The following is a 44,797-nucleotide window of genomic DNA, read 5'->3' as shown; positions in this document are numbered from 1 at the left end:
GGCGCCGCGCGGCTGGACGCCGTCGGCCCCCGCCCCGGCCGCCGTGCCCCCGGCCGCAGGACCCGCCGGGCCGGCCACGCCGTCACCGACGGCGTCACCCGACCGTCCTCCCGCCGGGGCGCCCGCGGCGCAGCCGGCCGCGGGCGCGGCGCCCGGCGCCGCCGACGCGCCGGCGGGCTGGTCCCAGCGGTTCGCCGAGGCGCGCGAGCGCCGCGCGCACCGGCCGGGCGCCGACGACGGCCGCCGCGGCTGGTTCCCGGGCCGCCGCGCGACGGGCGAGCAGCCCACCGTCGAGCCGGGCGCCGCGGCGCGGCCGACGACGCCGCCGCCCGCGGTCGCCGACGTGACCGTCGCGACGCCGCCGTCGTCCGCGGGGCCCTCGGGCGACGCGTGGCGCCGTGCCTGGGGCTTCCCCAGCACGACCCCGGAGCCCGGTGCGCCGTCGGCCGGGCCGGACGCGACCGGCCCCCAGGACGCCCGCGCTCCCCGCGACCCGGCGGCCCCCGACGCCCGACCCGGCACGCCCCCCGCCACGCCGCGACCCGAGGAGCCCCGTCGATGACCCGCCGACCGAACCGGGTGCGCGCCGCGGTCCTCGCGGCGACGGCCCTCGTGCTCGCCGCGTGCTCGACACCCCTCCCCGAGCCGCAGCCCGACGCCGTCCCCGCCGCCCTGCCGCCCGCCGTCACGACCGAGCAGGTCGAGGACGTCATGGCGGACCTGTCGACCGTGCTCGCCGAGGCCGACGCCGCGACCGAGGCGACCCTGCTCGACCCGCGGGTCACGGGCCCCGCCCGCGAGATCCGCGCCGTCGAGTACCTGCTCGCGCGCGCGGGGGACCCGGCCGCCCTGACGCCCGTCCCGGCGGCGGCGCAGACCGTCGTCGCGCCGACCACCGACACGTGGCCGCGGACCGTCATGGTCGTGACCGAGCCGCCCGCGGACCTCCAGCCGCCGCTGCTGCTCACGCTGGTCCAGGACGCCCCCCGCGAGCAGTACCGCCTGTGGTCGTGGGCCCGGCTGTTCCCCGGCGTCGAGATGCCCGCCACGGCGCAGCCCGAGGTGGGCAGCGCCCCGCTCGCGGTCGACGCCGACACGCTCGCCGTGCCGCCGGCGGAGGTCGTCACGCGCTACGTCGACCTGCTGACCAACGGGACGGCCTCGCCGTACCTCGGGACGTTCAGCGACGACCCGCTGCGGGCCGGGATCGCCGGCACTCGGACCGCGTTCGCGGGCGTGGTGGGCGCGAACGGCACCCTCACGGAGACGTACGCGCCGCTGGACAGCGGGCCCTACGCGATCGCGACCGCCGACGGCGGCGCCATCGTGGTCGGCGGCTTCCGGACGGTGACGACCATCAGCCTCAGCGACAGCACCCTGACGCTCGGCGACCAGACCGCCGCCCTGCTGGGCACCTCCACCGTGGCGAGCAACCTCGTCATCGGGTGGCTCAGCGTGGTCGCCTTCGCGGTCCCGCCGGAGGGCTCCACCGAGCCCGTCCGGGTGCTCGGCGGCGAGCACTCCCGCATCCAGGTGCAGGGGCAGTAGCCTGCCGCCGCACCGGCTCCCGGCCCGCCGCCGCGCGCGACCCGGCGGGCCGACCCCACGGACGATCCGGACCCGCACGACGACGATCCCCAGGAGCACCCGACCATGACGCAGCCCACCGGACCCCGCCCGCGCCTCGACGTGCGTGGCGCCGTCGACCTGTCCGGCCTCGGCCGGACGCCGGCGCCCGCGCCCGGCGGACCGCCCGCGGCGTCGGGCGGCTCGGCGTTCGTCGTCGACGTGGCGGACGAGACGACGTTCGGCCAGGTGGTCCAGAGCTCGGCCCAGGTCCCCGTCGTCTTCGTCCTGTGGGCCTCGTGGAGCGAGGCGAGCGCGGCCGTCGTCACCGACCTCGTCGCCCTCGCGGGCGAGTACGCGGGGCGCTTCCTGCTCGCCCGGGTCGACGCCGAGGCCACGCCGCAGATCGTCCAGGCGTTCGGCGCCCAGGGCGTGCCGGCCGTCGTGGCGGTGCTGCGCGGCCAGCCCGTCCCGCTGTTCCAGGGGGCGGCGGGCAAGGAGGACGTGCGGGCGGTGCTCGACCAGCTGCTCCAGGCGGCTGCGGCGAACGGCGTGACCGGGACGGTGCCCGGCGCCGACGAGCAGCCGGCCGCCGAGCCGGAGCCCGAGGAGCCGCCGCTCCCGCCGCTCCACCAGGCCGCGTACGACGCGATCGAGCGCGACGACCTCGACGGCGCCGTCGCCGCCTACACGCAGGCGCTCCAGGAGAACCCCCGCGACGACGAGGCGCGCGCAGGGCTGGCGCAGGTCGAGCTGCTGCGCCGCACGGTCGGCGTCGACCCGCGCGCTGCCCGGGAGGCCGCCGCGGCCGACGCGCGCGACGTCGACGCGCACCTCGTGGTCGCGGACCTCGACGTGCTCGGCGGCCAGGTCGAGGACGCGTTCGCGCGCCTCGTCGACCTCGTGCGGGTGACCGCCGGCCCCGAGCGCGAGCGGGTCCGGGTGCGGCTCGTCGAGCTCTTCGGCGTCGTCGGCGACACGGACCCGCGCGTCATGGCGGCGCGACGGGCCCTGGCGAGCGCGCTCTACTGACCGGCCTCGTCGGTGCGGTGCGGTGCTGGGCCGGGCGGGACCGTGCGCGCTACGCGGGTACCGTCGTCGGAGTGTCGGTGGAGGCGGCGAGCCAGGCGCGCGGTGAGCACCCGAGCCGCTGCGTGAAGACGCGCGAGAACGCGGCGGGCGTCGCGTAGCCGACGTCGTGCGCCGTGCGGGCGATCGAGACGCCGGCCCGCAGGCGGTCCTGCGCGACCGTGAGACGCCACGTCGTGAGGTAGTCCGCGGGCGCCTGCCCGACGAGCTCCTTGAAGCGGGCCGCGAAGGAGCTCCGGGACAGGTGCGCCTCGCCTGCCATCGAGGCGAGGGTCCACGGGTCGCCGGGCCGCTCGTGCACGGCGACGAGGGCGCGCGCGATGCGCTCGTCCGCGAGGCCGGGGAGCAGCCCGGGCGGCAGCGCGAGGTCGGCCGTGTGCTCGAGCATCCACCGGAACAGCTGGACGAGGACCACCTCGAACAGGCGGTCGACGAGCACGCGCCCGCCGCACGCGACGGCGTCCACCTCCGCGAAGAGGAGGTCGAGCGAGGGCCCCAGCGACCCCACCTCGTCGAGCGGGACGACGACGACCGCGGGCAGGGTGCGCACGAGCGGATGGGTCGGACCGCCCTCGACGTCGAGCGCCGCGCAGGCGAAGTCCGACTCCGCGGTCGGCGCGTGGCGGAACGAGTGCTCGAGCGGCCGGGGGTAGAGCAGGAGGCTCGGCCGGTCGATCCGCCGGTGCACGAGCCGGCCGGCGGCGTCCCGGTGCGTGATCTCCATCGACCCGCGGCGCAGGACGTGCAGGAAGCCCCGCCCGGGCTGCGCGGCGAACGTCGTGACGCCGCACAGCGGCCCGGTGTGGAACGTCGTGGTGCGCACCCGGAAGCGCTCGAGCAGGGACGAGAGCCGGTCGATCGACATGACCGCATGATGTCAGACGATCGGACAAGAACGATGGACGATCCGTGCCCGATCGTCCGCGGCCGGGCGACAGGGTGGGGGAGTGACGCGGGAGGTCCCGTGATCACGTCCCCGACGTCCGACCGAAGGAGCACCCATGTCCCGCGTCCCTCTCCTCGACCCCGCCGCGACCACCGGCGCCGTGCGCGAGCAGCTCGACCAGATCCACGCGACGTTCGGCGCGACGCCCGCGATGTTCCGCGCGGTCGCGAGCTCGCCGGCCGCGCTCGCGAGCATGTGGGGCGCGTTCGGCGCGCTCGGCGGCGGGGCGCTCGGCGCCGCGCTCGGCGAGCAGATCGCCGTCGCCGTCGCCGACCGCAACGGCTGCGAGTACTGCCTCGCGGCCCACACGGCGCTCGGGCGCCGGGCCGGGGTCGGCCGCGAGGCGATGGCCGACGCCCAGGAGGGCCGGTCGGACGACCCGCGCACGCAGGCGCTGCTGACCTTCGTCCTGCGGCTCGTCGACGCGCGGGGCCACGTCTCGGCCCAGGACGTCGAGGCCGTGCGCGAGCACGGCTGGTCCGACGAGGAGGTCGTCGAGGCGATCGCGCACGTCGCGCTCAACCTCTTCACGAACTACGTCAACGTCGCCCTGGACGTGCCGGTGGACTTCCCGACCGTCCGGCTGCGCCGGGCCGCCTGAGCGGCGGGGGGGGGGGGGGGGGGGGGCCCCCCCCCCCGCCCGCCCCCCCGGCGCGCCCCCGGGCGCGCGGCCCCCCCCGTCCGGCTGCGCCGGGCCGCCGGAGCGGCGCGCGGGCGCGGCGCCGGCCACCCCGGCGCCGCGCCCGCGCGGGTCAGGCGACGGGCTCCTGGCCCTCGGGCACGAGGAAGACCGCGCCCAGCGGCGGGACGCGCAGGGTGACCGAGTGCCGCTGCGCGTGCAGCGGGTGGTCGATCGCCTGCACGCGCCCGAGGTTGCCCACCCCCGAGCCGCCGTAGACCTCGGCGTCGGTGTTGAGCGCCTCGACCCACGTGCCGCCCGAGGGCAGGCCGACCCGGTAGCCCTCGTGCGGCGTGCCCGCGAAGTTGACGACGACGACGACCGTGCGGCCCTGCCCGTCGCGGCGGATGTAGCTGAGCACGTTGTGGTCGGAGTCCTGCGCGTCGACCCACTCGAAGCCCGCCGGGTCCTTGTCGAGCACCCACAGCGCGGGCTCGCCCCGGTAGAACCGGTTGAGGTCCGTGACGAGGCGCGAGATGCCCGCGTGCTCGGGGTACTGGAGCAGGTGCCAGTCGAGGCTCCGGCCCTCGGCCCACTCGGCCGCCTGGCCGAACTCGGAGCCCATGAAGAGCAGCTGCTTGCCCGGGTGGGACCACTGGTAGGCGAGCAGCGAGCGCACGCCCGCGGCCTGCTGCCAGTGGTCGCCCGGCATCTTGCGCAGCAGCGACCCCTTGCCGTGCACGACCTCGTCGTGGCTGATCGGGAGCACGAAGTGCTCGGAGAACGCGTAGACCAGCGAGAACGTCGCCTCGTGGTGGTGGTAGCGCCGGTTGATCGGCTCCTCCGCGAGGTAGCGCAGGGTGTCGTTCATCCAGCCCATGTTCCACTTGAGGCCGAAGCCCAGGCCCCCGCCGTCGGTCGGCGCCGTGACGCCGGGCCACGCGGTCGACTCCTCGGCGATCATCATGATCCCGGGCGTGCGGCGGTAGGCCGTCGCGTTGGCCTCCTGGATGAAGCGGATCGCCTCGAGGTTCTCGCGCCCGCCGTGGACGTTCGGCCGCCACTGCCCGTGGCCGCGGGAGTAGTCGAGGTAGAGCATCGACGCGACGGCGTCGACGCGCAGCCCGTCGACGTGGAACTCCTCGAGCCAGTACGTCGCGTTGGCCACGAGGAAGTTGCGCACCTCGTTGCGGCCGAAGTTGAACACGTACGTCCCCCAGTCCGGCTGCTCGCCCAGCAGCGGGTCCGGGTGCTCGTAGAGCGGGCTGCCGTCGAAGCGGCCGAGCGCCCACTCGTCCTTGGGGAAGTGGGCCGGCACCCAGTCGAGCAGCACGCCCACGCCGGCCTGGTGCAGCCGGTCCACGAGGTGGCGGAAGTCGTCGGGGTGGCCGAACCGCGACGTCGGCGCGTAGTACGAGCTGACCTGGTAGCCCCAGGACCCGCCGAAGGGGTGCTCCGCGACGGGGAGCAGCTCGACGTGCGTGAAGCCCATCTCGACGACGTACGCGGTGAGCTGGTCCGCGAGCTCGCGGTAGCCCAGGCCGGGCCGCCAGGACCCGAGGTGCACCTCGTAGATGCTCATCGGCCCGTGGTGCGGGTCGCTGGCCGCGCGCCGCTCGAGCCACGCCGCGTCGTCCCAGCGGTGCTCCGACTCGACGACGACCGACGCCGTCGCCGGCGGGACCTCCGTGCCCTGGGCGAGCGGGTCGGCCTTCTGGCGCCATGAGCCGTCGCGCGTGAGGATCTCGAACTTGTAGCGCGCTCCGCCGCGCACGTCGGGCACGAACAGCTCCCACACACCCGTGCTGCCGAGCGAGCGCAGGGCGTGCGCCGCGCCCTGCCAGTGGTTGAAGTCACCGATGACGCGCACGGCCTGCGCGTTCGGGGCCCACACCGCGAAGGAGGTCCCGACGACGTCGCCGAGCACCGACGGGTAGGTCCGGACGTTCGCGCCGAGGACGGTCCACAGCTCCTCGTGGCGCCCCTCGCTGATGAGGTGGAGGTCGACCTCGCCGAGGGTCGGCAGGAACCGGTACGGGTCGTCCGCGACGGTGGTGAGCTCGCCGTAGGTGACCCGCAGGCGGTAGTCGGGGACGGTCGCCGCGCGGAACGCCGCGACCCAGACGCCGCCGTGCTCGTGGCGCGCGGCGTGCTCGCCCTCGGGCGTCACCACGACGACGGCGTCGGCGAGGGGGCGCAGCGCGCGCACCGTCACCGTGTCGCCGTCGAGGTGCGCGCCGAGCACCCGGTGGGGGTCCTGGTGCACGCCTGCGGCGATCGCGTCGAGCTCCGCGGTCACGACGTCGCGGGGGTGGGCCGGGGGCATCGAGGTGGGCGGCAGGCTCATGTCCTCACCCTGCCACGGTGGGACCTCCCCTGCACCAAGACCACGAGGCCGCCCGCGGACCGCGGGTCGGCCGGCGCCGGGGCCCGGGCGTCAGGCGGCGTCGAGCAGGCGGTCGACGCCGCCCAGCGGGATCGCGACCCAGTCGGGCCGGTTCCGCGACTCGTAGACGACCTCGTAGAGCGCCTTGTCGAGCTCGAGGGCGTGCAGCAGCGTCCCCGTGAGCCGGTCGGTCGTCACCCCGCCGGCCTCGGCGAGGTAGCCCTCGACCAGGGCGTCGCGCGCGCGCTCGGCCCACGCGGCGGTGCCGTGGCCGACGGCGGCCGCGTAGTCCACCGAGCGGAGCATGCCGGCGAGGTCGCGCAGCGCGAGGTCCGGCCGGGTCCGCTCGTCCGCGGACGCCTGGGGCTCGCCCTCGAAGTCGAGTACCACCCAGCCGCGTCCGGGCGCGCGCAGCACCTGGCCGAGGTGGTAGTCGCCGTGGACCCGCTGGAGCGGCGGCAGGTCCAGGCCCTCGACCTGCGCGAGCACGCGGTCGACGGCGCCGCTGCGGTCGGCGAGGAGGGGTGCGGCCGTCACCGCGGCGGCCGCGCGGTCGCGCAGGGTCGCGAGCACGGTCGCGTCGGTCCGGGCGGGCGTGCGGGGTGCGACGGGCGCGCCGGACCCGCCCACCGGCAGGGCGCGGCGCAGCGCGTCGTGCATCTGCGCCGTGGTCCGGCCCAGCTCGCGCGCGAGGTCCGCGAAGTCCTCGTCGTCGCGCGCGTGGCGGCAGGCGACCTCGAAGCCGTCCTGGGCGTCCGTGACGAGCTCGCTGAGCACGCCCAGGTGGCCGCCCTCCTCGCCGTCGGCGCCGGGCCAGGACGCGGCGAGCCACGCCAGCGGGCGCGGGACGCCGCGCCAGCCCGCGCGGCTGAGCGCGAGCGGCACCTCGACGTCGGGGTTGGGCCCGACACCGACGGTGCGGAACACCTTGAGGATCGCGGGCGGCGACGCGGCGGGCAGCAGCACCGACGTGTTGGACTGCTCGCCCGTCATGACCTTGGCCCCCCCGAGGTCGGGCGCACCCGCCCCGTCACCCTCGGCGGCCGCGAGCCACGCGCGCAGGAAGGCCGCGTCGGACGTCCCGTCGACCACCGCGGTCCCGTCCGCGAGCCGCCCCACGACGGCGCCTGGGGCGGCGTCGGTCGCCGCGGGGGAGCCGGGGGCGCGCAGCACGAGCGGCACCTGGAGCAGGCCGCCGCCGGGCAGCCGGAGCAGCTCGACCCGGACGGTCGCCTCGCCGGCCGGGTCCTCGAGCGTCAGGACGGCGACGACGGGCAGCGTGCCCGTGCTGCCCTTGGCCGGGTACCACCGCCGCCCGGGCAGCCACGCGTCCACCAGGGCGCGCAGCCCGGCCGGGGCCGCGCCGTCGTCGGGCGTCGCGCGCAGCGTCCGCTGCCGGTCACCGCTGCCGTCCATCCGCACCTCCCGGTGTGTCGTCGCCGACGATCCTCACCCGGCCCGCGCCCGTGCGCGCGGTCAGGCCGCGCCCGGGGTCCCGCTCACCCCGGGGGCGGCGTCACCGTGAGCCAGAAGAAGTCACGCGAGCCGAGCGTCAGCGAGAGCGTCCCGTCCTGGCCGATCGTCGGGAACGCGGCGCCGCCGAACACGTCGTGCAGCGCGTGGCCCGCGTGGTCCGGGAGGCGGACGACGCCCGACCGCGGCGTCGACGCCAGGTTCGCGACGCACAGCACGGTCTCGTCGCTGCTCTGCCGCAGGTAGGCGAGCACCGACTCGTTGTCGCACTGGAGCGTGACGAAGTCGCCGGTCCCGAACACGGGGTGGCGGCGCCGGATGGTGAGCATGCCGTGGACCCAGTGCAGCAGGGAGGTCGGCGTCGCGAGCTGGGCCTCGACGTTGATCGTCGAGTAGTTGTGCACGAGCGACTGGTTGACCGGTAGGTAGAGCTTGCCGGGGTCCGCCGTCGAGAAGCCCGCGTTGCGGTCGGGCGTCCACTGCATGGGCGTGCGCACCGCGTCGCGGTCGGGCAGCCAGATGTTGTCGCCCATGCCGATCTCGTCGCCGTAGTACAGGCACGGGCTGCCCGGCAGCGAGAGCAGGAGCGCGTGCGCCAGCTCGATCTCGGCGCGCGAGTTGTCGAGCAGGGGCGCGAGCCGACGCCGGATGCCGACGTTGGCGCGCATGCGCGGGTCCGGCGCGTACCAGCCGTACATGGACGCGCGCTCCTCGGTCGACACCATCTCGAGCGTGAGCTCGTCGTGGTTGCGCAGGAACGTGCTCCACTGCCCGCCGCCCGCGGGGATGCGCGGCGTGTCGGCGAGGATGTCGACGATCTGGTTCGCCCGCTGGTCCTTGATCGAGTAGAAGATCCGGGGCATGACGGGGAAGTGGAAGCACATGTGGCACTCGGGCGCCTCGTCCGTGCCGTAGTACGGGATGACGTCCTCGGGCCACTGGTTCGCCTCGGCGAGCATGATCCGGCCGGGGAACTCGGCGTCGACCATCGCGCGCATCTCGGCGAGGTACTCGTGCGTCCGCGGGAGGTTCTCGCAGTTGGTGCCCTCCTCCTCGAAGAGGTAGGGCACCGCGTCCAGGCGGAAGCCGTCCACGCCGATGCGCAACCAGAACCGCGCGACGTCCTTCATGGCCTCGCGGACCTGGGGGTTCTCGAAGTTGAGGTCCGGCTGGTGGCTGAAGAACCGGTGCCAGAAGTACTGCCGGCGCACCGGGTCGAAGGTCCAGTTGGACGTCTCGGTGTCGACGAAGATGATGCGCGCGTCCTCGTAGCGCGTGTTGTCGTCGCTCCACACGTAGAAGTCGCCGTAGGGGCCCTCGGGGTCCGAGCGCGAGGCCTGGAACCACGGGTGCTGGTCGCTCGTGTGGTTCATCACCAGGTCGATGATCACGCGCATGCCGCGCTCGTGGGACTTCTCGATGAGCTCGGTGAAGTCGCCGATCGTCCCGTACTGCGGCGCGATCGCCGTGAAGTCGGCGACGTCGTAGCCGCCGTCGCGCAGGGGCGAGGGGTAGAACGGCGGCAGCCAGAGGCAGTCGACGCCGAGCCACTGGAGGTAGTCGAGCCGGTCGATGAGGCCGCGCAGGTCGCCCGAGCCGGCGCCCGTCGAGTCCGAGAAGCAGCGCAGCATGACCTCGTAGAACACGGCCGTGCGGTACCACTCGGGGTCCGCGACGAGGCCCGACGGCGCCGCGGTCGGCAGGGCGTACGTGGGCACGGGGCGCGGCGGCAGCGCGCCCTGCGGGTCGGCGGCGCGTCGACCGGCCGCCACCTCGATCGGCGGGTTCACCGGCGGCTCCCGGTCCGGGGCCGGGATCATCTGGTTCTCGGGCCGGTCAGCGGTCACAGGGTCCTCACACCGATGATGTGGGCGCACTGGGTCCACGGGTCGAGGCGCACGTACGGGTGCGCGCCCCAGGCGTAGACGGCGCCGGAGAGCAGGTCGTGGGCGGCGAACGCGGGCGCGTCCTGGTCGTGCGGCGCGTGCACGCCGAGCGCGGCGAGGTCCAGGTCGAGTACCGCCTCGCGCGTCGTGTGCGGGTCGGTGTTGACCACGACGACGACGGCGTCGGCGCGCCCGGTGGGGGACTGCGCGGCCGTCACGTGGCGCGAGAAGCACAGGATCGCGTCGTCGCTCGTGGGGTGGACCGTCAGGCCGCGCAGGCGCCGGAGGGCCGGGTGCTCGCGCCGGATGGCGTTGAGCCGGCCGAGCAGGTGGCCGATGCCCGTCGCCTCGGCGGCGGCCCAGTCGCGCGGCTTGAACTCGTACTTCTCGTTGTCGATCTGCTCCTCGACACCGGGCCGGGGCACGTTCTCGACGAGCTCGTAGCCCGAGTAGATGCCCCACGTGGGCGCGCCCGTGGCCGCGAGGACGGCGCGGATCGCGAACGCCGGCGGACCGCCGTGCTGCATGTACGGCGTGAGGATGTCGTGCGTCGTCGGCCAGAAGCTCGGTCGCATGTACGCCGCGGCCGGTCCGGAGACCTCCTCGAGGTACTCGGCGAGCTCCTCCTTGGTGTTGCGCCAGGTGAAGTACGTGTACGACTGGTGGAAGCCGATCCGCGCGAGCGTGTGCATCATCGCGGGCCTGGTGAAGGCCTCCGCGAGGAAGATTACGTCCGGGTGCGCGGCGTTGACGTCCGCGATGAGCCACTCCCAGAACGGGAGCGGCTTCGTGTGCGGGTTGTCGACGCGGAACGCGGTCACGCCGTGGTCGATCCAGACCTGGAGCACGCGCCGCACCTCGGCGTAGATGCCCTCGGGGTCGTTGTCGAAGTTGAGCGGGTAGATGTCCTGGTACTTCTTGGGCGGGTTCTCCGCGTAGGCGATCGAGCCGTCGATGCGGGTCGTGAACCACTCGGGGTGCTCGCGCACCCACGGGTGGTCCGGCGAGCACTGGAGCGCGAGGTCGAGCGCGACCTCGAGCCCGTTCTCGCGCGCGACGGCGACGAAGTGGTCGAAGTCCTCGAAGGTGCCCAGCTCGGGGTGGATCGCGTCGTGGCCGCCGTCGGGCGAGCCGATGGCGTACGGCGAGCCCGGGTCGCCCGGCTCGGTGTCGAGCGAGTTGTTGCGCCCCTTGCGGTACGTGGTCCCGATGGGGTGGATCGGCGTCAGGTACGCGACGTCGAAGCCCATGGCGGCGATCGCCGGCAGGCGCTCGGCGGCGGTGCGCAGGGTGCCCGAGCGCCACTCGTGCGTCACCGGGTCCTGCACCGCGCCCTCGGACCGCGGGAAGAGCTCGTACCAGGAGCCGACGAGCGCGAGCTCGCGCTGCACGAGCAGCGGGTAGGTGTCGCTCGGGCTCACGTGCTCGCGCAGCGGGTGCGCGGCGAGCGCCTCCTCGACCTCGGGCGCCAGGCCCGCGGCCAGGCGCGCACCCGGCGGGCGCGTCGTGTCCCGCAGGCCGGCGACGGCGTCCGCGAGCACGCGCGCGACGTCGGACGGCAGCCCGGGACGGCTCGCGGCGCGCTCGAGCAGCGCGGCGCCCTCGGCCAGCATGAGCTCCACGTCGACCCCGGCGGCGACCTTGACGCTCGCGTCGTGGCTCCAGGTGCCGTACGGGTCGGACCAGCCCTCGACGCGGAAGCCCCAGGAGCCGGGGGCGTCGGGGACGAGGTCGGCGCGGTAGCTGTCGAGGCCCTTGTTGACGACGTCCATGCGGACCGCGGTGCGGTCGGTGCCGTCCGGCGCGATGAGCACCGCCGTGGCCGCGACGGCGTCGTGCCCCTCGCGGAACACGGTCGCCGTGACCTCGACGGCCTCGCCCACGACCGCCTTGGCGGGCCAGCGGCCGCCCTCGACGACCGGTCCCACGCCGACGACGGGGATGCGCCCGACGCGGGGCGCGGGCGTGGGGGTCCAGGGCTGCGCCGAGGGTCGCGGCGGTGCCGGCGGCACGGGCGGGGCGGGCGGCACGCGCGGCGCCGGCGGCGCGGCGGCGGCTGGCGGCGCGGGCGGGGCGCCGGGCTCGGGCGGGACCGGCACCGAGGTCCGACCCGGCTCCGGCTGGGCCGCGGCCGCGGCGGACCGCGAGGCCCGGCGGGCCTTCGTGCGGGGAGGGGTGGACGGCGTTCGGGGCGGAGGGGGCGGCGTGGACGGCGTCACCCCTCGAACCTACCCAGGCGCCCGGCCGGACGGCATCCGGACACGGCAGGGGCGCCCGACCGGCGTCCATCTGGTGGACGGGCCCGACGGGCGCGCCGAGCGGTGCGGGTGAGGTCGCGCGCGGGGCACCGGAGCCTCGGTCGGACGCGCCCGGGCCCGCGACCTGCGCGGGTGTCCCCGGCCGCCGGAGCCCGCGAGGTCCGCGGAGGCCGCAACGCTTGCAGATACTTGCAGCAATGGTGGCTGCGGCGCCGTCGGACCGTCTACGCTCACGCCCGTGAGAGCCATCCGCCGATTCACCGTCCGTACCGTCCTGCCCGCCGAGCTGGCGGACCTCGACGAGCTCGCCCACAACCTGCGCTGGTCGTGGCACGCGCCGACGCGGGACCTGTTCGCCGGGCTCGACGCCCGCCTGTGGGAGAGCGTCAACGGCGACCCCGTCGCCCTGCTCGGCGCCCTCGGCCCGGACCGCCTCGCGGCGCTCGCGGCCGACGCGGGCTTCGTCGCCCGCGTGCGCGAGGCGTCCGCCGACCTGGCGCGCTACCTCGCCGAGGACCGGTGGTACCAGCGCGAGGCGGCGGCCGACCCGTCGCTGCCCGCCGCGATCGCCTACTTCTCGCCCGAGTTCGGCATCACCTCGGTGCTGCCGCAGTACTCCGGCGGCCTCGGCATCCTCGCGGGCGACCACCTCAAGAGCGCGTCCGACCTGGGTGTCCCGATCGTCGGCGTCGGCCTCCTCTACGGGGCGGGCTACTTCAAGCAGGCGCTCTCGCGCGACGGCTGGCAGGTCGAGTCCTACCCCGTCATCGACCCGGACGGCCTGCCCCTGACGCTCCTGCGCGAGGCCGACGGCGCGCCGGCGCGCGTCTCGCTGCCCCTGCCCGGGGGCCGCACGCTGCACGCGCACGTGTGGCGCGCCGCCGTCGGGCGCGTGCCGCTCCTCCTGCTCGACTCCAACGTCCCCGAGAACGACGACCTGGCCCGGAAGGTGACCGACCGCCTCTACGGCGGCGGGGGCGAGCACCGCCTCCAGCAGGAGCTGCTGCTCGGCGTCGGCGGCGTCAAGGCGCTGCGGCTGTGGTCGCGCCTCACGGGCGCCCCGGCGCCGGAGGTCTACCACACCAACGAGGGCCACGCGGGGTTCCTCGGCATCGAGCGGATCCGCGAGCTCGTGGGCGAGGTCGGCCTGGCGTTCGACGACGCGCTCGAGGCCGTGCGCGCCGCCACCGTCTTCACGACGCACACGCCCGTCCCGGCCGGCATCGACCGCTTCGAGGCCTCGCTCGTCGCGCAGTACTTCGGCGGCGACCTCGCGATCGACGGCGTCCCCGTCGAGCGGGTCCTCGCGCTCGGCGCCGAGGACTACGAGGGCGGCGACCCGACGCTGTTCAACATGGCCGTCATGGGCCTGCGCCTGGGCGGCCGCGCCAACGGCGTGTCGCTGCTGCACGGCGAGGTCTCGCGCGGGATGTTCAACGGGCTGTGGGCGGGCTTCGACGAGGCGGAGGTCCCGATCTCGTCCGTCACCAACGGCGTGCACTCGCCCACGTGGGTCGACCGCAAGCTCGTGGACCTCGCGACGCGGCACCTGTCGGAGGCCGAGCTCGAGGACGGCACGGGCTGGCTGCGCCCCGACGGCGTGGCCGACGAGGACCTGTGGGCCATGCGTCGCACGCTGCGCGCGCAGCTCGTTGCGAACGCGCGCGAGCGGGTGCGCGGCTCGTGGCGTCACCGCGGCGCGAGCCCGGCCGAGCTGGGCTGGGTCGACGACGTCCTCGACCCCGACGTCCTGACCATCGGGTTCGCGCGCCGCGTGCCCACGTACAAGCGGCTGACGCTCATGCTCAGCGACCCCGAGCGCCTGCGCTCGCTCCTGCTGCACCCCGAGCGTCCCGTCCAGCTCGTCATCGCGGGCAAGTCGCACCCGGCCGACGACCAGGGCAAGCGCCTCATCCAGCAGCTCGTCCGGTTCGCCGACGACGCGGGCGTGCGCCACCGCATCGTGTTCCTGCCGAACTACGACATCGCGATGGCCCAGACGCTCTACCCGGGCTGCGACGTGTGGCTCAACAACCCGCTGCGCCCGCTCGAGGCGTGCGGCACGTCGGGCATGAAGGCCGCGCTCAACGGCGGCCTCAACCTCTCGATCCTCGACGGCTGGTGGGACGAGTGGTACGACGGCGAGAACGGCTGGGCCATCCCGACCGCCGACGGCGTCGACGACCCGGACCGCCGCGACGACCTCGAGGCGGCCGCGCTGTACGACCTCATCGAGAACCAGGTCGCCGCGCGGTTCTACGACCGCGACGAGCGGGGCCTGCCGGTCCGCTGGCTCGAGATGGTGCGGCACACGCTCGCGACGCTCGGCCCGAAGGTCCAGGCGACGCGCATGGTGGCGGACTACGTCCGCCGGCTCTACACGCCGGCCGCGGTCGCGGGTCGCTCGCTCAACGGCGCCGGCTTCCCGGGCGCCAAGGAGCTCGCCGCGTGGAAGCAGGCCGTGCGCGAGGGCTGGCCCCACGTGCGCGTCGACCACGTCGAGTCCGTCGGCGTGGGCGAGGTGGCGCAGGTGGGCGACGTGCTCCAGGTGCGCGCGTACGTGTCGCTCGGCTCGCTGCGCCCGCAGGACGTCGCGGTCGAGGTCGTGCACGGCCGCGTGTCGGAGGCCGACGAGCTCAGCGACGTCCGGCGCGAGGAGCTGGCGCACGTCGAGGGCTACGAGGCCGGACGCCACGCCTTCGCGGGCGACGTCCGCCTGGGCGCGTCGGGGCCGTTCGGCTACACGGTCCGCATCGTGCCGAAGAACGAGCACCTCGCCTCGGTCGCGGAGACCGGGCTGGTCGCCAACGCCTGAGCCGTGCGCCCGACGGCCCCGTCCCCTCCCGGGGGGCGGGGCCGTCGGCGTCAGTCCCGCAGGTGGGCGGCGACCGAGCGGCCCGCGACGTGCCCCGAGAACAGGCACCCGCCGAGGAACGTGCCCTCGAGCGCGCGGTGCCCGTGCATGCCGCCGCCGCCGAAGCCCGCGGCCTCGCCCGCGGCCCAGACGCCGTCGAGCGGGCTCCCGTCCGCGCGCAGCACGCGGCCCTGGGTGTCCGTGTGCAGCCCGCCGAGCGTCTTGCGCGTGAGCACCGACAGCCGGACCGCGAGCAGCGGGCCGTCCTCGGGCGCGAGGATCGGCGCCGGCGGCGCGACGCGGACGACGCGGTCGACGACGTACCGCCGGGCCATCGCGGTGGCCACGACCTGGGGGTCCTTGCCGAGCCCCGTCGCGACCTGGGCGTCGCGCGCGCGGATCGTCCGCTCGAGCGCGACGGGGTCGATCCGGTCGGTGACGGTCAGCGCGTTCATGCCCCGCGCGAGGCCGGCCGGGGTGTCCGCCCGGACGAACTCCTCGCTGAGCTCGGCGAACCGCTCGACGGGCAGCACCGCGCCGGGCAGCGCCCGCTGCAGCACGGCGCGCGCGTCCTTGCCGGTCAGGTCGGGGTTCTGCTCGGAGCCCGAGAGCGCGAACTCGGTCCCCATGATGGCGCGGTTGAGCACGAACCAGGAGTGGTCGTCGCCGCGCCCGACGACGTGCCGCAGCGCCCCGAGCGCGTCGAAGCCCGGGAAGAGGGGTGCGGGCAGGCGGTTGCCGTCGGCGTCGAGCCAGAGCGAGCTGGGGCCGGGCAGGATGCGGATGCCGTGCCGGCTCCACACGGGGGAGTGGTTCGCGATCCCCTCGGGGTAGTGCCACATCCGCCCCGCGTGCACGACGGCGCCGCCCGCCGCCGCGGTGGCCGTGATCATCCGCCCGTCGACGTGGTCCGGGACGCCCGAGAGCATCCGCTCGGGCAGGCGCCCGTGCTCGGCGGGCCACGCGGCGCGCACGAGGTCGTGGTCGGCGCCGATGCCGCCCGACGTCACGACGACGGCGGGCGCGTCGACCCGGAACCGCCCGATGACGCGCCGGCTCGAGGGGGCGCCGCGCGGGGCGTCGTCGTCGGCCAGCAGCTCGCCGCTGACGCCGGTGACGCGCCCGGCGGTCGTCTCGAGCGCCGTGACGCGGTGCCGGAAGCGGACGTCCGCCAGGCCGGCGTCGCGCGCCTCGCGCAGCGCGGCGACGAACGGTGCGCAGATCGCGGGGCCCGTGCCCCAGACGATGTGGAACCGCGGCACCGAGTTGCCGTGCCCGCCCGCGAGGTAGCCGCCGCGCTCCGCCCACTGGACCGCCGGGAAGAAGCGCACGCCCTGTCGGTGCAGCCACTCGCGCATCGGGCCCGCGGCGAACTCGACGAAGGCCTCGGCCCAGCGGCGGGGGTCGTCGTCCAGCGGGTCGTGGGGGTCGAACGCGGCCGACCCGAGCCAGTCGGCGAGGGCGAGCTCGGCGCTGTCGCGCACGCGCAGGCGGCGCTGCTCGGGGGAGTCGACGAGGAACAGGCCCCCGAAGGACCACCAGGCCTGGCCGCCGAGGCTCGCCGCCGGCTCCTGCTCGAGCACGAGGACCCTGCGCCCGGCCGCCGTGAGCTCGGCCGCGGCGACGAGGCCGGCCAGGCCCGCCCCTACGACCACCGCGTCGACCGACGCGCTCCTCGTCGCGCGCGGGAGATCCGATCCGACAACGCCGTCGTCCATGTCCGCACCCTACTGACCGCACCCCACCGAGGTCGCTGGTTCGGGCCGGCCCGGGCCGCGGGGACCAGCGACCTCGGCGCCCGGGCTGGGGGGCGGGGCGGGAGGCCGCTCAGGGGCCGGCGGTGTAGAGGCGCATGCTCAGGGGCTCGAGCGTCGTGCGCTCACCGGGGGACGGGTGCAGCGCGCCGTTGATCGCGGCCGTGCGCAGCTCGTCCGGGCGGTCCCACGCGGAGTCCCACACGAGCTCCCACGACGCGCCGGGCCCGCGCGCGAGCACGACCTCGGCGACGTCGAGCAGCCCGTTGACCACGAGGAGCGCGCTGTCGCCCTGCGGTGCCGAGCGGATCATCTGGAGCGTGCGGACGCCCGGGTCGTGCCACGTGTGGTGGTCGAACGGCCCGGCGTCGGCGAGCCGCCAGTCGAGGTCGGGCCACGGCGCCCCGTCCCGGGGCTGGCCGCGGAAGAACGCGCGCGAGCGCAGCGCCGGGTGCGTGCGACGCAGGTGGAGCAGGTGGCGCGTCGTCGCGAGGTGGTCCACCTGCCAGGGCTCGAGCTCCCAGTCCAGCCACGACGTCTCGTCGTCCAGGCAGTACGCGTTGTTGTTGCCGTGCTGCGTGCGGCCGATCTCGTCGCCCGCGGTGATCATGGGCGTGCCCGCGGACAGGAGCAGCGTGCCGAGGAGGTTGCGCATGGACCGGCGTCGCAGCGGCAGGATCTCCGCGCCCACCACCGCGTCGTCCACGCGGCCCTCGACGCCGTGGTTCCACGAGCGGTTGTCGTCCGTGCCGTCGCGGTTGTTCTCGCCGTTGGCCTCGTTGCGCTTGTGCTCGTAGCGCGTGAGGTCGGCGAGCGTGAACCCGTCGTGCGCGGTGACGTAGTTGACCGAGGCGACGACGCCGCGCATGAGGGGCGGGTCGCTGTAGCCGAAGAGGTCGGCCGAGCCGGCGAGCCGCGTCGCGAGGTCGCGCACCCCGTGCCCGGGCCGCCCGTGCGCGGCCTGGGCCGGGTCCGCGAGCCAGAAGGATCGCGCCGCGTTGCGGAAGCGGTCGTTCCACTCGGCGAGCGGCGCGGGGAACGCCCCCGTCCGCCACCCGCCGGGCCCGACGTCCCACGGCTCGGCCACGAGCTTGGTGCCCGCGAGCACGGGGTCCGTCTGGAGCGCCACGAGGAAGGGGTGCTGCGGCGTGAAGCCGTCGTCGTCCCGGCCGAGCGTCACCGCGAGGTCGAAGCGGAACCCGTCCACGCCGACGTCCGCGACCCAGTAGCGCAGCGAGTCGAGCGCCATCTGGACCACGCGCGGACGACGGAAGTCGAGCGAGTTGCCGCAGCCGGTGACGTCCGCGAACCGCGCGGGCATGCCGCCGTCGTGCAGGTAGTAGACGGTCGGGTCGAGACCCCGCCAGCTGAGCTGCGGGCCGTCCGTGCCGCCCTCGCACGTGTGGTTGTAGACGACGTCGAGCAGCACCTCGAGGCCTGCGCGGTGCAGCAGGTGGACCATGCCCTTCACCTCGGCGAGGACCGCCTGGGGGCCGGCGTCCTGCGCGGCCCGCGTCGCGTAGCGCGGGTTCGGCGCGAAGAACCCGAGCGTGTTGTAGCCCCAGTAGTTGGTCAGGCCGCGGCGCACGAGGTGCGGCTCGCTCGCCATCGCGTGGATCGGCAGCAGCTCGACCGTCGTGATCCCGAGCGCGAGGAGGTGCGCGATCGTCGCGGGGTGCGCGAGTCCCGCGTAGGTGCCGCGCAGCTCGGCGGGCACGCCCGGCAGCCGCATCGTCAGGCCGCGCACGTGGGCCTCGTAGATCACCGTGTCCTCCCACGGCACCTGCGGGCGCGGGACGGGGGGCGCGTCGAACCGGTCGTCCACCACGACGGCGTGGGGCACGTGCGCGCGCGAGTCGGTGGGGTCGGGCTCCGGCTGGGGACCGACCGTGCGCCCCTCGTCGTCGACGACGTGCCCGTGGACGGCCTGCCCGAGCACGACGTCGCCCGCGAGCCCGCGCGCGTAGGGGTCGACGAGCAGCTTCGCGGGGTTGTACCGGAGTCCGGCAGCGGGGTCCCACCGGCCGTGCGCCCGGAAGCCGTACCTCTGGCCGGCCCGGATCCCGGGCACGCGGGCGAACCACACGCCGTGCTCCGGCCCCCGGAGCGCGATCCGTCGCTCCGACCACCCGTCCGCCGACGCCGGGTCCGGGTCGAGCAGGCACAGCTCGACCGCCTCGGCGTGCGACGCGAGGACGGCGACGTCCGCGCCGTCGTCGATGAGGTGCACGCCCAGCCGGTAGGGGGCACGGCTACCCACGAGAGCGCTCACAAGGGGACAGTCTGGACCACGCCGGCGCCCGACGGCACGCAGCCCCGCGGCGCCTCCCGCCCGCGCTCGGCCGACGGGCGGGCCCTGGGCGGCCCGGCGGGCGGCCGCCGCGCGCCGGGCGGCGCGGCGGTAGCCTTCCGGGGGTCGACCGTGCGGGCTCGTGACCGCCGGACCTCGGGTGAACTGGAGAGCTGTGCCGATGAGGATCGTCGTGTGCGTCAAGCACGTCCCCGACCTGCAGGCCGAGCGCGGGTTCACGCCCGAGGGCCGGGTCGACCGCAGCCAGGGCGACGGGACCCTCAACGAGCTCGACGAGAACGCCGTCGAGGCGGCGGTCGCCCTCGCCGAGGCGCACGGCGGCGAGGTGGTCGCCGTGACGATGGGTCCGGCCGACGCCGAGGACGCCGTGCGTCGCGCCCTCCAGATGGGCGCGGACGAGGCCGTGCACGTGCTCGACGACGCGCTCGAGGGCTCGGACGCCTTCGCGACCGCGCTCGTCCTCGCCGCGGCCGTGCGCCGCGTCGCCCAGGACGGCCCGGTCGACCTCGTCGTCACGGGCATGGCCGCGCTCGACGGCCTCATGTCCGTCGTCCCGACGCTGCTCGCGGGTCACCTGGGCCTGCCGCAGGCCACCCTCGCGGCCGAGCTGACCCTCGACCCGGCGGCCGGCACCGTGCGGGTGCGGCGCGAGCTCGACCACGCGACCGAGGTCGTCGAGGCGCCGCTCCCCGCGCTGGTCAGCGTGACCGACCAGTCCAACCAGCCGCGCTACCCGAACTTCAAGGCGATCATGGCGGCGCGCAAGAAGGCCGTCGCCGCCTGGTCTCTCGCCGACCTCGGCGTCGACCCGGGCGCCGTGGGCACCGCGGGCGCGCGCACCCAGGTCCTCGACGCGACGCCGCGCCCCCCGCGCGAGAACCGCGTGCTCGTCACCGACGAGGGCGACGCGGGCCTCCGCCTGGCCGCCTTCCTCGTCGAGAACCACCTCGTCTGACCGGGCCGCCGCGCCGCACCGCCCACGCCGTGCCGGCCCGCCGCCCGCCCGCACCGACCACCGACCGCCGGAGGACCCGATGACCGACCCGACGCCCGCCACCGGCGCACCCGTGCTCGTGGTGGTCGACCACCACGGCGACGAGCCGCGCTCGTCCGCCTACGAGCTGCTCACGGTCGCACGCGCGCTCGGGCCGATCGAGGCCGCCTGGGTCGGCAGCGTCCCCGAGGCCGCCGTCGAGCGCCTCGGCGCGTGGGGGGTCGGCCGGGTCCACGAGCTGCCCGCCGCCGCCGACCTCCTGCCGCCCGAGCGCGGCACCGCGCTCGGCGCGGTCGTCGAGGCGGTGGGGGCCTCGACCGTGCTCCTGGCCTCGACGTTCGAGAACAAGGAGACCGCCGCGCGGCTCGCGCTCGCCACCGGGGCGGGCCTCATGGTCGACTCCTCGGCGGTCGAGCCCGGCCCCGACGGCGTCGTCGCCGTCCAGCAGGCCTTCGCCGCCACGTGGACGCTCCGCGCCCGCACGACGACGTCACGCGCCGTCGTCGCGCTCAAGCCCAACGCGGTCCAGGCGGTCGCGCCCGAGACGGGACCGGCCCGCCCGCAGGTCGTCACGCACGACGTCGCCGCGCCCGCGACGGCGGCCGCGCGGCTGGTCGAGCGCACGCCGCGGCCCGCGTCCGACCGGCCCGACCTCGGCGAGGCGCAGGTCGTCGTCGTCGGCGGTCGGGGGACCGAGGGCGACTTCACGCCCGTCGAGGACCTCGCGGACGCCCTCGGCGGCGCCGTCGGCGCGACGCGCGTGGCGACCGACGAGGGCTGGATCGGCCACGAGGCGCAGATCGGCCAGACGGGCGTGACGATCTCGCCGCGGCTCTACATCGGTGCGGGCGTCTCGGGCGCGGTGCACCACCGCGGCGGCATGCAGTCCTCGGGCACGATCGTCGCCGTGAACTCCGACCCGGAGTCGCCGATCTTCGAGATCGCCGACTTCGGCGTGGTCGGGGACCTGTTCACGGTGCTGCCTCAGGCGGCCGCCGAGATCCGGCGGATCAAGCAGGGCTGAGAGCCGGGCCGTCCGGGACGCCGCGGCCGCCCGGGCGTCAGAGCGTCAGAGCGAGCGGAGCCAGCCGAGCGCGGCGACGCCCTGCGCGCGCTGGAACGCGCGCAGGTTGGCGATGCCGACCGGCGCGGGCTGGACGGACCCGTGCACGAAGTAGCCGGTGATGCCGGCGAGCGCCGCGCGGACCGCGTCCGGGTCGGCGCCGGCCGCGTTGCGGTGCGCGGCGAAGAGCGCCGACGGGTCCCCGCCGCCCTGCATCGCGACGCTCGGCAGCATCGCGAGCAGGTCGAACCAGCGCGCCCCGGCGGTCGCCGCGTGCGGCCAGTCGATGAGCCAGACCCGCTCCGGGCCGAGCATGACGTTGTCCCCGCGCAGGTCGCCGTGGACGAGCGTGTCGCCCGCGACGGCGGCGAGGGCGTCGTCGGCCCAGGTCACGAGGTCGGAGAGGCGGGAGCGCAGCCACGCGCCGTGCGGCCCGGCCTCCGCGACCGCGCGGTCCACGGCCGCGCCGTCGGCCTCGAGGCTCGCGAAGCCGGTGACGACGTCCGCGAGCGTCGCGGCGAGCGTCGGCAGGCCGGCCGGCCCGGGCGTGCCCGCGTCGGCCAGGTCGCCGACCGCGTCGAGCACGCGCGCGAGCTCGTCGGGGCGCCACGGCTGGGCCGGCGACGAGCCCTCGACCGCCGCGAAGCCGAGCAGCACCCACGAGCCGTCGTCGTGCGACCACAGCAGGCGGGGGGCGGGCACGCCGTCCGGCAGCACACCCGCGACGAGGGCCTCCGCGCGGGCGAGCGTGGGGGACTCGGGGTTCTGCTCGGGGGACACCGCCTTGACGAACACCTCGGTGCCGTCGCCGAGCTCGAGGATCGCCGCGTAGCCCGGGCTGAACCCGCTCGTGGCGCTCGTCTCCGAGGTGACCTGGGCGCCCGCGAGCTCGACGATCCGGGCGCGCACGTGGCGGGGGAGGTCCGCCCAGCCGAGGCGTGAGCCGCTGAAGGCTCGGGGCGCGCTCAGCGCGGGCACGGGCGGGATCACGCGCGAATTCTGCCAGCCGCAGGTGCGCGGGTCGTGACCATTCCGGCCGCGTCGCGGGGTGGGTCCGGTGGACGTGCGGTGCAGGAGCCTGGGACGCCGTGGGCCGGGGGCGCGTCGGGGCCGCTCCTAGACTCGTGGCGTGACCTACCTCGACCACGCGGCGACCACGCCGATGCACCCGCTCGCGGTGCAGGCGCTCGTCGAGCAGCTGGGTCGGACGGGGAACCCGTCGTCGCTGCACGACGCGGGCCGGGCCGCGCGACGGGTCGTCGAGGAGTCCCGGGAGCTGCTCGCGGCCCGGCTCGGCGCGCGCCCGAGCGAGGTCGTGCTGACGGCGGGCGGGACGGAGGCGGACAACCTCGCGGTCAAGGGCGTGTACTGGTCGCGCACCGCGGCGGACCCGCGTCGGCGCCGTGTCCTCGTCTCGGCGGTCGAGCACCATGCCGTCCTCGACCCCGCCCGGTGGCTCGAGGTCCAGGGCGCCGAGGTGGTCCTGCTGCCCGTGGACGCGGACGGCGCCGTCGACGTCGCCGCGCTCGAGGCCGAGCTCGCCGCGCACGCGGACGAGGTCGCGCTCGTCAGCGTCATGTGGGCCAACAACGAGATCGGCACCGTCCAGCCGCTCCGCGCGGTGGTCGAGGCGGCCCACGCGCGGGGCGTGCCGGTGCACGCCGACGCCGTGCAGGCCGTCGGGCAGCTCGACGTCTCCTTCGCCGCGAGCGGCCTCGACGCGATGACGGTCTCGGCGCACAAGGTGGGCGGACCGGTCGGCGTCGGCGCACTGGTCGCGCGGCGCGAGCTCGCGCTGGCCCCCGTGCTCCACGGGGGCGGTCAGGAGCGCGGCGTGCGCTCGGGCACCGTCGACGCCGCGGGCGCGCGCGCCTTCGCCGTCGCGGTGGACCTCGCGGTGGCCGCGCGACCGGCCGAGGCCGTGCGCCTCGCGGCGCTGCGGGACCGGCTCGTGGACGAGGTCCGTCGCGCCGTGCCCGGCGCCGTGCTGCGCGGGCCCGACCCGGTGGCTGCGCCGGCGCGGCGGCCGGGGGCGGCGTCACCCGCCGGGTCCGCCGGGGCCGCCGGGGAGCCCGCGCGCCTGCCGGCCAACGCCCACCTCACGTTCCGGGGCTGCGAGGGCGACTCGCTGCTGTACCTGCTCGACTCGGCAGGGATCCAGTGCTCGACGGGCTCCGCGTGCCGCGCGGGGGTCCCGCAGCCCTCGCACGTGCTGCTCGCGTGCGGCGTCGCGCCCGACGACGCCCGCGGCGCGCTGCGCTTCTCGCTCGGCCGGACCTCGACCGGCGCCGACGTCGACGCCGTCGTCGCGGCCCTCCCCGGCGTGGTCGAGCGGGCCCGCGCCGCCGGCCTCGCGTCGGCCGCGCGCTGAGCCCGCCCCGGAGCGCGCCGCGCTTCCGCTCCCGTCCGCACCCGGGGCGGCGTCGGGGGGCCGCCTCGGTGTCGGCGGCGGCCGGGAGACTGGTGACGTGAGCCTCGTCCTGGTGCTCGACGACGCCGAGCGCGCCGACGCCGTCCTGCTGCGCCGGTGCGCCGACGACGGCACGCCCCAGGGCCAGGAGCGGGTGGGCCGCGACCGGCTGCCGCAGGTGGTCGCGTCCTACGAGGCCGCCCGGGACGACGGGGCGGCGCCGCGGTGGGTCTGGGACGACACGGCGCGCCGGTACCCGCCCCTGCTCCGCGCGGGCGTGCGCGTCGAGCGCTGCCACGACCTGCGGCTGTGCCACGCCATCCTGCGGCGGAGCGTCCTGTGCGCGGGCTCGGCGCTCGCCGACGCGGCGCCCGGGCCGTGGGACGAGGCGGCCGCGGACGAGCCGCCCGCCGTGGCGACGCTGTTCGACGCGGCGCCGGAGACGCGCGGCGCACCGCTCGACCCGGCGCACGAGCTCGCGCTCCAGCTCGACGCGGTCGCAGGCGCGAGCGCCCCCGGACGGCTGCGCCTGCTGCTCGCTGCCGAGTCCACGGGCGCCCTCATCGCGGCCGAGATGCGCTACGACGGGATGCCGTGGGACGTGGCGGCGCACGACCGCCTGCTCACCGCGACCCTGGGCGAGCGGCCGCGCGGGGGCGGGCGGCCCGCACGGCTCGAGGAGCTCGCGGCGCAGGTGCGCGCGGCGCTGGGCCGGCCGTCGCTCAACCCCGACTCCCAGGCCGACCTCCTCGGCGCTCTGCGCTCGGCCGGGCTCGACGTCTCCTCGACCCGCAAGGGCGAGCTGCGAGCGCTCGACCACCCGGTCGTGGAGCCCCTGCTCGAGTACAAGAAGCTCTCCCGGCTCCTCAGCGCCAACGGCTGGGCGTGGATGGAGCAGTGGGTGCACGACGGCCGCTTCCGGCCCGACTACGTCCCGGGCGGCGTGGTCACCGGCCGGTGGGCGACGAGCGGCGGCGGGGCGCTCCAGCTGCCCGCGAGCGTGCGGGCCGCCGTCCGCTCGGACCCGGGCCGGCTGCTCGTGGTCGCGGACGCCGCGCAGCTCGAGCCGCGGGTCCTCGCGGCGATGTCGGGCGACGCCGCGATGGCCGCCGCGGGTCGCCACGCCGACCTCTACCAGGGTCTCGTCGGCGCGGGGATCGTCGAGACGCGGGAGCAGGCGAAGTACGCGATGCTCGGCGCGATCTACGGCGCGACGACCGGCACCTCGGGCGCGCTCATGCCGCGCCTCACGCGCGCCTACCCGGACGCGATCGCGCTCGTGGAGGCCGCGGCCCGCGCGGGCGAGCACGGCGACGTCGTCTCCACGTGGCTCGGGCGCACCTCGCCGCGCCCCGCGTTCGCGGACGCGCTGCGCGCGGCGTCGAGCGAGGGGGCCGAGGCCGACGACGTGCGCGCCGTCCGGCGACGCGCCCGCGACTGGGGCAGGTTCACGCGCAACTTCGTCGTCCAGGGCACCGCGGCCGAGTGGGCGCTGTGCTGGATGGCGTCGTTGCGGCGTCGGCTGCGGGAGCTCGACGGCCGGCCGCACCTCGTCTTCTTCCTGCACGACGAGGTCATGGTGCACACCCCGCGGCAGGTCGCCGACGAGGTCGCCGCGGCGGTCCGCGACGCCGCCGCCGAGGCCGGGCGGCTGCTCTTCGGGGCGTTCCCCGTCGACTTCGCGGTGAGCGTCAGCGTGGTCGAGAGCTACGACCAGGCCGACTGAGCGTCGCGCGGTGCGGGCCCCCGGGCGGCGACGCGCGGCTCAGAGCTCGACGCGCTCGTTCTCGCCGCCGTCGTAGGGCTGTCCGGTGGCCTTGGCCTTGACGAAGCTGACGAGGCTCGCGACGCGGCCGCCCGGCGTGTCCCAGTACTCCGCCGAGTCGCCCTCGACCTCGAGGAGGACGACCTCGGGGTCGTCGGGGCCGTCGGGGAACCACGCCTCGACCACGGTGCTCCACAGCTCGCGCTTCCTCGCGTCGTCGGTCACCACGCGCGCGGTGCCCGTGAGCGAGACCCACGTCGACGCCGAGGACACGGTGACGTTGACCTGCGGGTGGGCCGCCAGGTGGGCGACCGTGCGGGACGAGCGCTGCGCGAAGAACCACAGGTCGCCGTCGGGCTCGACCTCCTGCAGCGCCATCGGCCGGCTCATGAGCGTCCCGTCGGGCGCCGTCGTGGTGAGCATCGCCGTGCGCTCGTCGGCGAGCAGCGCGGCGACCCTGCGGGCGCCGTCGTCGGTCGTGGTCATGGGCGGGCCTCCGTGCCGAACAGCGAGCGGGCGAGGCGACCATGGTGCGCCCGGACGCCCCGAGGCGCCCGCGGAGGGTCAGCGGGGCTCGAGGAGCAGGGCCTCGGCCTCCGCGACGACGGACGCCGCGACCTCCGCCATGAGCGACTGGCACCGGCCCCAGGCGAGCGCCTCGGACTCGACGGCGCCCACCACGTGCGCCTCGAGGCCCTCGAGGAAGGCGCGGTAGAGCGGGCTCGTCGGGTCGCCGATCATCAGCGGCGCGGCGAGGGAGAAGCGCTCCGCCCACGCGTCGCCGAACGAGCGGCGGATGCCCGCGTGCGTCTCGGCGAAGCCGGGCTGCTGCGTGATGTCCATGGCCTGTCATCGGCCCGTGCCCGGCGCGGGCTGAGCCGTGGACCGGGTGTATCCGAACCGTGAGACGGCGAGAGCACCCCGCCCGGCGCCGGGCGCCTCAGCCGAGCCGGCCGGCGAGCCAGCCCACGACGGCGTCGTACCGGTCCAGCACGGAGATGTGGCCGTCGCCCGGGCGCAGCCACAGCTCCGCGTCCGGCACGAGCTCCGCGAGCCGCACCGAGTGGGACGCGGGGACCATGCGGTCCTGGTCGCCGTGGACCAGCAGCACCGGCGCACCGATCGCCGCCGGGTCGAAGCCCCAGGGGACGGTGAAGGCGACGTCGTCGTCGACGAGGCCGTCGTCGCCCTGCTCCCCGGCCCGTCCCGCGTCCTCGCCCAGCGCGGCCCACGGCCCCTCGAGCGCGGCCCAGTCACGCTCGACGAACACGGTCGGGTCGAACTCCTCGATCTCGGCGTACCGGGCCCGCGCCTCGCGGCCCTCGGCGGCCGCGCGCAGGGCGGCGTCGGAGGCCATGCCCGCGAACCAGGCGTCGTCGCCCGTGAACGGCGCCAGGCCCGAGATCGACGCCGCGGCGACGACGCGGTCGCCGAGCAGGGCGGCGCACGCCAGCGCGTGCGGGCCGCCGCCCGAGTGGCCGTAGGTCGCGAAGCGCCCGAGGCCGAGCGCGTCGGCGACCTGCGCGACGTCGTCGCCCGCCGACGCGACGTCGCGCCCGGGCCGCGGCGTGGAGCCGCCGTACGACGGGCGGGCGTACGTCACCAGCCGCAGCCCCCGGGCCGCCGCCGCGGGCAGGAGCGGCGGCGGGAACGGGCCGGTGTGCGGCGACCCGTGGTGCCACACGAGGGTCGGCGCGCCGGACGGCCCGGTGTCGTACGTGCGCAGGGTGCTGCCGTCCCGCAGGCGGACGTCGCGTTCGGTGGTCACCGGGCCACGCTAGCGACGTACGGTCGTGCGATGAGCGGTACCGGTGCGGCAGGTCGTCCGCGCACCGAGCGGCTGCGGCTCGCGGTCGAGCGGGACGGGGCGCGGTGCGTCTGGTGCGGTCGCGCCTTCACGGGCCTCGTCGTGCCGACGCGCGAGCACCTGGTGCCGCGCGCGAAGGGCGGGCCGTCGTGGCTCGAGAACGAGGTGCCCGCGTGCGGGCGGTGCAACGGCGAGCGCGGCCACCGCGGCGTCGTCGACTGGCTGGAGGAGTGCGAGCGCCGCGGCTGGTCGCCGGACGTCGCGGCGGTCGAGCGCGCGCTCGCGTCGCTCGAGACGGCGATCGCCCTGCGCGGGGGCGCGCGCCGGGCGCGCGGCTACGTCGCGGCGCAGCGGCGGCGGCTCGCGCGGCGGGCCTGAGGCGGCGCGTGCCGGGCGCGGTGGGTCAGTCGTCGGGGGCGAAGCAGCAGAGCTCGTTGCCCTCGGGGTCGGCCAGCACGTCCCAGTGGATCGCGTCGTCGCGCGCGCGCAGCAGCGTCGCGCCCAGGGCGAGCAGCGCGTCGCGGTCGCCCACGACGTCGACGTGCATGCGGTTCTTCACGGCCTTCGGCTCGGGCACGGGGTTGACCCACAGGCGGGGCGCGGCCCCGGTCGGGTCGACCAGCAGCACCGGGTCCTCGGGCGCCGCGGCGTCGCCGGCGCGCGGCTCGGCGCGGCGGTAGCCGAGCGCGGTGCACCACCAGTCGGCGAGGGCGTGGTGGTCGCGCGCGTCGAGGCACAGGTCGAGGAACCGTGCGGGCGGCGCACCGGGTGCGGTGCCGCGCGGCGCGGTGCCCGGCTCGGTCATGGCCGCAGTGTGGCCCGCGGGACGCGCGTCCGCACGCCCGCCGCGCGCCCGTACCCTGGGCGCATGCGCGTCCTGGCAGCCCTGTCCGGCGGGGTCGACTCCGCCGTGGCCGCGGCGCGTGCGGTCGACGCGGGGCACGACGTCGTCGGCGTCCACATGGCCCTCTCGCGCGACCGCGACGAGTACCGCACCGGCTCGCGCGGGTGCTGCTCGATCGAGGACGCGGGCGACGCGCGGCGCGCGGCGGACGTGCTCGGCGTCCCGTACTACGTCTGGGACCTGTCGGAGACGTTCGAGCGCACCGTGGTCGCGGACTTCGTGGCCGAGTACGAGGCCGGCCGGACCCCCAACCCGTGCGTGCGCTGCAACGAGCACATCAAGTTCGAGGCGCTGCTCGACAAGGGCGTCGCGCTCGGGTTCGACGCCGTCTGCACCGGCCACTACGCGCGGGTCGAGATCGCCGACGACGGCACGCGCTCGCTGCACCGCGCGCGCGACGCGGCCAAGGACCAGTCCTACGTGCTCGCGGTCATGGGCCCCGAGCGGCTGGCGCGCGCGATGTTCCCGCTCGGCGACGCGGCGTCGAAGGACGACGTCCGCGCCGAGGCGGCCGCGCGCGGGCTCGGCGTCTCGGCGAAGCCCGACTCCTACGACATCTGCTTCGTCGCCGACGGCGACACGCAGGGCTTCCTGCGCCGGCGGCTCGGCTCGCGGCCGGGTGAGGTCGTGGACGCCGAGGGCGCCGTGGTGGGGCGGCACGACGGCGCCTACGCGTACACCGTCGGGCAGCGCAAGGGCCTCGCGCTCGACCGGCCCGCGCCCGACGGGCGGCCGCGGTACGTGCTCGAGGTGCGCCCGGCGAGCAACACGGTCGTCGTCGGCGCGGCCGAGCTCCTCACCGTGACGCGCCTGCACGGCACGGACGCGGTCTGGTTCGCCCCGCCGGCCGACGGCGCGTGGTTCGACTGCAGCGTCCAGGTGCGCGCGCACGGGTCGCCGCTCGCCGCCCGGGCGCGCGCGGTGGCGGGGGCGTCCGGCGACGTCGAGGTCGTGGTCGACGCCGGCCTGCGCGGCCTCGCGCCCGGCCAGTCCGCCGTGCTCTACGACGGGACGCGGGTGCTCGCCGAGGCGACCGTGACGCGGACGGCGCGGTGACGGGGGTCAGCCTGCTCGGGCCGTGGCCCGGCACGAGGCTGCACGAGGCGCAGGCGACCCTGCTGGGCGAGCTCACGGCCGTCCCCGAGGGCGTGACCGGGCTCCCCGTCGCGGCGCAGCTGCCCGGGCGCGGGCCCTGGGCGGACTCGGTGGCGCGGACGGCGTCCCTGCTCACGGAGATGCCCGTCGAGCTCGGCACGCACGGCTGGAAGCTCGCCGACCGGCCGGGGCGCGACCTCGAGCGCTGCCACGCGAACCTGCGCGAGGAGGTCGACGAGCTCGCGATCGCCGCGTACGGGTACACCGGCCCGCTCGTGCTCTCCGTGCGGGGACCGTGGACGCTCGCGGGCTCGCTCTACCTGGCGCGCGGTGACCGGGTGCTCAGCGACCCGGGCGCGGTGCGCGCGCTCGTCGCGTCGCTCGGCGACGGGCTCACGGGCCTGCTCGGTCGCGTGCGGGCCGCGGTCCCGGGCGCGCAGCCGGTCGTCGTGCTGCGCGAGCCGCAGCTGCCGGACGTCCTCGCGGGCACCGTGCCCACGTTCTCGGGGTTCGCGCGGATCCGCTCGGTGACCACCGAAGTCGCGACGGGCGCGCTCGCCGACGTCGTCCGGATGCTCCAGGGCGCCGGGGCGCGCGTCGTCGCGCACGGCGGCTCGCGCTTCGCGACGCGTTCGTTCGGCGTGCTCGCGGGCAGCGGCGCGGACGACCTCGGTGCCGCCGCGGCGGCGCTGGGCAGCGCGCAGTGGGAGCAGGTCGCGGGCGCCGTGGAGGACGGTCGGGGCATGTGGTTCGGCCTGCCGCGCGAGCGCCACGGGCGCCGGACCGACCCGACGGAGGTCGCGCGGCGCGTCGGGGGGCCCTGGACCGCCGTGGGCCTGCCCGCGGCGGGGCTCGCGGACGTCGCCGTGCACGTGGAGACGTCCGGCACCGTCTCGGGCGCGGACGTGCAGACGCTGCGCGAGGCGGACCTGCGCTCGGCGCTGCGCGTGGCGCGCGAGGTCGCGGCACGGCTCGCGGAGCAGGCGTCCGGCTGACGGCGGCCGGACGGCGGGGTGTCGGTGGCAGGCGCCATGATGGCCCCGTGAGCGAGACGACCGACCTGCCCGTGACCACGCCGACCGTCCCGGGCACGGGCACGAGCACCGCACCGGTGCCCGAGCTGGACGAGCGCGACGCGGGCCTCGACGAGGACGCCGCGCGCCACCGCTGGACCGACCTCGCGGAGCAGGTCAGCGCCCACCAGTTCGCCTACTACGTGCGCGACGCCCCCACGGTGTCCGACGCGGAGTACGACGAGCTGCTGCGCCGCCTCGACGCGCTCGAGCACGCGCACCCGGCCCTGCGCACCCCGGACTCGCCCACGCAGCGCGTGGGCGGGACGTTCTCGACGGACTTCACCGCCGTGGACCACGTCGAGCGCATGCTGAGCCTCGACAACGCCTTCTCGCTCGAGGACGTCGGCTCGTGGGCGGACCGCGTGCAGCGCGAGCTCGACGGCGGGTCCGCGGACCTGCACTACCTGTGCGAGCTCAAGATCGACGGCCTCGCGATCGCCCTCCTGTACGAGGGCGGCCGGCTCGTGCGCGCCGCGACCCGCGGCGACGGTCGCACGGGCGAGGACGTGACGCTCAACGTGCGGACCATCGAGGGCGTCCCGCACGTGCTCGCGGGCGACGACCACCCGGAGCTGCTCGAGGTGCGCGGTGAGGTCTTCCTGCCCGTCGAGGGGTTCCGCGCGCTCAACGAGGCGCAGGTCGCCGCGGGCAAGGCGCCGTTCGCGAACCCGCGGAACTCCGCGGCGGGCTCCCTGCGGCAGAAGGACCCGCGCGTGACCGCGTCGCGGCCGCTGCGGATGCTCTGCCACGGCATCGGCGCGCTGCGCTGGGAGGGCCGCGCCGAGGCGACCGCGCGGCAGTCCGAGACGTACGACCTGCTCGCGTCGTGGGGCCTGCCCGTCTCGACCCACACGCGGGTCGTCGACGACCTCGCGGGGGTCGAGGCGATGATCGAGCACTACCGCGAGCACCGGCACGCGGTCGAGCACGAGATCGACGGCATCGTCGTCAAGGTCGACGAGACGGCCCTGCAGCGGCGCCTCGGCTCGACGAGCCGCGCGCCGCGGTGGGCGATCGCGTTCAAGTACCCGCCCGAGGAGGTCAACACCAGGCTCCTCGACATCCAGGTCAACGTAGGGCGCACCGGGCGGGTCACGCCGTTCGGCGTCATGCAGCCCGCCCAGGTGGCGGGCTCGACGGTCGAGATGGCGACCCTGCACAACGCGAACGAGGTCCGCCGCAAGGGCGTGCTCATCGGGGACACCGTGGTGCTGCGCAAGGCGGGCGACGTCATCCCGGAGATCGTCGGCCCGGTGGTCGAGCTCCGGGACGGCACGGAGCGCGAGTTCGTCATGCCGACGCACTGCCCGTCGTGCGGCACCCCGCTCGCCCCGGCGAAGGAGGGGGACGTCGACATCCGGTGCCCCAACTCCCGCTCGTGCCCGTCGCAGCTGCGCGAGCGCCTCTTCCACGTCGCCTCGCGGGGCGCCTTCGACATCGAGGCGATGGGCTGGGAGGCCGCGGCCGCGCTCCTCGACGCCGCCGTCGTCGAGGACGAGGGCGACCTCTTCGCGCTCGACGAGGCCAAGCTGCGCCGCGTGCCGCAGTTCGTGCTCTCGACGCGCTCCAAGGTCAAGGGGCGCGTGCGTGAGGCGGGCGACCTCAACGCGGTCGGCGAGGCGCTGCTCGGCAACCTCGAGAAGGCCAAGGAGCAGCCGCTGTGGCGCGTGCTCGTGGCGCTCTCGGTGCGGCACGTCGGACCGACCGCGGCCCGCGCGCTCGCGACGCACTTCGGCTCGCTCGAGGACATCCGCGACGTCGCGACGCGCGAGGGCGGCGAGGCGGAGCTCGCGGCCGTCGAGGGCGTCGGCCCCACGATCGCCGCGGCGCTGCGCGACTGGTTCGCGGTCGACTGGCACCGCGCGATCGTCGACAAGTGGGCGACGGCCGGCGTACGGATGCGCGACGAGCGCGACGCGTCGGTCGAGCGGACCCTCGAGGGCCTGACCGTGGTCGTGACCGGCTCGCTCGAGGGCTTCTCGCGCGACGGCGCGAAGGAGGCGATCCTCGCGCGCGGGGGCAAGGCGGCGGGCAGCGTCTCGAAGAAGACGGACTTCGTCGTCGTCGGCGACAACGCCGGGTCGAAGGAGGCGAAGGCCCGCGAGCTCGGGCTGCCGATCCTCGACGAGGCGGGCTTCGTCGCGCTGCTCGCGGGCGGGCCGGCCGCGGTCGGCGGGGCGGGCGCGGACGCCGGTGCGGGCCCCGGCACGGACGACGACACGGACGCCGAGGCGGAGGACGAGGGCGAGGCATGAGCGTCGACGTCCGCCCCGTGCGCGACGACGAGCTCCCGGCGGTCGCCGAGCTGGTCGCGCGCGCCTACGTCGTCGACGGCCTCATCACGCCGGACCACGAGTACGTCGAGGAGCTGCGTGCCGCCGCGGACCGCGCCGCCCGGGCGACGGTGCTCGTGGCCGTCGAGCCCGACGGCACGGTGGCGGGCACGGTGACGCTCGCCGTCCCGCCGTCGTCCTACGCGGAGATCGCCGCCGAGGGGGAGGCCGAGATCCGCATGCTGGCCGTCGACCCGGCCGCCCGCGGCCGTGGGCTGGGGGAGGTGCTCATGCGCGCCGCGACCGACCGGGCGCGCGACGCCGGCGCGCGGACGCTCGTGCTCACCACCATCGACACGATGCGGAGTGCGCACCGGCTGTACGAGCGGCTCGGCCTCGTCCGGGCACCCGAGCGGGACTGGGGCGACGACCCCGACTACCAGCTCTGGGTCTACGTCGCCCCGCTGCGCCCCGCGGCCGAGGTCCGGTGACGTCGGCGTCGGCCGCCGTCCGTCCCGGCCGCAGCCCCGGGGCGCCCGGCGTCCGCGTCGAGGTGGCGACGTGGCGTCCGGTCGACGTCACCACGATCGACGGCTGGCAGGTCGGCCGGTCGGCCGGCTTCACGCGACGGGCGAACAGCGTCGTGGCGCTCGCCGAGCCCGCCGACCCGGAGCGCGCGCTCGACGGTGCCGAGGCCCTCTACCGCGAGCACGGGCTGCCGCCCGTCGTCCGCGTCTGCGCCGGCTCGGCGCCCGCCGACCTCGACGCACGCCTGGCCCGCCGTGGCTACGCGGTCGCCGCCACCACGCAGGTCATGGCGCGCGGCGGCCTCGCCGAGCTCCCGGCACCCGAGCCGTCCGACGGCGCGACGGTGCACGTCGCCGACGCCCCGGACGCCGCGTGGGTCGCCGGCTGGGTCGGCGTGAAGTCCCAGCTGAGCGGTCATGGTGTCGACCACGGGCTCGCCGCCCGGATCCTCACCGGCTCGCCCGCGCGGTACCTGTCCGCGCGTGCGGCGGACGGCACCCTGCTCGGCGTCGTGCGGGCGGCGCCCGCCGACGACTGGGTCGCCGTGTCGTGCCTCATGGTCCCCGCGGCCGGCCGGCGCCGGGGGATCGGTCGCGCCCTGACCCTCGCGGCCCTGCGGGACGCCGCCGGGAGGGGGGCCGAGCGGGCGTTCCTCCAGGTCGAGGCCTCGAACGCCGGTGCGGTCGCGCTCTACGCCGGCCTCGGGTTCGAGGTGGTCGACACCTACCACTACCGGGAGCGGGTCACGCCGCGTCCCTGAGCCGGCCCGCCGACCGTGAGCCGGTCCGTCAGCGACTGGCCCAGAGCAGGCCGCGCTCGATCACGCCGCGGAGCTCGGGGACGTCGAGGTCCGCGACGAGGTGGCCGGGCGTGCAGACGAAGACCCGGCCCCGGCCCCACGTGCGCGTCCAGATCGCCGGGCTGCGCACCGGCGCGGACCAGGGGTCGTCCGGGTCGGCGGGCACCGTCGTCGTCGCCAGGACGTCGTTGAGCGAGTCGGTCGCGACCCAGTACTGCTCGGTCCTCAGGGAGAGGGTGCCGAGGCCGCGGACGATGGGGTGGTCGGCCCGCTCCGGCACGACCTCGACCGTGTGCTCGACCAGGTCCCGCGGATGGGCGAGGAAGATCCCGCCCGTCAGCTGGCCGTACTCGGGCGACGCGCGGAACGCGTCCACCACGCCGCCGTGCCAGCCCGCGAAGCCCGTGCCGGCGGCGACGGCGTCGCGCAGCCCGGCGAGCTCGTCGGGGAGGATCTCGCCCATCGTCCAGCTCTGCACCACGAGGTCCGTGGCCCGCATGAGCTCCGCGTCGGCGTAGACCTCGAGCGTGTCCTCGACCACGACGTCGTAGCCCGCCCCGGCGAGGAACGGGAGGAAGCGGTCCGTCGCCCCGACCGGGTCGTGGCCCTCCCAGCCGCCGCGGACGACCAGTGCCTGCCTGCTCGGTGCCTGCCCGCTCACTGGACCCACCCTTCGATCGCCTCCGCCGACAGCACGTGCTCGACCGCCATCGCGCTCGCCCCCAGCACGCCCGCGCGGCCGCGCGTCCGGCTCGCCACGATGCGCAGGTGCTGCGTCGCCAGGGGCAGGGAGCGGCGGTAGACGACCTCGCGGATGCCCGCGAGCAGGTGCTCGCCCGCCTCCGCGAGGTTCCCGCCGATGACGATGACGGAGGGGTTGAGGAGGCTGACCGCGGCGGCGAGGACGCCGCCGATGTCGCGGCCCGCCTCCCGCACGGCCTGGCTCGCCCGCAGGTCGCCGGCCCGGACCAGTGCGACGACGTCGGACGTGGACGTCGCCTCCACGCCCTGCTCGGCCAGCGCCGTGGCGATCGCCCGACCGCTGGCCAGCGCCTCCAGGCAGCCCGTGTTGCCGCAGCGGCACAGCAGGTCCCGCCCGCCCGGCACGGCGATGTGCCCGAGGTCGCCCGCGGCCCCCTGCGCGCCCCGGCGCATCGTCCCGTCGCTGATGACGCCCGCCCCGATGCCGGTCGCGACCTTGACGAAGAGGAGGTGGTCCACCTCGGGGAACTCCGCGCGGTGCTCGCCCAGCGCCATGATGTTGACGTCGTTGTCCACGAGGACGGGGACCCCGAGGAGCCCGCGCACGATGCCGGGGACGTCGGTGTCGTCCCAGCCCGGCATGATCGGCGGGTTCGTGGGGCGTCCCGTGGCGTGGTCCACGGGCCCCGGCAGGCCGATGCCCACGCTCACGAGGTCGGACATCGACCGCCCGGCCTGGTCGACGAGCTTGCGCCCGACGGCCGCCGCACGTTCGAGGACCGGCCCCGGCCCGTGCGCGATCGTGATCGGCTCCTGGTGCTCCGCGAGCACGGTCGACCCGAGGTCCGTGACGGCCAGGCGTGCGTGGGTGGCACCGAGGTCGATGGCGAGGACGATCCGCGCGCTCGGCTGGAACGCGAACGTGGCGGGGGGCCGGCCGCCCGTTGACGTCGCCTCGCCCGCCGGCCCCACGAGGCCCAGGGCGAGCAGGTGGTCGATCCGCGCCGCGATCGTCGAGCGGGCCTGACCGGTGACCTGGGCGAGCTCGGACCGCGTGCGGGGACGGCCGTCCCGGAGCAGCTGGAACATCTCGCCGGCACCCGTCGGCCGCACGGTGGGCTTCGTCAGGGGATCCATCGGGGGCAGTGAAGCACACCGGACTTGTGCCCGTCGCACTTCACGTGCCCGACGAGACAGCTTCACCTTTTGCTTGACGCCCGTCAGAAGTCCCGCCTAGGTTCGGCGGCATGGTCGATGACGACACGCGGGGCGCCGCCCCGGCCGGACCGGCGACGACACCCGCGCCGACGGGTGCCCTGCTCGAGATGCGGGGCATCGTCAAGCACTTCCCGGGCGCGAAGGCGCTGGACGGCGTCGACCTCGACGTCCGCCCGGGGGAGGTGCACTGCCTGCTCGGCCAGAACGGGGCGGGCAAGTCCACCCTCATCAAGGTGCTCGCGGGGGCGCACCGGCCCGACGCGGGCGAGGTCCTGTGGCGCGGCGAGCCGCTCCCCGTCACGTCGCCCGTCGCCGCCCTGCACGCCGGCGTCGCCACGATGTACCAGGAGCTCGACGTCGTCGACGGGCTCACGATCGCGGAGAACGTCTTCCTCGGCCACGAGCTCGCCCGCGGCGGCTTCACGCAGCGGTCCCGGGCGGCGGCACGGACGCGCGAGCTCCTCACGCGCCTCGGGCACGGGGACCTCCCGCCGCACCGCGAGGTCGGCCGCCTGTCCGCGGCCGAGAAGCAGGTCGTCAGCATGGCGCGCGCCCTGTCCCACGACGCCCGGCTCATCGTCATGGACGAGCCGTCGGCCGTGCTCGACTCGGCGGAGGTCGAGAACCTCTTCCGCGTCGTCCGGCAGCTCACGTCCGACGGCGTCGCGGTCGTGTACATCTCCCACCGCCTCGAGGAGATCCGGCGGATCGGGGACCGCATCACCGTCCTCAAGGACGGCCGGACGGTGGCGACCGGGCTGCCCGTCGCGTCGACGCCGACGGCGGACCTCATCCGGCTCATGACCGGCCGGTCCGTCGAGCAGGTCTTCCCGGCGCGCGCCGCCGTCGCCCCGGACGCGCCCGTGCTGCTCGAGGTCGACGGCCTGGCCCTGCAGGGCGTCTTCGCGGACGTCTCGTTCGAGGTCCGCGCCGGGGAGGTCGTCGGGCTCGCGGGTCTCGTCGGCTCGGGCCGCTCGGAGATCCTCGAGACCGTCTACGGCGCCCGTCGCGCGACGTCGGGCCGGGTGCGCGTCGCGGGACGCGCGCTCCCCGCCGGGTCCGTCGCCGCCGCCGTCCGGGCGGGCATCGGCCTCGCGCCGGAGGAGCGCAAGAGCCAGGGCCTGCTCCTCGACGAGCCCGTCTACCGCAACGTCACCCTCTCGACGTTCGCGCGGTACGCGCGCGCCTCCGTCCTCGACGAGCGCGGGGAGCGCCGGGTCGCGCGCGAGCAGATCGAGGCGCTCGACGTACGCCCCACCGACCCGGAGCGCCACGCCCGCACGCTCTCGGGCGGCAACCAGCAGAAGGTCATGCTCGCGCGGTGGCTGGTCCACGGCTGCCGCGTCCTGCTCCTCGACGAGCCGACCCGCGGCGTCGACGTGGGCGCGCGCGCCGAGATCTACGGCCTCGTCCAGCGCCTCGCGGCGGCCGGCAACGCCGTCGTCGTCGTCTCGAGCGAGATCGAGGAGGTCCTCGCCCTCGCCCACCGCGTCCTGGTCGTCGCCGACGGCCGCGTCGTGCACCAGGGGCCGGCCGACAGCATCGACGAGCACGCGGTGCTCGACCTCGTCATGGAAGGAAGTGCCGCGTGAGCGAGTCCCTGCCACCCTCGTTGGCCACCGGCGGCAGCGTGCCGCCGGACCCCGACGGCCGCACGCCCCTCGCGCGCACCGCCGACGACGCCGGGCACCGCACCGTCGCGTCCGCGGCGGCCGGCACCGGCGGACGCGCGGGCGGCCTTCTGCACGGCGGCGTGGGCCGCAACCTCGGGCTCGTCGTCGCGCTCGTGCTCCTGTGCGTCGTCGGCGTCGTCACGGGCGGGGACCGCTTCGCGAGCCTCGACAACGTCATGACGATCCTGCGCCTCGCGGCGATCATCGGCGTCCTGAGCATCGGCATGACGTTCGTCATCACCGGGGGTGGCATCGACCTGTCGGTCGGGTCCGTCCTCGGGCTCGCGAGCGTGTGGGCCTCGACCGTCGCGACCCAGACGATGGCCGAGGACGTCCACTGGGTCGTCATGGTCCTCACCGCCCTGGCGGTGGGCACCGTGTGCGGCCTCGTCAACGGCGTGCTCATCGCCTACGGCAAGGTGGTGGCCTTCATCGCGACCCTCGCCATGATGGTCGCGGCGCGCGGTCTCGCAGAGATGATCGCCAACCGCCAGACGCAGATCGTCGACGTCGACGCGTTCCTCGACGCGGTCCGCGGCGACGTCGTCGGCATCCCGAAGATCGTCTGGGTCTTCGTGCTCGTCGCCGTCGCCGGGTGGTTCCTGCTCAACCGGACCACCTTCGGCCGGCGGACGCTCGCCGTCGGCGGCAACCCCGAGGCGGCCCGCCTCGCCGGCATCAAGGTCCGCCGGCACACCATGTACCTCTACGCGCTCGCGGGCCTGACGGCCGGCATCGCCGCGGTGATGATGCTCGGGCGCACCGGCTCGGGCTCCTCGACGCACGGCATGCTCTACGAGCTCGACGCCATCGCGGCCGTCGTCGTCGGCGGCACGCTCCTCGCCGGCGGCCGCGGCACGATCATCGGCACCGTCCTCGGCGTCGTCCTCTTCTCCACGCTCACCAACGTCTTCATCATCAACAACCTGTCGACGTCGGCCCAGTCCGTCGCCAAGGGCGTGATCATCGTGGTCGCCGTGCTGCTCCAGCAGCGCCTCGCCGCGCGCTCCCGCGGCGCCTGACCGCGCACCCCCGCGCCGCCCGCCGGCGGCCGGGACGCGGCCCGCACACCCGGCCCGGCCCCCCGGCCGAGCCGTCCTGTCCCTGTCCACGTCCACGCACCGCAGAGCTCGCACCTGCTCGCACCTGCTCGCACCTGCACGCACCTGCACCACCCGACCGTCCGAGGAGGACACCGATGTCCGCACACCGCTCCGGCCCCCGCCGCCGGCTCGTCCAGGCCGGCGCCATCGCCGCAGGCCTGACGCTGCTCGTGGGCTGCACGTCCAACGCGCCCGCCGAGGAGGAGGACACGTCGCAGGAGCAGGAGGACGGCGCGACCTCCGCGAACGACGACTCGGGCGACACCGTCACGATCGGCTTCTCGGCACCCGCCGCCGACCACGGCTGGATGGGTGCGATCACGTCGTCGGCCCGGGCCGAGGCGGAGAAGTACGACGACGTCGAGCTCCTCGTCGCCGAGGGCACCAACGACGTCAACCTGCAGATCAGCCAGGTCGAGCAGTTCATCAACGACGGTGTCGACGCCATCGTCCTGCTGCCGTTCGACGGCGCCGCGCTGACCGACGTCGCGACCCGCGCGATGGAGGAGGGGATCACGGTCATCAACGTCGACCGCGAGTTCTCGAGCCCGTTCGCGGCCCGCACGACGATCCTCGGCGACAACTACGGCATGGGCGTCAGCGCCGGGACGTACATCTGCGAGCAGCTCGGCGGCAACGAGGACGCGGTCGTCGCGGAGATCGCGGGCATCGACTCGCTCCCGCTCACGCAGGACCGCAGCCGCGGCTTCGAGGACGCGCTGTCCGACTGCGGGCTCGACGTCGACAACCGCGTCGCCGCGGACTTCACCGTCCAGGGCGGCCAGTCGGCCGCGGCCAACCTGCTCCAGGCGGCGCCGCAGATCGACGCGCTGTGGAACCACGACGACGACCAGGGCGTCGGCGTCCTGGCCGCGATCGAGGAGGCCGGGCGCGACGAGTTCATCATGGTCGGCGGGGCCGGCTCGCGGAGCGTCATGGAGTCCATCCAGGCCGGGGACTCCGTGCTGCAGGCGACGGTCATCTACCCCTCGACCCAGGCCGCGGACGGCATCCGCCTGGCGCGGCTCATCGTGCAGGACAAGGCCCTCAGCGACCTCGTCGAGGTCGAGGTCCCGCGGACCATCCAGCTCTTCGCCCCCGTCGTGACGGCGGACAACGTCGAGCAGTACCTGCCGACCGCCTTCGAGTGACCGGCGCGTGAGGTGGCGGGCGTCCGACCGGGCGCCCGCCACCCCGCCGGGGCCGCCCGCGGCGTCCGGCGGGACGGCACGGTCGCCGGCATCGGTCGGCAGCGGTCCACCCGGGCCCCGGGGACCCGCCACGCGCACGACGAGGAGCACGGAGAGTGGAGACGGTGATGGAGCAGCACGAGGCGCCCGGACGGCTGGGCGTGGGGATGATCGGGTACGCGTTCATGGGCGCGGCCCACTCCCAGGCCTGGCGCGTGGCGCCACGCTTCTTCGACCTGCCGCTGACCCCGGAGATGACCGTGGTCGCCGGCCGGACGCGGCCCGCGGTGGAGGCGGCGGCGCGGCGGCTGGGCTGGGCGTCCGTCGAGACCGACTGGCGCGCGGTCCTGCGCCGCGACGACGTCGACCTCGTCGACGTCTGCACCCCGGGCGACACGCACGCCGAGATCGCGATCGCCGCGCTCGAGGCCGGCAAGCACGTCCTGTGCGAGAAGCCGCTCGCCAACTCGGTCGCCGAGGCGGAGGAGATGGTCCGGGCCGCCGACACCGCCGCCGCCCGCGGCGTGCGGGCGATGGTCGGGTTCACCTACCGGCGGGTGCCCGCCGTCGCCCTCGCGCGGGAGCTCGTCGCGGAAGGGCGCCTGGGCACGGTCCGCCACGTGCGCGCCCAGTACCTCCAGGACTGGATCGCCGACCCGCAGGCACCCCTGTCCTGGCGGCTCGACAAGGCTGCCGCCGGCTCCGGCGCGCTCGGGGACATCGGCGCGCACATCGTCGACCTCACGCAGTTCATCACCGGCGAGCGGATCACGGGGGTCGGCGGCCTCCTCGAGACGTTCGTCACCGAGCGTCCGCTGGCCGCCGAGTTCTCGGGCCTCCACGGCGCCGCCGGGTCGGGCACGGGACCGGTCACCGTGGACGACGCCGCCCTCTTCCTCGCCCGGTTCGAGGGCGGCGCCGTCGGCTCCTTCGAGGCGACGCGGTTCGCGTGGGGCCGGAAGAACGCGATCCGGATCGAGATCAACGGCTCGCTCGGGTCCCTCGCCTTCGACTTCGAGGACATGAACGTCCTGCACCTCTTCGACGCGACGGAGGACCCGCGCGTCGCGGGCTTCCGCCGCATCGTCGTCACCGAGCCCGAGCACCCGTACGTCTCCGCCTGGTGGCCCGCCGGTCACGGGCTCGGCTACGAGCACGGTTTCGTCCACCAGGTCGTCGACCTCGTCCGCGCGCTCGGCGCCGGGGAGCAGCCGACGCCGTCGTTCGCGGACGGCCTGCAGGTCCAGCGCGTGCTCGACGCCGTCGAGCGCAGCGCGGGCGACGAGAGCCGCTGGACCGCCGTCACCACCGGCGCGTCGCCCGACGCGCCGCCCGGGAGCACCGCACCGAACCCGCAGGTCGTCACGACCGGCACGAGGGAGAGCTGACGCATGGCCCGTCCGATCACGCTGTTCACCGGCCAGTGGGCCGACCTGCCGCTCGAGGAGGTCGCGCGCCTCGCGTCGGGCTGGGGCTACGACGGCCTCGAGGTGGCCTGCTGGGGGGACCACCTCGACGTCGCGCGCGCCGCCGAGGACGACGCGTACGTCCGGGACCGGCTCGACCTGCTCGAGCGGCACGGCCTGCAGCTCTTCGCGATCTCCAACCACCTGTCCGGGCAGGCGGTGTGCGACGACCCGATCGACACGCGCCACCGCGACATGCTCACCGACCGGGTCTGGGGCGACGGCGACCCCGAGGGCGTCCGGCAGCGGGCCGCGCGCGAGATGGAGCTCACGGCCCGCGCGGCCGCGCGCCTCGGCGTGACGACGGTCGTCGGCTTCACCGGGTCGGCGATCTGGAAGTACGTCGCGATGTTCCCGCCGGCGTCGGCCGAGCTGGTCGACGCCGGCTACCGGGACTTCGCCGACCGCTGGAACCCGATCCTCGACGTCTTCGACGAGGTCGGGGTCCGGTTCGCCCACGAGGTCCACCCGAGCGAGATCGCCTACGACTACTGGACGACGGTCCGCACGCTCGAGGCGATCGGCCACCGCGAGGCGTTCGGCCTCAACTGGGACCCCAGCCACTTCGTCTGGCAGGACCTCGACCCGGTCGGCTTCATGTGGGACTTCCGCGACCGGATCTACCACGTCGACTGCAAGGACGCGAAGCGCCGGGTGGGCAACGGGCGCAACGGCCGGCTCGGCTCGCACCTCCCGTGGGCGGACCCGCGGCGCGGCTGGGACTTCGTCTCGACCGGCCACGGCGACGTCCCGTGGGAGGACTCGTTCCGCATGCTCAACACGATCGGCTACGACGGGCCGATCTCGGTCGAGTGGGAGGACGCGGGCATGGACCGGCTCGTCGGCGCCCCCGAGGCGCTCGAGTTCGTCCGGCGGCTGGCGTTCGCGCCCCCGTCGGCGTCGTTCGACGCCGCCTTCAGCACGCGCTGACGCCCGGCCCGGCCCGGCCCGGTCCGGCGCGTCCCCGTCGTCCTGGGCGCGCCGGGCCGCGGGCGGCGGGGGAGGATGGGCGCATGATCTCCCAGCACCTCGCCGCCGACCTGCGCGACGCCGGCCTGCGATGGCGGCCCGCGGCGGGCGACCGCTTCGTCATCCCGCAGGCCGGCCTCGAGGACGAGCTCTTCACGCTGAGCGAGATGACGATCGAGGCGCGCGAGTACCCGACGGGCACGATCCTCGGGTTCAACGGCACGACCGAGTGGGCCCTGGACTCCGTCGCTCAGGAGGACGCGCTCTGGATGCCGCGCGAGGACCAGCTGCGCGAGCTGCTCGGCGCGACGTTCCGCGCCCTCGAGGGCCCCGACGGCGACCGCGAGACCTTCCGCGTGACCACGGCGCCGGTGGCGGGGGAGACGACGTTCGAGGGCGCGACGGCGGCCGACGCCTACGGTGTCGCGGTCCTGGCGCTGGTCCGCCACGCCCTCCACGACGTCGACGCCTGACCCGGCCGGTTCAGGGGCGGGGCTCGCGGAGCCAGGCGAGGACGGCGAGCACGCGGCGGTTGTCCTCGTCCGCGGGCGCGAGGTCGAGCTTGGCCATGACGTTGGCGACGTGCTTCTCCACCGCACCCGCCGTGACGACGAGGCGCTGGGCGATCGCCGCGTTCGAGCGGCCCTCGGCCATGAGGCCGAGCACGTCCCGCTCCCGCGGCGTGAGCGCGTCGACGGGGTCGGCGCGGCGCGTGACGAGCAGCTGCGCGACGACGTCCGGGTCGAGCACGGTGCCGCCGGCCGCGACGCGGGTCAGCGCGTCCTCGAGCGCGTCGAGGTCCTGGACGCGGTCCTTGAGCAGGTAGCCCACCCCGCCGCGGCCGTCGGCGAGCAGGTCGCGCGCGTACGACTCCTCGACGTACTGCGAGAGGACGAGGACGCCGAGCCCGGGCACCGCGGCGCGGGCAGCGACCGCCGCGCGGAGGCCGTCGTCGGAGAACGTCGGCGGCATCCGGACGTCGAGCACGGCGACGTCCGGCCGGTGCTCGAGGACCGCGGGCACGACCGCGTCCGCGTGGTCGACGGCGGCGAGGATCTCGTGGCCCGCCTCCCGCAGCAGACGGACGAGCCCCTCGCGGAGCAGCACGGAGTCCTCGGCGAGCACGATGCGCATGGGCGCCAGTGTGCCGGTCCGCGCGCCGGGAGCCGGCGCGTGCCCACGCGCCGGCTCCCGGTCGTGCCGATCGACGTCCTGCGGGGACGCCGTGCGGGGCGCCTCGAGGGTCAGGACCACGGGAGCGTGGCGGTCACGACCGTGGGCCCGCCGTCCGGGCTCTCGACCGAGAGGTGCCCGCCGAGGCCCTCGACGCGGTCGGCGAGCCCGGCGAGGCCGTGCCCCTTGGCGAGCGCCGCGCCGCCGACGCCGTCGTCGGTCACCTGCACGAGCATCACCCGACCGTCGTCCCGCGCCTCGGTCGTCACCGCGACGTGCGCGCGCGTCGCCTCGGCGTGCTTGGCGACGTTGGCGAGGGCCTCGGTGACCACGAAGTAGGCGGCGTTCTCGACCGGCTCGGCGGGCCGTGCGCCGTCGGGCAGAGCGACGTCGACCGAGGTCGTCATGGTCGCGCGCGCCGCGACGGCGCTGACGGCGGCGGCCAGGCCGCGGTCGGCCAGCACGGGCGGCGCGATGCCCCGCGAGAGGGCGCGCAGCTCGGCCAGCGTCTCGGCCGCCTGCGTGCGCGCCTCGCCGAGCAGCGCCCGGGCCGCGTCGGGGTCGTCGGCGAGCCGGCGCTCGGCGACCGACAGGTCCATCGCGAGCCGGACCAGGCGCTGCTGCGGGCCGTCGTGGATGTCGCGCTCGAGGCGGCGCAGCGACTGCGCCTCGGCGGCGGCCGCGGCCGAGCGACGCTCGGTGAGGTCCTGCACCTGGGCGGCGAGCGCGGCCCGCGAGGCGCCGGTGAGCAGGAGGCGGGCCCAGGCGGCGTGCGCCTCGGCGCACCAGCGCAGCACCGCGGGCATCGTGACGAGCAGGACGACGCCGAAGGCCAGGTTGAGCACGGACTCGCTCACGGGCAGGCGGAGCAGGTCCACGAGGCCCGTGTTGTCCTGCGGCAGCCACCGCGACCAGAACCAGAACGTGAGGCCGCCGAGCGTGCCGGCCCACCACGTGATCGCGACGGACCAGGTGACGGTCGCGAGCGCGAGCGCGCCGATGCCGTGCAGCACCGTCGCCCAGCGCCGCGGGTCGCGGAGCGTCGCGAGGGCCCGGGACAGCAGGCCGCCCGTGGGGCGCGTGTAGACGACCGGGGCGAGGGTCGTGCCGCGGGCCGCGAGGCGGGTCCGCTCGATCGCGGCGAACACCGTGCCGGCCCAGAGCGTCGCGACCGCGACGAGCACGCCGCCCACGACGACGAGCAGGCCGGCCGCGAGCGACAGCCCGGTGACCAGGACGACGAAGGACGCGAGGGCGAGCGGGAACGTGGGCAGCAGGTAGGCCGTGTCGCGCAGGGTGCGGCGCGCGAGGGCGCCGACGCCGGTGCGCGGCGGGGAGGGCACCGGGACCGGTGCCGCGGGCAGTGTCGAGGAGAGGGTCTGATCGGTCATGACTCGATCCTCACGAGCGGGCGGTCCGGCCTCGATCCTGCAGCCCGGCGAACCCA

At 76.1% G+C, this 44,797-nt stretch carries 36 protein-coding genes and 1 pseudogene; 21 read left to right on the top strand and 16 right to left on the bottom strand.

All coding sequences use genetic code 11. The features are described 5' to 3' along the window. From JIG38_RS10360 to JIG38_RS10350, 3 genes and pseudogenes are all read left to right on the top strand, one after another. Positions 1-562, top strand: a pseudogene (locus JIG38_RS10360) (hypothetical protein); the annotation flags it as partial. Then, positions 559-1,548 (top strand): DUF8094 domain-containing protein, encoded by a 990-nt coding sequence (locus JIG38_RS10355; protein ID WP_199423707.1) that lies wholly within the window; start codon positions 559-561, stop codon positions 1,546-1,548. The pseudogene JIG38_RS10360 and the gene JIG38_RS10355, both read left to right, overlap by 4 nt. A 105-nt stretch (positions 1,549-1,653) precedes the next feature. After that, the gene (locus JIG38_RS10350) at positions 1,654-2,598 is read left to right on the top strand and encodes a tetratricopeptide repeat protein (RefSeq protein WP_199423706.1); all 945 of its coding nucleotides are present in this window, start codon (positions 1,654-1,656) and stop codon (positions 2,596-2,598) included. A 49-nt stretch (positions 2,599-2,647) separates the two neighbouring features. Here the strand turns inward: JIG38_RS10350 and JIG38_RS10345 are convergent, their stop codons facing one another. Further along, positions 2,648-3,520 (bottom strand): AraC family transcriptional regulator, encoded by an 873-nt coding sequence (locus JIG38_RS10345; RefSeq protein ID WP_199423705.1) that lies wholly within the window; start codon positions 3,518-3,520, stop codon positions 2,648-2,650. Between the two features lie 136 nt (positions 3,521-3,656). Here JIG38_RS10345 and JIG38_RS10340 point away from each other — a divergent pair, with 136 nt between their 5' ends. After that, entirely contained in the window at positions 3,657-4,202 is a 546-nt protein-coding gene (locus JIG38_RS10340) for a carboxymuconolactone decarboxylase family protein (protein ID WP_199423704.1), read from the top strand. A gap of 151 nt (positions 4,203-4,353) precedes the next feature. On the opposite strand, the gene glgB is transcribed toward JIG38_RS10340, so the two are convergent. The 4 genes from glgB to JIG38_RS10320 all read right to left on the bottom strand — a co-directional run bounded on the left by glgB (position 4,354) and on the right by JIG38_RS10320 (position 11,977). Further along, the gene (gene glgB / locus JIG38_RS10335; protein ID WP_233404720.1) at positions 4,354-6,567 is read right to left on the bottom strand and encodes a 1,4-alpha-glucan branching protein GlgB; all 2,214 of its coding nucleotides are present in this window, start codon (positions 6,565-6,567) and stop codon (positions 4,354-4,356) included. 90 nt (positions 6,568-6,657) lie between these two features. Continuing rightward, entirely contained in the window at positions 6,658-8,022 is a 1,365-nt protein-coding gene (locus JIG38_RS10330; protein ID WP_199423703.1) for a maltokinase N-terminal cap-like domain-containing protein, read from the bottom strand. Between the two features lie 83 nt (positions 8,023-8,105). Next, on the bottom strand, positions 8,106-9,899 hold the full coding sequence (gene treS, locus JIG38_RS10325; protein ID WP_199423741.1) for a maltose alpha-D-glucosyltransferase: 1,794 nt from the start codon (positions 9,897-9,899) through the stop codon (positions 8,106-8,108). 23 nt (positions 9,900-9,922) lie between these two features. Further along, entirely contained in the window at positions 9,923-11,977 is a 2,055-nt protein-coding gene (locus JIG38_RS10320; protein ID WP_199423740.1) for an alpha-1,4-glucan--maltose-1-phosphate maltosyltransferase, read from the bottom strand. A 484-nt stretch (positions 11,978-12,461) separates the two neighbouring features. Between JIG38_RS10320 and glgP the strand changes: the two genes are divergently transcribed. Beyond that, positions 12,462-15,038 carry an alpha-glucan family phosphorylase gene (gene glgP / locus JIG38_RS10315; RefSeq protein WP_199423702.1) on the top strand — a complete coding sequence of 859 codons (2,577 nt, stop codon included), beginning with the start codon at positions 12,462-12,464 and terminating at the stop codon, positions 15,036-15,038. A gap of 50 nt (positions 15,039-15,088) precedes the next feature. On the opposite strand, the gene JIG38_RS10310 is transcribed toward glgP, so the two are convergent. Then, positions 15,089-16,795, bottom strand: a complete 1,707-nt coding sequence (locus tag JIG38_RS10310; protein ID WP_199423701.1) for an FAD-binding dehydrogenase — start codon at positions 16,793-16,795, stop codon at positions 15,089-15,091. Positions 16,796-16,904: 109 nt separating this feature from the next. Next, on the bottom strand, positions 16,905-19,103 hold the full coding sequence (gene glgX, locus JIG38_RS10305) for a glycogen debranching protein GlgX (RefSeq protein WP_199423700.1): 2,199 nt from the start codon (positions 19,101-19,103) through the stop codon (positions 16,905-16,907). Between the two features lie 199 nt (positions 19,104-19,302). Here glgX and JIG38_RS10300 point away from each other — a divergent pair, with 199 nt between their 5' ends. Further along, positions 19,303-20,097, top strand: coding sequence for an electron transfer flavoprotein subunit beta/FixA family protein (locus JIG38_RS10300; RefSeq protein ID WP_199423699.1), 795 nt, complete (start codon positions 19,303-19,305; stop codon positions 20,095-20,097). 79 nt (positions 20,098-20,176) lie between these two features. Next, positions 20,177-21,160 carry an electron transfer flavoprotein subunit alpha/FixB family protein gene (locus tag JIG38_RS10295; RefSeq protein WP_199423698.1) on the top strand — a complete coding sequence of 328 codons (984 nt, stop codon included), beginning with the start codon at positions 20,177-20,179 and terminating at the stop codon, positions 21,158-21,160. A 45-nt stretch (positions 21,161-21,205) separates the two neighbouring features. Here JIG38_RS10295 and JIG38_RS10290 read toward each other — a convergent pair whose 3' ends face one another. After that, complete coding sequence (locus JIG38_RS10290; protein ID WP_307844788.1) at positions 21,206-22,189, bottom strand: phosphotransferase family protein; 984 nt, start codon at positions 22,187-22,189, stop codon at positions 21,206-21,208. 139 nt (positions 22,190-22,328) lie between these two features. Here JIG38_RS10290 and JIG38_RS10285 point away from each other — a divergent pair, with 139 nt between their 5' ends. Both JIG38_RS10285 and JIG38_RS10280 read left to right on the top strand, forming a co-directional pair. Continuing rightward, positions 22,329-23,570 carry a cysteine desulfurase family protein gene (locus JIG38_RS10285; protein WP_307844786.1) on the top strand — a complete coding sequence of 414 codons (1,242 nt, stop codon included), beginning with the start codon at positions 22,329-22,331 and terminating at the stop codon, positions 23,568-23,570. A 97-nt stretch (positions 23,571-23,667) separates the two neighbouring features. Beyond that, complete coding sequence (locus JIG38_RS10280; protein ID WP_199423697.1) at positions 23,668-25,335, top strand: bifunctional 3'-5' exonuclease/DNA polymerase; 1,668 nt, start codon at positions 23,668-23,670, stop codon at positions 25,333-25,335. A gap of 39 nt (positions 25,336-25,374) precedes the next feature. On the opposite strand, the gene JIG38_RS10275 is transcribed toward JIG38_RS10280, so the two are convergent. From JIG38_RS10275 to JIG38_RS10265, 3 genes are all read right to left on the bottom strand, one after another. After that, positions 25,375-25,860: a pyridoxamine 5'-phosphate oxidase family protein gene (locus JIG38_RS10275; RefSeq protein WP_199423696.1), complete on the bottom strand. Its 486-nt coding sequence runs from the start codon at positions 25,858-25,860 to the stop codon at positions 25,375-25,377. Between the two features lie 78 nt (positions 25,861-25,938). Then, positions 25,939-26,217 (bottom strand): hypothetical protein, encoded by a 279-nt coding sequence (locus JIG38_RS10270; RefSeq protein WP_199423695.1) that lies wholly within the window; start codon positions 26,215-26,217, stop codon positions 25,939-25,941. A gap of 97 nt (positions 26,218-26,314) precedes the next feature. Continuing rightward, complete coding sequence (locus tag JIG38_RS10265) at positions 26,315-27,142, bottom strand: alpha/beta fold hydrolase (protein ID WP_199423694.1); 828 nt, start codon at positions 27,140-27,142, stop codon at positions 26,315-26,317. A gap of 30 nt (positions 27,143-27,172) precedes the next feature. Here JIG38_RS10265 and JIG38_RS10260 point away from each other — a divergent pair, with 30 nt between their 5' ends. Further along, positions 27,173-27,559: an HNH endonuclease gene (locus JIG38_RS10260; protein WP_199423693.1), complete on the top strand. Its 387-nt coding sequence runs from the start codon at positions 27,173-27,175 to the stop codon at positions 27,557-27,559. A gap of 25 nt (positions 27,560-27,584) precedes the next feature. Here JIG38_RS10260 and JIG38_RS10255 read toward each other — a convergent pair whose 3' ends face one another. Continuing rightward, positions 27,585-27,986, bottom strand: a complete 402-nt coding sequence (locus tag JIG38_RS10255; protein ID WP_199423692.1) for a VOC family protein — start codon at positions 27,984-27,986, stop codon at positions 27,585-27,587. A 63-nt stretch (positions 27,987-28,049) separates the two neighbouring features. Between JIG38_RS10255 and mnmA the strand changes: the two genes are divergently transcribed. The 5 genes from mnmA (at position 28,050) to JIG38_RS21030 (ending at position 33,817) form a co-directional block, all read left to right on the top strand. Then, positions 28,050-29,141 carry a tRNA 2-thiouridine(34) synthase MnmA gene (gene mnmA / locus JIG38_RS10250; protein WP_199423691.1) on the top strand — a complete coding sequence of 364 codons (1,092 nt, stop codon included), beginning with the start codon at positions 28,050-28,052 and terminating at the stop codon, positions 29,139-29,141. Then, entirely contained in the window at positions 29,138-30,175 is a 1,038-nt protein-coding gene (locus tag JIG38_RS10245; protein ID WP_199423690.1) for a uroporphyrinogen decarboxylase/cobalamine-independent methonine synthase family protein, read from the top strand. The genes mnmA and JIG38_RS10245 overlap by 4 nt, the downstream gene beginning before the upstream one ends. Positions 30,176-30,291: 116 nt before the next feature. Continuing rightward, positions 30,292-32,511, top strand: coding sequence for an NAD-dependent DNA ligase LigA (gene ligA / locus JIG38_RS10240; protein ID WP_199423737.1), 2,220 nt, complete (start codon positions 30,292-30,294; stop codon positions 32,509-32,511). Beyond that, on the top strand, positions 32,508-33,020 hold the full coding sequence (locus JIG38_RS10235; protein WP_199423689.1) for a GNAT family N-acetyltransferase: 513 nt from the start codon (positions 32,508-32,510) through the stop codon (positions 33,018-33,020). Before ligA ends, JIG38_RS10235 begins: the two co-directional genes overlap by 4 nt. Then, complete coding sequence (locus tag JIG38_RS21030; protein ID WP_199423688.1) at positions 33,017-33,817, top strand: GNAT family N-acetyltransferase; 801 nt, start codon at positions 33,017-33,019, stop codon at positions 33,815-33,817. Before JIG38_RS10235 ends, JIG38_RS21030 begins: the two co-directional genes overlap by 4 nt. 28 nt (positions 33,818-33,845) lie before the next feature. Here the strand turns inward: JIG38_RS21030 and JIG38_RS10225 are convergent, their stop codons facing one another. After that, complete coding sequence (locus JIG38_RS10225; RefSeq protein ID WP_199423687.1) at positions 33,846-34,517, bottom strand: ThuA domain-containing protein; 672 nt, start codon at positions 34,515-34,517, stop codon at positions 33,846-33,848. Further along, positions 34,514-35,695 carry an ROK family transcriptional regulator gene (locus JIG38_RS10220; protein WP_199423686.1) on the bottom strand — a complete coding sequence of 394 codons (1,182 nt, stop codon included), beginning with the start codon at positions 35,693-35,695 and terminating at the stop codon, positions 34,514-34,516. The genes JIG38_RS10225 and JIG38_RS10220 overlap by 4 nt, the downstream gene beginning before the upstream one ends. Positions 35,696-35,883: 188 nt before the next feature. Here JIG38_RS10220 and JIG38_RS10215 point away from each other — a divergent pair, with 188 nt between their 5' ends. From JIG38_RS10215 to JIG38_RS10190, 6 genes are all read left to right on the top strand, one after another. Then, the gene (locus tag JIG38_RS10215) at positions 35,884-37,368 is read left to right on the top strand and encodes a sugar ABC transporter ATP-binding protein (RefSeq protein ID WP_233404792.1); all 1,485 of its coding nucleotides are present in this window, start codon (positions 35,884-35,886) and stop codon (positions 37,366-37,368) included. Between the two features lie 149 nt (positions 37,369-37,517). Further along, positions 37,518-38,471 (top strand): ABC transporter permease, encoded by a 954-nt coding sequence (locus JIG38_RS10210; RefSeq protein ID WP_233404791.1) that lies wholly within the window; start codon positions 37,518-37,520, stop codon positions 38,469-38,471. A gap of 176 nt (positions 38,472-38,647) precedes the next feature. Further along, complete coding sequence (locus JIG38_RS10205; protein ID WP_199423684.1) at positions 38,648-39,703, top strand: substrate-binding domain-containing protein; 1,056 nt, start codon at positions 38,648-38,650, stop codon at positions 39,701-39,703. A gap of 167 nt (positions 39,704-39,870) precedes the next feature. Then, the gene (locus tag JIG38_RS10200; protein WP_199423683.1) at positions 39,871-41,130 is read left to right on the top strand and encodes a Gfo/Idh/MocA family protein; all 1,260 of its coding nucleotides are present in this window, start codon (positions 39,871-39,873) and stop codon (positions 41,128-41,130) included. Positions 41,131-41,133: 3 nt separating this feature from the next. Next, positions 41,134-42,138: a sugar phosphate isomerase/epimerase family protein gene (locus tag JIG38_RS10195; protein ID WP_199423682.1), complete on the top strand. Its 1,005-nt coding sequence runs from the start codon at positions 41,134-41,136 to the stop codon at positions 42,136-42,138. Positions 42,139-42,221: 83 nt separating this feature from the next. After that, positions 42,222-42,650, top strand: a complete 429-nt coding sequence (locus JIG38_RS10190; RefSeq protein ID WP_199423681.1) for a pilus assembly protein CpaE — start codon at positions 42,222-42,224, stop codon at positions 42,648-42,650. Positions 42,651-42,660: 10 nt separating this feature from the next. Here the strand turns inward: JIG38_RS10190 and JIG38_RS10185 are convergent, their stop codons facing one another. Both JIG38_RS10185 and JIG38_RS10180 read right to left on the bottom strand, forming a co-directional pair. Beyond that, positions 42,661-43,311: a LuxR C-terminal-related transcriptional regulator gene (locus tag JIG38_RS10185; protein ID WP_199423680.1), complete on the bottom strand. Its 651-nt coding sequence runs from the start codon at positions 43,309-43,311 to the stop codon at positions 42,661-42,663. A 110-nt stretch (positions 43,312-43,421) separates the two neighbouring features. Then, positions 43,422-44,741, bottom strand: coding sequence for a sensor histidine kinase (locus tag JIG38_RS10180; RefSeq protein ID WP_199423679.1), 1,320 nt, complete (start codon positions 44,739-44,741; stop codon positions 43,422-43,424). Positions 44,742-44,797: the final 56 nt, after the last annotated feature.

This window comes from Actinotalea solisilvae (genome assembly GCF_016464425.1).
In the GTDB taxonomy this organism is placed as follows: Bacteria; Actinomycetota; Actinomycetes; order Actinomycetales; family Cellulomonadaceae; genus Actinotalea; species Actinotalea solisilvae.
Note: the sequence above shows the minus strand (reverse complement) of the source record. Positions and strands in the feature narration are given on the sequence as shown.

What these genes read in the sequence shown, in the direction of transcription:
- JIG38_RS10180 (WP_199423679.1), bottom strand. Translation starts at nt 44,741, where the DNA reads ATGACCGATCAGACCCTCTCCTCGACACTGCCCGCGGCACCGGTCCCG.
- JIG38_RS10300 (WP_199423699.1), top strand. Translation starts at nt 19,303, where the DNA reads ATGAGGATCGTCGTGTGCGTCAAGCACGTCCCCGACCTGCAGGCCGAG.
- JIG38_RS10345 (WP_199423705.1), bottom strand. Translation starts at nt 3,520, where the DNA reads ATGTCGATCGACCGGCTCTCGTCCCTGCTCGAGCGCTTCCGGGTGCGC.
- JIG38_RS10205 (WP_199423684.1), top strand. Translation starts at nt 38,648, where the DNA reads ATGTCCGCACACCGCTCCGGCCCCCGCCGCCGGCTCGTCCAGGCCGGC.
- JIG38_RS10255 (WP_199423692.1), bottom strand. Translation starts at nt 27,986, where the DNA reads ATGACCGAGCCGGGCACCGCGCCGCGCGGCACCGCACCCGGTGCGCCG.
- glgB (WP_233404720.1), bottom strand. Translation starts at nt 6,567, where the DNA reads ATGAGCCTGCCGCCCACCTCGATGCCCCCGGCCCACCCCCGCGACGTC.
- JIG38_RS10190 (WP_199423681.1), top strand. Translation starts at nt 42,222, where the DNA reads ATGATCTCCCAGCACCTCGCCGCCGACCTGCGCGACGCCGGCCTGCGA.
- JIG38_RS10215 (WP_233404792.1), top strand. Translation starts at nt 35,884, where the DNA reads ATGCGGGGCATCGTCAAGCACTTCCCGGGCGCGAAGGCGCTGGACGGC.
- JIG38_RS10220 (WP_199423686.1), bottom strand. Translation starts at nt 35,695, where the DNA reads ATGGATCCCCTGACGAAGCCCACCGTGCGGCCGACGGGTGCCGGCGAG.
- JIG38_RS10260 (WP_199423693.1), top strand. Translation starts at nt 27,173, where the DNA reads ATGAGCGGTACCGGTGCGGCAGGTCGTCCGCGCACCGAGCGGCTGCGG.
- JIG38_RS10355 (WP_199423707.1), top strand. Translation starts at nt 559, where the DNA reads ATGACCCGCCGACCGAACCGGGTGCGCGCCGCGGTCCTCGCGGCGACG.
- JIG38_RS10185 (WP_199423680.1), bottom strand. Translation starts at nt 43,311, where the DNA reads ATGCGCATCGTGCTCGCCGAGGACTCCGTGCTGCTCCGCGAGGGGCTC.
- JIG38_RS10295 (WP_199423698.1), top strand. Translation starts at nt 20,177, where the DNA reads ATGACCGACCCGACGCCCGCCACCGGCGCACCCGTGCTCGTGGTGGTC.
- JIG38_RS10350 (WP_199423706.1), top strand. Translation starts at nt 1,654, where the DNA reads ATGACGCAGCCCACCGGACCCCGCCCGCGCCTCGACGTGCGTGGCGCC.
- JIG38_RS10200 (WP_199423683.1), top strand. Translation starts at nt 39,871, where the DNA reads ATGGAGCAGCACGAGGCGCCCGGACGGCTGGGCGTGGGGATGATCGGG.
- JIG38_RS10310 (WP_199423701.1), bottom strand. Translation starts at nt 16,795, where the DNA reads ATGGACGACGGCGTTGTCGGATCGGATCTCCCGCGCGCGACGAGGAGC.
- JIG38_RS10330 (WP_199423703.1), bottom strand. Translation starts at nt 8,022, where the DNA reads ATGGACGGCAGCGGTGACCGGCAGCGGACGCTGCGCGCGACGCCCGAC.
- JIG38_RS10340 (WP_199423704.1), top strand. Translation starts at nt 3,657, where the DNA reads ATGTCCCGCGTCCCTCTCCTCGACCCCGCCGCGACCACCGGCGCCGTG.
- treS (WP_199423741.1), bottom strand. Translation starts at nt 9,899, where the DNA reads ATGATCCCGGCCCCGGACCGGGAGCCGCCGGTGAACCCGCCGATCGAG.
- JIG38_RS10270 (WP_199423695.1), bottom strand. Translation starts at nt 26,217, where the DNA reads ATGGACATCACGCAGCAGCCCGGCTTCGCCGAGACGCACGCGGGCATC.
- mnmA (WP_199423691.1), top strand. Translation starts at nt 28,050, where the DNA reads ATGCGCGTCCTGGCAGCCCTGTCCGGCGGGGTCGACTCCGCCGTGGCC.
- JIG38_RS10275 (WP_199423696.1), bottom strand. Translation starts at nt 25,860, where the DNA reads ATGACCACGACCGACGACGGCGCCCGCAGGGTCGCCGCGCTGCTCGCC.
- JIG38_RS10195 (WP_199423682.1), top strand. Translation starts at nt 41,134, where the DNA reads ATGGCCCGTCCGATCACGCTGTTCACCGGCCAGTGGGCCGACCTGCCG.
- JIG38_RS10235 (WP_199423689.1), top strand. Translation starts at nt 32,508, where the DNA reads ATGAGCGTCGACGTCCGCCCCGTGCGCGACGACGAGCTCCCGGCGGTC.